The 57,089-nt window shown below is 47.6% G+C and carries 61 protein-coding genes, 1 tRNA gene and 4 pseudogenes; 17 read left to right on the forward strand and 49 right to left on the reverse strand.

Annotated elements, in window-relative coordinates; all coding sequences use genetic code 11:
* The 6 genes from ACAN56_RS16845 to ACAN56_RS16870 form a co-directional block, all read right to left on the reverse strand.
* The coding region (locus ACAN56_RS16845) for a hypothetical protein (protein WP_379144335.1) at positions 1-1,542 on the reverse strand (1,542 nt) is incomplete at its 3' end.
* A 60-nt stretch (positions 1,543-1,602) separates the two neighbouring features.
* Positions 1,603-2,214: a ribonuclease HII gene (gene rnhB / locus ACAN56_RS16850; protein ID WP_038593593.1), complete on the reverse strand. Its 612-nt coding sequence runs from the start codon at positions 2,212-2,214 to the stop codon at positions 1,603-1,605.
* A 217-nt stretch (positions 2,215-2,431) separates the two neighbouring features.
* A complete protein-coding gene (gene ylqF / locus ACAN56_RS16855; RefSeq protein WP_038593595.1) occupies positions 2,432-3,292 on the reverse strand; it encodes a ribosome biogenesis GTPase YlqF in 861 nt (286 codons plus the stop codon).
* A gap of 29 nt (positions 3,293-3,321) precedes the next feature.
* Complete coding sequence (lepB, locus tag ACAN56_RS16860) at positions 3,322-3,942, reverse strand: signal peptidase I (protein WP_038593598.1); 621 nt, start codon at positions 3,940-3,942, stop codon at positions 3,322-3,324.
* Between the two features lie 217 nt (positions 3,943-4,159).
* Positions 4,160-4,504: a 50S ribosomal protein L19 gene (gene rplS, locus ACAN56_RS16865; RefSeq protein ID WP_038593601.1), complete on the reverse strand. Its 345-nt coding sequence runs from the start codon at positions 4,502-4,504 to the stop codon at positions 4,160-4,162.
* 141 nt (positions 4,505-4,645) lie between these two features.
* The gene (locus ACAN56_RS16870; RefSeq protein ID WP_038593604.1) at positions 4,646-4,933 is read right to left on the reverse strand and encodes a hypothetical protein; all 288 of its coding nucleotides are present in this window, start codon (positions 4,931-4,933) and stop codon (positions 4,646-4,648) included.
* 332 nt (positions 4,934-5,265) lie between these two features.
* Between ACAN56_RS16870 and ACAN56_RS16875 the strand changes: the two genes are divergently transcribed.
* Positions 5,266-6,276 (forward strand): DUF4097 family beta strand repeat-containing protein, encoded by a 1,011-nt coding sequence (locus tag ACAN56_RS16875; protein ID WP_038593607.1) that lies wholly within the window; start codon positions 5,266-5,268, stop codon positions 6,274-6,276.
* Between the two features lie 88 nt (positions 6,277-6,364).
* On the opposite strand, the gene ACAN56_RS16880 is transcribed toward ACAN56_RS16875, so the two are convergent.
* The gene (locus tag ACAN56_RS16880) at positions 6,365-6,613 is read right to left on the reverse strand and encodes an LSm family protein (RefSeq protein ID WP_038593610.1); all 249 of its coding nucleotides are present in this window, start codon (positions 6,611-6,613) and stop codon (positions 6,365-6,367) included.
* Between the two features lie 211 nt (positions 6,614-6,824).
* On the opposite strand from ACAN56_RS16880, the gene ACAN56_RS16885 reads away from it, so the two are divergent.
* On the forward strand, positions 6,825-7,022 hold the full coding sequence (locus tag ACAN56_RS16885) for a hypothetical protein (protein WP_038593613.1): 198 nt from the start codon (positions 6,825-6,827) through the stop codon (positions 7,020-7,022).
* Between the two features lie 162 nt (positions 7,023-7,184).
* Here ACAN56_RS16885 and ACAN56_RS16890 read toward each other — a convergent pair.
* Positions 7,185-7,258, reverse strand: a tRNA-Pro gene (locus ACAN56_RS16890).
* Positions 7,259-7,457: 199 nt separating this feature from the next.
* On the opposite strand from ACAN56_RS16890, the gene ACAN56_RS16895 reads away from it, so the two are divergent.
* Positions 7,458-7,823, forward strand: coding sequence for a YhjD family protein (locus ACAN56_RS16895; RefSeq protein ID WP_038593616.1), 366 nt, complete (start codon positions 7,458-7,460; stop codon positions 7,821-7,823).
* Between the two features lie 747 nt (positions 7,824-8,570).
* Here the strand turns inward: ACAN56_RS16895 and trmD are convergent.
* From trmD to ACAN56_RS16935, 8 genes are all read right to left on the reverse strand, one after another.
* The gene (gene trmD, locus ACAN56_RS16900; protein ID WP_038600097.1) at positions 8,571-9,443 is read right to left on the reverse strand and encodes a tRNA (guanosine(37)-N1)-methyltransferase TrmD; all 873 of its coding nucleotides are present in this window, start codon (positions 9,441-9,443) and stop codon (positions 8,571-8,573) included.
* On the reverse strand, positions 9,443-9,967 hold the full coding sequence (rimM, locus tag ACAN56_RS16905) for a ribosome maturation factor RimM (RefSeq protein WP_038593619.1): 525 nt from the start codon (positions 9,965-9,967) through the stop codon (positions 9,443-9,445). Before rimM ends, trmD begins: the two co-directional genes overlap by 1 nt.
* Before the next feature lie 166 nt (positions 9,968-10,133).
* Positions 10,134-10,364: a KH domain-containing protein gene (locus ACAN56_RS16910; RefSeq protein WP_038593622.1), complete on the reverse strand. Its 231-nt coding sequence runs from the start codon at positions 10,362-10,364 to the stop codon at positions 10,134-10,136.
* Between the two features lie 22 nt (positions 10,365-10,386).
* Positions 10,387-10,659: a 30S ribosomal protein S16 gene (gene rpsP / locus ACAN56_RS16915; RefSeq protein WP_036688604.1), complete on the reverse strand. Its 273-nt coding sequence runs from the start codon at positions 10,657-10,659 to the stop codon at positions 10,387-10,389.
* Between the two features lie 356 nt (positions 10,660-11,015).
* Complete coding sequence (gene ffh, locus ACAN56_RS16920) at positions 11,016-12,407, reverse strand: signal recognition particle protein (protein WP_038593625.1); 1,392 nt, start codon at positions 12,405-12,407, stop codon at positions 11,016-11,018.
* Between the two features lie 21 nt (positions 12,408-12,428).
* Complete coding sequence (locus ACAN56_RS16925) at positions 12,429-12,785, reverse strand: putative DNA-binding protein (RefSeq protein ID WP_038593628.1); 357 nt, start codon at positions 12,783-12,785, stop codon at positions 12,429-12,431.
* Between the two features lie 148 nt (positions 12,786-12,933).
* Positions 12,934-13,581 (reverse strand): PAQR family membrane homeostasis protein TrhA, encoded by a 648-nt coding sequence (trhA, locus tag ACAN56_RS16930; RefSeq protein WP_038593630.1) that lies wholly within the window; start codon positions 13,579-13,581, stop codon positions 12,934-12,936.
* Positions 13,582-13,662: 81 nt separating this feature from the next.
* Positions 13,663-15,180, reverse strand: a complete 1,518-nt coding sequence (locus ACAN56_RS16935; RefSeq protein ID WP_340897782.1) for a carboxypeptidase M32 — start codon at positions 15,178-15,180, stop codon at positions 13,663-13,665.
* Between the two features lie 135 nt (positions 15,181-15,315).
* On the opposite strand from ACAN56_RS16935, the gene ACAN56_RS16940 reads away from it, so the two are divergent.
* The 4 genes from ACAN56_RS16940 to ACAN56_RS16955 all read left to right on the forward strand — a co-directional run bounded on the left by ACAN56_RS16940 (position 15,316) and on the right by ACAN56_RS16955 (position 17,281).
* Positions 15,316-15,687, forward strand: a complete 372-nt coding sequence (locus ACAN56_RS16940) for an iron-sulfur cluster biosynthesis family protein (RefSeq protein ID WP_340897781.1) — start codon at positions 15,316-15,318, stop codon at positions 15,685-15,687.
* A gap of 129 nt (positions 15,688-15,816) precedes the next feature.
* On the forward strand, positions 15,817-16,395 hold the full coding sequence (locus tag ACAN56_RS16945; RefSeq protein ID WP_038593636.1) for a beta-class carbonic anhydrase: 579 nt from the start codon (positions 15,817-15,819) through the stop codon (positions 16,393-16,395).
* Positions 16,396-16,577: 182 nt separating this feature from the next.
* On the forward strand, positions 16,578-16,994 hold the full coding sequence (locus ACAN56_RS16950) for a hypothetical protein (RefSeq protein WP_038600100.1): 417 nt from the start codon (positions 16,578-16,580) through the stop codon (positions 16,992-16,994).
* Positions 16,994-17,281, forward strand: coding sequence for a YxcD family protein (locus ACAN56_RS16955; RefSeq protein ID WP_038593639.1), 288 nt, complete (start codon positions 16,994-16,996; stop codon positions 17,279-17,281). The genes ACAN56_RS16950 and ACAN56_RS16955 overlap by 1 nt, the downstream gene beginning before the upstream one ends.
* A gap of 165 nt (positions 17,282-17,446) precedes the next feature.
* Here ACAN56_RS16955 and ACAN56_RS16960 read toward each other — a convergent pair whose 3' ends face one another.
* Positions 17,447-17,641, reverse strand: a complete 195-nt coding sequence (locus ACAN56_RS16960) for a sporulation protein Cse60 (protein WP_038593642.1) — start codon at positions 17,639-17,641, stop codon at positions 17,447-17,449.
* 425 nt (positions 17,642-18,066) lie between these two features.
* On the opposite strand from ACAN56_RS16960, the gene ACAN56_RS16965 reads away from it, so the two are divergent.
* Positions 18,067-18,522, forward strand: coding sequence for a GreA/GreB family elongation factor (locus ACAN56_RS16965; protein ID WP_038593645.1), 456 nt, complete (start codon positions 18,067-18,069; stop codon positions 18,520-18,522).
* 44 nt (positions 18,523-18,566) lie between these two features.
* Here ACAN56_RS16965 and ACAN56_RS16970 read toward each other — a convergent pair whose 3' ends face one another.
* The 3 genes from ACAN56_RS16970 to ACAN56_RS16980 form a co-directional block, all read right to left on the reverse strand.
* On the reverse strand, positions 18,567-19,583 hold the full coding sequence (locus ACAN56_RS16970) for a S66 family peptidase (protein ID WP_038593648.1): 1,017 nt from the start codon (positions 19,581-19,583) through the stop codon (positions 18,567-18,569).
* A 174-nt stretch (positions 19,584-19,757) separates the two neighbouring features.
* Positions 19,758-20,117, reverse strand: a complete 360-nt coding sequence (locus ACAN56_RS16975) for an acetyl-CoA acetyltransferase (RefSeq protein ID WP_340897780.1) — start codon at positions 20,115-20,117, stop codon at positions 19,758-19,760.
* Positions 20,118-20,296: 179 nt separating this feature from the next.
* Entirely contained in the window at positions 20,297-21,136 is an 840-nt protein-coding gene (locus ACAN56_RS16980; protein ID WP_038593654.1) for a DegV family protein, read from the reverse strand.
* A gap of 238 nt (positions 21,137-21,374) precedes the next feature.
* On the opposite strand from ACAN56_RS16980, the gene ACAN56_RS16985 reads away from it, so the two are divergent.
* Complete coding sequence (locus ACAN56_RS16985; RefSeq protein ID WP_038593656.1) at positions 21,375-21,587, forward strand: hypothetical protein; 213 nt, start codon at positions 21,375-21,377, stop codon at positions 21,585-21,587.
* Positions 21,588-21,709: 122 nt separating this feature from the next.
* Here ACAN56_RS16985 and ACAN56_RS16990 read toward each other — a convergent pair whose 3' ends face one another.
* Positions 21,710-22,246, reverse strand: a complete 537-nt coding sequence (locus ACAN56_RS16990) for a P-loop nucleotide/nucleoside kinase family protein (RefSeq protein WP_038593659.1) — start codon at positions 22,244-22,246, stop codon at positions 21,710-21,712.
* Positions 22,247-22,414: 168 nt separating this feature from the next.
* Between ACAN56_RS16990 and ACAN56_RS16995 the strand changes: the two genes are divergently transcribed.
* From ACAN56_RS16995 to ACAN56_RS17005, 3 genes are all read left to right on the forward strand, one after another.
* Positions 22,415-23,293: a CPBP family intramembrane glutamic endopeptidase gene (locus ACAN56_RS16995; RefSeq protein WP_052092158.1), complete on the forward strand. Its 879-nt coding sequence runs from the start codon at positions 22,415-22,417 to the stop codon at positions 23,291-23,293.
* 156 nt (positions 23,294-23,449) lie between these two features.
* Complete coding sequence (locus ACAN56_RS17000) at positions 23,450-24,622, forward strand: pectinacetylesterase family protein (RefSeq protein ID WP_231578294.1); 1,173 nt, start codon at positions 23,450-23,452, stop codon at positions 24,620-24,622.
* Between the two features lie 75 nt (positions 24,623-24,697).
* Positions 24,698-25,333, forward strand: a complete 636-nt coding sequence (locus tag ACAN56_RS17005) for a TetR/AcrR family transcriptional regulator (protein WP_379144352.1) — start codon at positions 24,698-24,700, stop codon at positions 25,331-25,333.
* Positions 25,334-25,381: 48 nt separating this feature from the next.
* Here the strand turns inward: ACAN56_RS17005 and ACAN56_RS17010 are convergent, their stop codons facing one another.
* The 13 genes from ACAN56_RS17010 to ACAN56_RS17070 form a co-directional block, all read right to left on the reverse strand.
* Positions 25,382-26,797 carry a HAMP domain-containing sensor histidine kinase gene (locus ACAN56_RS17010; RefSeq protein WP_379144355.1) on the reverse strand — a complete coding sequence of 472 codons (1,416 nt, stop codon included), beginning with the start codon at positions 26,795-26,797 and terminating at the stop codon, positions 25,382-25,384.
* Positions 26,794-27,471, reverse strand: a complete 678-nt coding sequence (locus tag ACAN56_RS17015) for a response regulator transcription factor (protein WP_038593665.1) — start codon at positions 27,469-27,471, stop codon at positions 26,794-26,796. Before ACAN56_RS17015 ends, ACAN56_RS17010 begins: the two co-directional genes overlap by 4 nt.
* 59 nt (positions 27,472-27,530) lie before the next feature.
* Positions 27,531-29,498: a serine hydrolase domain-containing protein gene (locus ACAN56_RS17020; RefSeq protein ID WP_379144358.1), complete on the reverse strand. Its 1,968-nt coding sequence runs from the start codon at positions 29,496-29,498 to the stop codon at positions 27,531-27,533.
* A gap of 303 nt (positions 29,499-29,801) precedes the next feature.
* Positions 29,802-31,106: a 6-phospho-beta-glucosidase gene (locus tag ACAN56_RS17025; protein WP_038593669.1), complete on the reverse strand. Its 1,305-nt coding sequence runs from the start codon at positions 31,104-31,106 to the stop codon at positions 29,802-29,804.
* Positions 31,091-32,077 carry an N-acetylglucosamine kinase gene (locus tag ACAN56_RS17030; protein WP_340897772.1) on the reverse strand — a complete coding sequence of 329 codons (987 nt, stop codon included), beginning with the start codon at positions 32,075-32,077 and terminating at the stop codon, positions 31,091-31,093. Before ACAN56_RS17030 ends, ACAN56_RS17025 begins: the two co-directional genes overlap by 16 nt.
* 7 nt (positions 32,078-32,084) lie before the next feature.
* The gene (locus ACAN56_RS17035) at positions 32,085-33,104 is read right to left on the reverse strand and encodes a LacI family DNA-binding transcriptional regulator (protein ID WP_340897771.1); all 1,020 of its coding nucleotides are present in this window, start codon (positions 33,102-33,104) and stop codon (positions 32,085-32,087) included.
* A 78-nt stretch (positions 33,105-33,182) separates the two neighbouring features.
* Positions 33,183-34,829: an extracellular solute-binding protein gene (locus ACAN56_RS17040; protein ID WP_038593678.1), complete on the reverse strand. Its 1,647-nt coding sequence runs from the start codon at positions 34,827-34,829 to the stop codon at positions 33,183-33,185.
* 88 nt (positions 34,830-34,917) lie between these two features.
* A complete protein-coding gene (locus tag ACAN56_RS17045) occupies positions 34,918-35,814 on the reverse strand; it encodes a carbohydrate ABC transporter permease (RefSeq protein WP_379144361.1) in 897 nt (298 codons plus the stop codon).
* A gap of 34 nt (positions 35,815-35,848) precedes the next feature.
* On the reverse strand, positions 35,849-36,799 hold the full coding sequence (locus ACAN56_RS17050; protein ID WP_156130912.1) for an ABC transporter permease: 951 nt from the start codon (positions 36,797-36,799) through the stop codon (positions 35,849-35,851).
* Between the two features lie 755 nt (positions 36,800-37,554).
* Positions 37,555-38,346, reverse strand: a complete 792-nt coding sequence (locus ACAN56_RS17055) for a PHP domain-containing protein (RefSeq protein WP_379144364.1) — start codon at positions 38,344-38,346, stop codon at positions 37,555-37,557.
* Between the two features lie 35 nt (positions 38,347-38,381).
* Entirely contained in the window at positions 38,382-39,218 is an 837-nt protein-coding gene (locus tag ACAN56_RS17060) for an energy-coupling factor transporter transmembrane component T family protein (protein WP_306080818.1), read from the reverse strand.
* Positions 39,190-40,941: an ABC transporter ATP-binding protein gene (locus tag ACAN56_RS17065; RefSeq protein ID WP_379144366.1), complete on the reverse strand. Its 1,752-nt coding sequence runs from the start codon at positions 40,939-40,941 to the stop codon at positions 39,190-39,192. The genes ACAN56_RS17060 and ACAN56_RS17065 overlap by 29 nt, the downstream gene beginning before the upstream one ends.
* Positions 40,934-41,812: a DUF8171 family membrane protein gene (locus ACAN56_RS17070; protein ID WP_379144368.1), complete on the reverse strand. Its 879-nt coding sequence runs from the start codon at positions 41,810-41,812 to the stop codon at positions 40,934-40,936. The genes ACAN56_RS17065 and ACAN56_RS17070 overlap by 8 nt, the downstream gene beginning before the upstream one ends.
* Before the next feature lie 182 nt (positions 41,813-41,994).
* Between ACAN56_RS17070 and ACAN56_RS17075 the strand changes: the two genes are divergently transcribed.
* Positions 41,995-42,828, forward strand: coding sequence for a MurR/RpiR family transcriptional regulator (locus ACAN56_RS17075; protein WP_379144370.1), 834 nt, complete (start codon positions 41,995-41,997; stop codon positions 42,826-42,828).
* A 456-nt stretch (positions 42,829-43,284) separates the two neighbouring features.
* On the opposite strand, the gene ACAN56_RS17080 is transcribed toward ACAN56_RS17075, so the two are convergent.
* From ACAN56_RS17080 to ACAN56_RS17100, 5 genes and pseudogenes are all read right to left on the reverse strand, one after another.
* Entirely contained in the window at positions 43,285-45,207 is a 1,923-nt protein-coding gene (locus ACAN56_RS17080; protein WP_379144372.1) for a thioredoxin domain-containing protein, read from the reverse strand.
* A 41-nt stretch (positions 45,208-45,248) separates the two neighbouring features.
* Positions 45,249-45,413, reverse strand: a pseudogene (locus ACAN56_RS17085) (DUF255 domain-containing protein); the annotation flags it as partial.
* 35 nt (positions 45,414-45,448) lie between these two features.
* Positions 45,449-45,643, reverse strand: a complete 195-nt coding sequence (locus tag ACAN56_RS17090) for an NUDIX hydrolase (protein WP_038593697.1) — start codon at positions 45,641-45,643, stop codon at positions 45,449-45,451.
* A gap of 64 nt (positions 45,644-45,707) precedes the next feature.
* A complete protein-coding gene (locus ACAN56_RS17095; protein ID WP_379144375.1) occupies positions 45,708-46,628 on the reverse strand; it encodes a hypothetical protein in 921 nt (306 codons plus the stop codon).
* Between the two features lie 330 nt (positions 46,629-46,958).
* Positions 46,959-48,178, reverse strand: a pseudogene (locus tag ACAN56_RS17100) (ABC transporter permease); the annotation flags it as partial.
* 40 nt (positions 48,179-48,218) lie between these two features.
* Between ACAN56_RS17100 and ACAN56_RS17105 the strand changes: the two are divergent.
* The gene (locus ACAN56_RS17105; protein ID WP_038593700.1) at positions 48,219-48,578 is read left to right on the forward strand and encodes a sensor histidine kinase; all 360 of its coding nucleotides are present in this window, start codon (positions 48,219-48,221) and stop codon (positions 48,576-48,578) included.
* Between the two features lie 736 nt (positions 48,579-49,314).
* Here the strand turns inward: ACAN56_RS17105 and ACAN56_RS17110 are convergent.
* Both ACAN56_RS17110 and ACAN56_RS17115 read right to left on the reverse strand, forming a co-directional pair.
* Positions 49,315-50,292 carry an alpha/beta hydrolase gene (locus ACAN56_RS17110; RefSeq protein WP_038593706.1) on the reverse strand — a complete coding sequence of 326 codons (978 nt, stop codon included), beginning with the start codon at positions 50,290-50,292 and terminating at the stop codon, positions 49,315-49,317.
* The gene (locus tag ACAN56_RS17115; protein ID WP_231578296.1) at positions 50,293-50,922 is read right to left on the reverse strand and encodes a TetR/AcrR family transcriptional regulator; all 630 of its coding nucleotides are present in this window, start codon (positions 50,920-50,922) and stop codon (positions 50,293-50,295) included.
* 538 nt (positions 50,923-51,460) lie between these two features.
* Here ACAN56_RS17115 and ACAN56_RS35500 point away from each other — a divergent pair.
* A pseudogene (locus ACAN56_RS35500) lies at positions 51,461-51,646 on the forward strand (IS4 family transposase); the annotation flags it as partial.
* On the opposite strand, the gene ACAN56_RS17120 reads toward ACAN56_RS35500, so the two are convergent.
* The 8 genes and pseudogenes from ACAN56_RS17120 to ACAN56_RS17155 form a co-directional block, all read right to left on the reverse strand.
* Positions 51,622-51,855, reverse strand: coding sequence for a hypothetical protein (locus ACAN56_RS17120; protein ID WP_156130914.1), 234 nt, complete (start codon positions 51,853-51,855; stop codon positions 51,622-51,624). The pseudogene ACAN56_RS35500 and the gene ACAN56_RS17120 sit on opposite strands and share 25 nt — an antisense overlap.
* A gap of 239 nt (positions 51,856-52,094) precedes the next feature.
* Positions 52,095-52,784, reverse strand: a complete 690-nt coding sequence (locus tag ACAN56_RS17125; RefSeq protein ID WP_038593712.1) for an HAD family hydrolase — start codon at positions 52,782-52,784, stop codon at positions 52,095-52,097.
* A gap of 258 nt (positions 52,785-53,042) precedes the next feature.
* Positions 53,043-53,381, reverse strand: a complete 339-nt coding sequence (locus tag ACAN56_RS17130) for a hypothetical protein (protein WP_156130915.1) — start codon at positions 53,379-53,381, stop codon at positions 53,043-53,045.
* Between the two features lie 177 nt (positions 53,382-53,558).
* Positions 53,559-53,723 (reverse strand): annotated as a pseudogene (locus tag ACAN56_RS17135) (DUF255 domain-containing protein); the annotation flags it as partial.
* Positions 53,720-53,884, reverse strand: a complete 165-nt coding sequence (locus ACAN56_RS17140; protein WP_379144379.1) for a hypothetical protein — start codon at positions 53,882-53,884, stop codon at positions 53,720-53,722. The gene ACAN56_RS17140 and the pseudogene ACAN56_RS17135, both read right to left, overlap by 4 nt.
* Before the next feature lie 517 nt (positions 53,885-54,401).
* A complete protein-coding gene (locus tag ACAN56_RS17145) occupies positions 54,402-55,049 on the reverse strand; it encodes a hypothetical protein (protein ID WP_379144382.1) in 648 nt (215 codons plus the stop codon).
* Positions 55,050-55,563: 514 nt separating this feature from the next.
* Entirely contained in the window at positions 55,564-55,881 is a 318-nt protein-coding gene (locus ACAN56_RS17150; protein ID WP_379144384.1) for a hypothetical protein, read from the reverse strand.
* The gene (locus ACAN56_RS17155) at positions 55,878-56,207 is read right to left on the reverse strand and encodes a DUF6809 family protein (protein ID WP_379144387.1); all 330 of its coding nucleotides are present in this window, start codon (positions 56,205-56,207) and stop codon (positions 55,878-55,880) included. Before ACAN56_RS17155 ends, ACAN56_RS17150 begins: the two co-directional genes overlap by 4 nt.
* A gap of 106 nt (positions 56,208-56,313) precedes the next feature.
* On the opposite strand from ACAN56_RS17155, the gene ACAN56_RS17160 reads away from it, so the two are divergent.
* Together ACAN56_RS17160 and ACAN56_RS17165 are read left to right on the forward strand one after the other, a co-directional pair.
* Positions 56,314-56,532 carry a helix-turn-helix domain-containing protein gene (locus ACAN56_RS17160; protein WP_038593724.1) on the forward strand — a complete coding sequence of 73 codons (219 nt, stop codon included), beginning with the start codon at positions 56,314-56,316 and terminating at the stop codon, positions 56,530-56,532.
* A 67-nt stretch (positions 56,533-56,599) separates the two neighbouring features.
* Positions 56,600-56,824 (forward strand): helix-turn-helix domain-containing protein, encoded by a 225-nt coding sequence (locus tag ACAN56_RS17165; RefSeq protein WP_074100956.1) that lies wholly within the window; start codon positions 56,600-56,602, stop codon positions 56,822-56,824.
* Positions 56,825-57,089: the final 265 nt, after the last annotated feature.

Consider the following 57,089-nt stretch of genomic DNA (forward strand, 5'->3'; position numbering starts at 1 on the left):
CGCTGACGCCGCGGGGGCCTGGGTTTGCCCCGCCTGCGTCAGCGGGGCTGCATTGCCCTGCGGCGGCGCAGCCGCAGGCGCTGGCACTGCCGCCGGTGGCGCAGCCGCTGGCGTTGACACTGCCGCCGTTGGCGCAGCCAATGCCGCCGGTGGTGGCACTGCCGCCGGTGTTGGTGCCGCCGCTTGCGCCGATGCTGCCGCCGGCATAGAAGCTGCCGTTGGCGCAGGGCTTCCGCCCGCAACGTTAGCGGGCGGCGAAGCGGCGAGCTGCGGCAGTGTGCCGCGCAGCTCGCTGAGCACGCCCTGCAGCTTCGTTAGCAGCGCCGTGCCGGACTGCTGCGCTGCCGGTCCACCGGCATTGCCTGCGGCAGCTTGCGCACGCTCCGGCTGAGCTGCGGTCCCCGCCTTGGCCGCATTCGCCGCAGGCTCCGCCTCTGATCCGGCAGATCCTGCACCGATTCGTACCGCTGCAGGATCTGCTCCACTCTCTTTCAGCCGCGCCGCAGGATTCTGCGTGTCAGCTCCTTCAGCCGAACTCCCTGAAGCCGCATTTGCTGCCTTAGGGAGAACACCCGCGTCGGCAGATTCGTTGTCTGCCGGCACAGCCGCAGCAGTACCTGCCACGTTCTTGGCTGCGGCTTCAGGATTAGTACCTTCGGCTTCGGGTGTGTTCGCGGCCATCGCTGCCGCAGCCTGTTCACCCTTCCCTGCGCCAGCCTGCGCTGCCGTAGACTGCACAGCTGGTTTGGCCCCGTCAGCAGCTTCGTCCGGCATAGCAGAAGCCGCTAGGGCAGCTTTAACCGCTGCCGGATCAACATCAAGCTCTCCGCCTGCCACAGCAAGACCAGTACCAGTATTGCCGGTAGAAGAAGGGGCAGCAGATCCGGAAGGAGCCGTAAGCTTCTCCGAACCAACTATGGCCTTTCCACCCTCCCCTTCACTTTCCTGCTGTGCCCAGAGCGTAAGCTCCGTTTCAAGCTTGGTCAGCAATTCATGCAGTTTCGGACCAAACACAGCCTGCTGCAGCCCCTTCACGCTCTCCGCTGTCACAGGCAGTCCCCGTTTCACCGAGATCACTGCCGCTTCCAGCCACTCCGAAGTAGGCACGCCCTGCGGCTTGGCGTTCATCACCGCATCGAGCTTCGCCGCCGTCTCTTTGGTCAGGGGCAGGCCTCCTGATTGCATGGCCTGAATAATCTCCCGTCCTGCCTTGGAATCTGACAGCCCAAGTGATTCCAGTGCCTCCCCCATGCTCTGAGATGATGCAAGAGCTGATTCGCCAAGGGAGACCGGCTTCAATACGGGCAGCCCGCCCTCACCCGGAGGCGCAACCTGCAGATTTAAGGTTTGTCCAGGCTGCAGCGGAGTTTCCAGCTCCGCACGGACAGGCGTGCCTTGGATCTGTACGACCGCTTCTTTGCCGGATTCCGACACACTGAGGACTACACCACGAACGACCTGGCCTTCCTTCAGTTCCAAAGACTTGGCTTCTCCCGGTTTACTGTCTCCGAGCAATCCTCGAATCAAAGATCCGATATTCATGCCGTTTTCTCCTCCCTTCGTTTAATGTCTTCTTAGTATATCGACATTTGAGTTCTTTTTTTAAAATAACGTCTGCTGCTCCGCCAATATCCGGCTGATGAAGCTCCGCCGGTGCATAGGCGTTGGCCCCAGGGCCACAATTTGCTCGCGGTGAAGCTTGGTCGCGTAGCCTTTATGTATTTTAATCCCATAGTCCGGGTATAATTCCTCCCACAAGCCTTCACAGAGCCGGTCACGGGTCACCTTCGCCACAATGGATGCCGCAGCTATAGATTGACTATTGGCATCTCCTTTAATAATTGAACGCTGAGGAAACGGCAGATCCACTTTTTCCGCATCTATTAGCATGTAATCCGGCGTATGGCTCAAGCCCTCCACCGCCTTCTTCATCGCCAGCCGCGAAGCCTGTTTAATGTTAATTTCATCAATCACCGCAGAGTCAACGTGGCCAACACCAACCGCCAGCGCTTGCTCCATAATGAGCTCAAACAAAACATCTCTCTTCTTGGCGCTCAGCTTCTTTGAATCGTCAACACCCTCTATAATAAGTCCTTCTGGCAATATCACCGCTGCGGCGACAACATCCCCGAACAGACAGCCTCTGCCCACCTCATCTACACCGGCAATCCGGCAAAACGACTGCTCCCAGCCTTCTTTTTCGTATAACAACATATCTGCAGTACTCACTGTTCATCCACCGCCAGTTTCACTTATATTCAATCCTACTGCTGTTTAGCTTATCATATGAAGCCTTCAGGGGGCATCCCTCTTTAAGTTAATAAAATAAATCTGCATAGGACCCATTTCAATCATGCTTCAAAACAAAGACAACAAAAAGAGCCACCCCAAAAAGTGGATGGCTTATAATCCAATCATTATTTTACCGTGCTTAAGGCATCTCCAGGGTAAAGGTTCCAAGCTTTCCTGCCCGCAGTTCATGGAGTAACGTACGTGATGCCTTCTCCAGATCCACTCGCCCGCCACTGATGAGGCAGCCACGTTTACGCCCTATCGCTTCCAGAACGGCAACGATCTCATCGGGGTTCTCCAGATCCTCAGGAAGCTTATCAATCCCGAAGCGTTCCTTAAACCGGGAACCATAATCCGAGACCAGATATTTGACAGCATAAAAGGCGATATCCTCGACGTTCAGAATCTCCTCTTTAATAGCTCCGGTTACCGCAAGGCGGTAGCCTACATCCTGATCCTCGAACTTTGGCCACAGAATACCCGGGGTATCCAGAAGTTCCAGATTTCCGCCCGTTTTGATCCATTGCTGGCCCTTTGTGACCCCTGGACGATCACCGGTTGCAGCGATGCTCTTGCCTGCCATCCGGTTAATTAGAGTCGATTTGCCCACATTGGGAATCCCCACGATCAGCGCGCGCATCGCCCGCGGATTCATCCCCTTGGCAATTTGCCGATCAATCTTCTCCTTCAGCAGCAGCTTAACCTGTTCAGGGATTTCCTTCACACCTGTTCCGGTAGACGCATCTACAGGATGGGCGACATGCCCCTGGGCTTTGAAGTACGACAACCATTTACGCGTCGCTTCTGGATCAGCCAAATCTGCTTTATTCAGAATAATCAATCTCGGCTTGTCCCGTAAAATATCGTCAATCATCGGATTGCGGCTGGAAAGCGGCAGACGGGAATCGAGCAGTTCTATTGCAACATCTATCAGCTTCAGCTTATCCTCAATTTGCCGTCTAGCCTTCGTCATATGACCCGGAAACCATTGAATGGCCATTGCCGTCACCTCCTTTGACTTCTGTCAGCTTAATGGTTAATTACTGAAATGTCTTTGACCGGCCAAAAAATCAGATCTGCACGGCCTACAATATCACCAAGCGGCACATAACCGATCATCCGGCTGTCTGTACTGTCTGAGCGGTTATCCCCCATTACGAATACATGTCCTTCGGGCACTGTGCCGTCAGTAAAATCTTCGTTAGGGAAATTTTTATTATTGTACAAAGCATTATTATTATGCGCTTCATCAATCGCGCCTTGAATGTAAGTTTCGTTCACAGGTTCACCGTTAACTGTAACGACATCCCCTTCGACTTTCACCGTATCTCCAGCCACTCCAATTACGCGCTTGATGAAGTCCTTGCCCTCTGAAGGCACATGAAACACAATCACCTCGCCACGCTGCGGAGAGCGGATGTCATACAAGATTTCATTTACAATTACCCGTTCACCGGTATGGAAATTAGGCTTCATGGAAGGTCCATCCACAATAAACGGCTTAAATAAAAGCCATCGTATCAGAATTACCAGAACCAATGCAATTGCTATCGCTTTAATCCATTCCAATACTTCATTCTTCTGTTTCTTGGGGTTCTGTCCGCCGGACTCCACGATCTCCCCTTGTCCCTGCTGCAAATCCTGCTGCATAATTCACCGTCCTCTCTTCATCCTATACTCACTATACAACACAAAAAAACTCCTGCCAAAAACCCCTCCACGATTACTCCTTCAGGAGGCCTTTTCGGAGAAGCTGATCCTAAGGCAACTATTTCAATGTCCATTATTGGGGTCGAGAAGAACCGGATATAGCAACAAGAATAAACGAAAGGGGCTTGAACTCAAGCCCCTTTCCTTTGTCACTATTCTAGCGACGGATTTCTTTAATTCTTGCAGCTTTACCGCGCAGTTCACGAAGATAGTAGAGCTTCGCACGACGAACTTTACCACGGCGAGCCACTTCGATTTTCTCGAGTTTAGGCGAGTTGATTGGGAAAGTTCTTTCCACACCAACACCGTAAGAAATTTTACGAACCGTAAAAGTCTCACCAATTCCACCGCCGCGACGTTTGATTACAACGCCTTCGAACAACTGGATCCGTTCACGAGTTCCTTCGATAACTTTTACGTGTACCTTCAAAGTGTCACCCGGGCGAAAACTCGGGATATCTTTGCGGATTTGTTCTTGCGTAATTGCTTGTAGGATATTCATTTAGGACTTCCTCCTTCCGTACAGGTGTTCATGCCTCTTCCGGAGAGACCATCGCTCTCCCTCATTATCCGCAGAGGACCACCGTATTCCACACAACAGAAATAATAATAACATAAAGAGTAGGCTAATACAACTATATTTTTAGAGCGGCAGCATATCCTTCTTTTGGGCTTTGGTTTTGCAATCCTTGCATAGTCCGACTACGCTTCCATTATCCTGGGCATAAAAGATAAGTTTGCCGTTTCTCTTCTTGCATGAGGAACAGAGCTGATCCGTGGAACTCTGCTTAGCTTTGCGGTGTCTGTCCATCGAGATCACATTGCTGGCCGTTGCAGTCTTTGGACTTCCGGCCCTCTTATGCCGTCTGTTAAACAGCCAGTAAACAACCACAACAAATAACAATACGATCAGGATTGCTGCATATCGCATCAGGCTCATCCGCTCCCTTGACTTTTTACAGTCAAAATAGTAATAGACCGCCCTTCGTGGTGCCTGAGAGTCGGTCTGTTTTCTGCTGCCAGGCTCCGTTACACTTCTACACTTCCATTGCTCTGATTTCCAACCCGCCGTTTCAGCTTTACTGAACCTTTCATCTACAGCTAATTTTAACACAATCGTTTATTGATTTGTAGTCGCGCCCATAGGTACTGGACTTTAGTCCAGCACAGCAACCGGTCTCCAGCCTGTTATTCAATTATTTACCATAATATATAATAACGATTATACATAAGCAATATACAGACTTTTAGGAGGGGCTCCATTTGAAAAAAAATTATAAACCAGCAAAGATTGCAGCACTGGCTGTTTTCTCCATTGTACTATTAGCCGGCTGCAGAGAACTACCTGGCAAGGAAGCTGCCGATAATCAACTTGAACAGCGCTTATCCGGCAACTCCCAACAGGAAGTTGCTGACAGCAATGGGGAGTTTGAAGAATTCTCTAGTGAACTCGGGCAGGAAATCAGTGAAGCAGCAGCAGATTTAGGGCAGGATATCGGAGAAGCCATGGAAAATGTGCATCAAGCCGTTCAGAATACTGCGTCCGTCGTGGCAGAACAGATCACAGCCGACAGTGTCAGCAAAGAACTTGTTGCCACCTCGAAAGTGGGGTCTTCCTCTACACTTACCCTGGACAATGCAGTGGGTGAGGTTGAGGTCATCTCCTCTACAGGAAATACTGTCAACGTAACCGCTACTATTGTAGCCCATCATGCCTCCAGCAAATATGCTCCAGAGTTGTTTGATAATGCTGAAGTATCTGTAAAAATTAGCGGTGACGAGCTTAAAGTATCCACCTATGCCAAGGACAGTCCCAAAAAGGATTTATGGTCCTGGGCACACAAAAAATACGGCTATTCAGATTTCAGCATCAACTACCTGATTGAGCTTCCAGCTAGTGTCGACAGATTTGAAATCAATAATGATGTAGGTTCTATTGAGCTGAGCCAGTTGCAGGGAACCTTTGACATTTCGAGCGATGTTGGAGCCATCACACTCCGGGATGTTGAAGTCACCGGCAAGTCCAAGGTAGAGACAGATACCGGAAGCATCGAGCTAAATATCAATGAGATGAAAAACGGCAGCAGTCTCAAAGCTAAAAGTGACATAGGTAAAATATCCGCCTCTTTGGACAGCAGTCTCAAATGCACCGTGGAGGCCTCCAGTGAGCTTGGACATATTTCCGGTACAGGTTCGGGCAAACATGATTTAAACGGGGGTGGACCGCTATTGTCCCTATCCACGGAAATCGGCTCCATCTCCATACAGAACTAAAATGAAAGACACCGAACCGAATATCAAAATTTACGTATATACGCAAAAAGTGGGCTTCCCAGATTAGGGAGGCCCACTTTTTCGCCTTTTAGATCAGCGCGATTGCCAGCAGTGTAAACAAGCTTAAAGTTAAAATTTCACTGCCGTACCCATAAAAACCACCGTAATAATTGCCTGGGTAAAATGCCGAGGTTTTCATTTTTCCGTTGCCCTTCGTTTTCAGATAGACATTGTTCCGATCCACATCCACGATGATACCTTCATGCTGTTTTCCATCGGTTGTCATAATCCGTACCCTTTTGTTTTTGCATTGCAGACAATTATAATATGCTTCCACCCGTAACTCCTCCTTTACTGTAATGATTTATATTATGACTGGAGGGATTAGCCGGTAACGGCTAAGTTACCATTGTGAAATATATGTGAAATAAATAACTTGTGAACAATGTGTGTCTTTTTCGTTGGAAAAGGTTTATAATAAGATTACAAACAGTAAAGCGCTTACGGGCTTGTATATGTACTAATCCGAACTTAAGGAGGCATGAATCATGAGTACAGCAGGGAGAAATTTTATTAACGAGGGAATACTGCGCATCGCCTTGTTCCTAATCTTTGCATCACTTACTTACACAGTAAGAAACTACGTCTGGGCCATTATCGTACTCACGGTTGTTGCATTATATGCATTGGTTACTGGGATCATTAAGCTTACCCGCAGTGACAGTGAAGTACTAGAGCGACGATAACCAAGTGGAAACGGCTTTGCCGTCCTCAAAAGGACGGTATCCGTTTCAGCGAGAAATAGAAGGATAGTTTATAGCGTGAAGCATATAAATTCTTATATTTGGACAAAAAACCGCTTCATACGGAATCTTGAATCCGTATGAAGCGGTTTTTTTAGTGTCTTATCGGAGTAACAGGATTTGAACCTGCGACCTCACCCACCCCAAGGGTGCGCGCTACCAGGCTGCGCTATACCCCGACGGCTACTCCGTAACTTCCGCGCCATTATCACGTTCTGTCAACGATTGCCCATACGGTCGTCACAGCTTTTTACCAATCTCGCGTTTATTATAGCGTATGGCCGTGCACCTATGCAATAAAATAACGCGCACCTGTACAAACTTGTTCACATGCGATATAATGCGAACATACATTCGCAATCGAACGGAGGCACTGTAATGTCCGCAACACGCAACTCACCCGCATCTATCACCGCAGAAGTCCGCAACTTCATCCGTCCTTACACGATCCTTCCGATGGTGAAAGCCGCCTTCGAACGGGACTCCCAGATATTCCTCTCGATGCACACACTTGACCCGTACGTCGCGTGGCTGACACAGGCCCGGGAAAGATTAACGCAAGAAGAGCTCATGATAAAGGCGCAGGCACATCAGAGCGGAATTAGCATTATAGAAAAACAGCACATAGATGGCACGTTGCGGATTCGTTATCAATGCCAGGCTGGCATCGGTGACTTAGCAATCCCGGATGCCGAGGTTGCAGAGGAAGCTGCGGACCTTATGCGGCGGCTATTGACGTTCTAAAACGAAAATAAGCGCAGATCTCCGGGTTCTCATCAAAGCAATGCTTTCTTCTGTGAAAATAGTTTTTAATATATTCTTAAAATTTTATAGATTTTTAAATTACGTTATGCTATACTCTTGGCACAAGGAAAGGAGGTGCGTTCACATCAAGCATGACATGCTGAACGTATCCCTTACCCGGACCAACGGCTGAACAACTGGCTTTGGTGGCGCGGGATACGGATCAAAGTAATAAAACAGCGCCTCGGGTAGAGAGACCGTCTTCGGACGGTCTTTTTCATGTAAAAAACCATTAAAGCAGCGGGTCATTGATCCGTCTGTTCTAATGGTTTTTTTGGGTTACTGCTGCTATTACTATAGCACTTCTCCTATTGGACCTGTTGCCAGGGTCTGTTCTCTACTCAAAAAAGGGGGTTACGATTTACGATTCGTATAAAAATCGATAATATCGCTTACTGTGCGGAGCGGCTCCGCTTCCTTGTGGACAGTGTCCACGTCCGGTTTAAATTCTTCACGCGTATTCGTAGTCACTTTCAGTTCATTCCTTTCAATTGTTAAGCTAGCTGCATCTAAGCTGCATATCTTATTGCGGCACCTCTATTTATTACCCTAAAAAAAGGATAACTACGCACATTTGCTCTTATTTTTTTGTGAAGCTTATGTGTCTGTTAAATTAATCACTACATAACAAAAAACGCCTCCTCAACGTAATATACGTTAAAAAGACGTGTGATATGCCTTGTGCCATTAATTATTTTGTTCAGGCTTGTTCTGCTGCTGGCGCAAACGCTCCAGTGTTTTCTTATCCTTCACCGTTAATTCGGCGGTATCCAGAAGATCCGGTCTCCGCTCCAGGGTTCGTTCCAGAGCCTGCTCACGCCGCCATATTTCGATATTGGCATGGTGACCGCTCAACAGCATATCCGGCACCTTCCATCCCCGAAACTCAGCCGGACGCGTATAATGCGGATACTCTAGCAGGCCGGTGCTGAACGAATCTGTTATCGCTGAGGTTTCATTTCCGAGGGCCCCGGGCTGCAGCCGCACCACCGAATCGATGACCGTCAGGGCGGGCAGCTCACCACCAGTCAGCACGTAATCCCCAATGGACAGCTCATCCGTTACGAGATGCTCTCTGATCCGTTCATCATAACCTTCATAATGGCCACAGATAAAGATCAGATGCTGCTCCTGGGCCAATTCCTCGGCGATGTGCTGGTTATATTGTTTTCCCTGCGGGCACATAAGGATAATACGCGGTTTCACAGGAGAAGCAGACGTACGTTCCACTATTGCTCCAGTACCATGCTGGCGCTCATCTCCGTTTACATCGTCGCTTTCGGGAAAACTCCCCGCGGTGGTCTCCTCAGCTTGTACTCCGTCCTGCGAGATGCCCAGCACATGTTCCACGGCAGCAAAGATTGGGTCAGGCTTCAGCACCATCCCTCCCCCTCCGCCATAGGGCGTGTCATCCACACTGTTATGCTTGTTGCCTGAGAAATCACGGAAATTGACTGCGTTTAGGGAGACGATACCTTTTTCACGTGCTTTGCCAAGAATACTTGTGCCAAATACACCCTCACACATTTCCGGGAAGAGCGTCAGCACATCAATTCTCATCATGGCAATAGTCCTTCCATCAGGTGAACGGTGATTTTCTGGGCTGCAATATCCACGTCAAGCACTACATCATTGATGACCGGAATAAGAATATCCTGTCCTTTGGCCGGCTTCACAACCCAGACGTCGTTGGCTCCAGGCTGCAGGATGTCTGTAATCGTGCCCAGCGGCTGGCTTCCATCCTCATCAGTGTATACTTCGCAGCCAACGATGTGGTGGAAGTAATATTCATTTTCCGGAAGCTCGACCAGATCATCACTAGGAACCTTAAGCAGGCTGCCTTTATATTTCTCGATCTGATTGATGTTGGTATAGCCCTTCAGTTTGGCAATGAACATCCCTTTATGCTCTTTGGCGGATTCCACGATCACCTCGAATTTCGGACTTCCATCAGCGGGGATAAGCAGCAGCTTTTTGCCCGGTGCAAAGCGGACATCCGGAAAATCGGTATGCGATAAAATCTTGACCTCCCCGCGAATGCCGTGGGTATTGACCAGCCTGCCTACGGTTAACTCTTCCGTCATATAATCCTCTCCTTCAAATATTATCAGCGTTACTGCTGCAATAGGACTCGTACATAAATGGCACGGCAACGCCTATTTTGGTTCTTTGTACATTAATCTATACTGCTATATTTGAACAAAAAGGAGCCGGGATATACTATCCCTAGCCCCTCATTGAACGCATCCATTAAGATAAAATATCCACGGTAACGCGTTTATCGCTCTTGACTGCTGCAGATGTGACTACTGTGCGAAGCGCTTTGGCGATCCGCCCCTGCTTGCCAATGACCTTGCCGACATCATCAGGATGTACGGAGAGCTCATATACAATCAGGTGATCCTTCTCTACAGTCCGCACGATCACATCTTCTGGATGATCCACTAAAGCCTTAGCAATAACACCAACTAATTCTTCCATAGAGGACCCTCGCAATCAGTCATTATTTCTGTTGCTTCAGCTCATGGAACTTCTTCATCACGCCTGCTTTGGAAAGCAAGTTGCGGACGGTATCAGATGCTTGTGCACCTGTTTGAAGCCATTTAAGAGCTTTTTCCTCATCGATCTTAACTACTGCCGGTTGTTCAATCGGATTATAATAACCGATTTCCTCGATGAAACGACCGTCACGAGGGGACCGGGAATCGGAAACCACTACACGATAGAAAGGCGCTTTATGTGCACCCATTCTTTTCAAACGAATACGTACTGCCACGAAATTCACCTCCTTAAAAGAATATCGAAAGATTGGGAAGAGTTTGCCGGAAACCTTTTTTCGATCCCTCCCAAACCCTCCCTTAGCCAAGGGAGGGCCCCAAGGGCTCTGCCCTCTGGACACCCGGCTAAGTGCAATTGGCGTGGGCATTCAGACTGGCGGGACCTGGGATAGTTAGAGCAGGACCGCTTTTCGTCCCTGGCGGGACCCGCTTAACAACGGGCGGTACTAGGGAACTGGTTTTACAAACTCTTTAGATCAAAAGATTAAGATCAAAAGATTAAGACCCTCTTGATCATCTGATGTTGTACAATGTCTGATCTATTAGAAACTACCAAAGGCAAACTCTTCTTAAATCAACGGAAAGGGAACTTCATACCCTTGCCGCCGCCAAGGCTCTTAAGCTGCTTCATGGCGTTTTTCTTACCGCCCTTACCGCCGCCGCCGCCCATCATACCGGAGAACTGCTTCATCATTTTGCGCATTTCATCGAACTGCTTGATGAGACGGTTAACCTCGGCTACGTTGGTTCCGCTGCCTGCGGCGATGCGCTTGCGGCGGTTATGATTGATGATCTCTGGCTGGGCTTTCTCCGCTTTGGTCATCGAATGAACAATTGCTTCGACGCGGCCCATCTGCTTGTCGTCGACCTTCAGGTCCTTCATGCCTTTGGCTTTATTCATGCCAGGCAGCATGTCGAGAATCTGGTCGATCGGACCAAGCTTCTTGACCTGATCCATCTGCTCCAGGAAATCGTCGAACGTAAATTCCGCATTACGCATCTTACGTTCCATTTCCTTCGCTTTTTCGGTATCAATGTTGGCCTGAGCCTTCTCGATCAAGGAGAGCATATCGCCCATGCCGAGAATCCGTGAAGCCATCCGTTCCGGGTGGAACGGCTCCAGCGCATCGATCTTCTCGCCCAGTGCGGCGAATTTGATCGGAGTGCCGGTTACGGCTTTGACGGACAATGCCGCACCACCGCGGCTGTCGCCGTCGAGCTTCGTCAGCACTACGCCGGTAAGCTCAAGCTGCTTGTTGAAGCTGTCGGCTACATTTACAGCATCCTGACCTGTCATGGCATCCACTACAAGCAGCACCTCGTCAGGATTCACGACGTTATGGATCTGCTTCAGCTCTTCCATCAGCTCTTCATCAATATGCAGGCGGCCTGCAGTATCGATGATCACATAATCCAGTCCGTTGTCCTTCGCGTGCTGGACCGCTTGTCTGGCAATCTCCACCGGGCTCGTCTGATCTCCCAGAGAGAATACTGGAACCTTAATTTGTTCGCCCAGCACCTGCAGCTGCTTGATTGCAGCCGGCCGGTAAATATCGCCCGCTACAAGCAAAGGACGGTGATTGCCCTTCTGCAGCAGCTTGGCCAGCTTGCCTGAAGTGGTCGTCTTACCGGCCCCTTGCAGACCCGCCATCATAATGACTGTCGGCGGCTTATTGGACTTGGCCAGCTTCGCTTGGCTTCCACCCATCAGGTCGGTTAATTCCTTGTTAACGATATCAATGATGACCATGCCGGGAGTAAAGCTGTCCATCACTTCCTTGCCGATCGACTTCTCCTTCACCTTGGACACGAAGTCCTTGACTACTTTGAAGTTAACATCGGCTTCCAGAAGCGCCAGCCGCACTTCACGCATCGCTTCGTTGACGTCATCTTCAGTTACTTTTCCTTTGCCGCGCAGCTTGCTGAACACATTCTGCAATCTTCCGGTTAAACCTTCAAACGCCATATGCGGCTGTCTCCCTTCATGCTACTCTAACCTCTGCAAACGATCCAGGATATCCGTGAACCGCTGTTTATATTGCTCAGGCAGCATCCCATTGTCCGGCAGTCTGCGCAGTTCTTCTAAATATCGGTTGCGGTCTTCATGCTTGGCAAGAAGCCCAAGCTTCTCTTCATAATTCTCCAGCACTTGCTCCGCACGTTTAATATGTTCATAAACGGCTTGGCGGCTGATTTCAAATTCCGCGGCGATCTCTCCGAGTGAGAAATCATCGTGGAAATAATATTTAAGAAACGTTTGCTGCTTGTCAGTAAGCAGGCGTTCATAGAAAGCAAATAACAAGTTAATCCGGTTAGTTTTCTCGAGCCTATTCTCCTGACTCATTAAGGGCACTCCCTTCGTCAAGGAAAAACACTTTACAGCTTCACAACGTCCCTTATGATACCGAAAACAAAGAAAGATGTCAAGCCTTTTTGCTTGTCATCTTATTCTTTGTGCCCAAACCCTAATTTCTGTCCCGAAATGCTCTGAATTAACGGATGGGAAGCAGGTAAATCAGCACCGCGAAAAAGTGGGTCACACTTCCCGCCAGTACAAACACATGCCAGATGGCGTGGTGGTACGGGAAACCTCTCCATACATAAAAGATGGTCCCCAGCGTGTACAATATTCCACCTGCCATCAGCAGTGTCATGCCCCCTCCGGCCACTACAGCCGATAAAGGATTCCAGGCGATCACAATCAGCCAGCCCATCGCAATGTAGAAGACAGTGGACATGAACAGAAACCTTTTGACGAAGTAGGCCTTGAACAATACTCCGAAGAATGCCACTCCCCAGATAATGCCGAACAGGCTCCATCCAAGCGTGCCACGAATGGCTACCAGCAAAAATGGTGTATAGGTACCGGCAATAAACAGATAAATCGAGGAGTGGTCAAAGAATTCGAACAGATCCTTCGCTTTGCCCTCCCTGAGACTATGAACCAGTGTGGAATTCAGATACAGAAGCAGCATCGTCGTTCCATAAATGGAAAAGCTGACTACATGCCAAGCAGTCCCCTTCAGACTGGCAAATACAACAAGCAGGACAAGTGCAGCTACACTCAGTACCGTACCTATACCATGAGTAATTGCATTGGCTACCTCTTCCCTGCGGCTGTAAGTATGCGTGTTTGCCATAATAAAATCCTTCCGTTTGCGGTTTCCTTCTATTATATCGTTTTCCCGGAACTCATTCCAGCCTATAGCCTCATTTGGGATTTACAGCTTGTAAAGCTCCGTATATTTCGCCTCAAGATAGTCAGCCAGATAATCCGGGTTCAGCGGTTCGCCGGTCACCTGTTCGATAATTTGTGAAGGCGTCAGCGCCGAACCGTACCGGTAGATCTTGTCTGTAAGCCATTCCTTAATTGGCAGCAGATTGCCTTCGGCGATCAGAGCATCAAATTCCGGCAGCTCTTTGCGCAGAGTGTTCAAAATTTGCGCAGCATACATATTACCAAGGGAGTATGAGGCAAAATAACCAAAGTCACCGCCGGACCAATGGACATCCTGCAGTACGCCAAGCGCATCGGTCGGCGGTGTAATGCCGAGGTATTCCTGATATTTGGCATTCCATACTTTTGGCAGATCCTTCACTTCCAGACCTTCATTAAAGATCAGCTTCTCGATTTCATAACGGACGATAATGTGCAGGTTATAAGTCAGCTCATCGGCTTCGATGCGGATGAAGGAATTCGCCACACTGTTGATCGCACGGTAGAAATCTTCCACTTCCACATTTGTCAGCTGTTCAGGGAAATGCTGCTGCAGATCGCCGTAATAACGCTGCCAGAAGGCCCGGCTGCGGCCGATCATATTCTCCCACAGTCTCGACTGGGATTCATGGATGCCCATAGATGCCCCTTGAGCCAGCGGTGTGCCGACCAGAGCCTTGCTGATGTTTTGCTCATACAGAGCATGTCCGCCCTCATGGAGCGAGCTGAAAATAGCACTAGTAACGTTGTCCAGCAAATAGTTGGTAGTGATGCGCACATCGCCTGGATTCAGCCCGGTTGCAAAAGGATGTACACTTTCATCCAGTCGGCCCGCTTCAAAGTCATAGCCCATCTGCCCCAGAACAAAGAGGCCGAATTTCTCCTGTTGCTCTTTGGCATAGATTTCACTCAGGAATTTCGTGTCCGGCTTGTTAGTCGAAGCATTGATGGCTTCCACCAGCGGAACAAGGCGGCTGCGCAGACGATCGAAGATCCCATCGACTTTTTCGGTGGTCAGATCTGGTTCGTACATATCCAGCAGCGTATCGTATCGGGTGCCTTTGACACCCCAATAATCAATGAACTCCTGCTTAAAGGCAACAATCCGGCTTAAGAACGGCTCAAAGGAGGCAAAATCATTGCTATCCTTGGCTTCTTCCCACACGGTTTGCGAATGAGCCGACAGAACCGAATATTCCTCAAATCTCTTGGATGGAATGCTCTTGCTGCGCTCGAACTCTTTGCGGCAATCTTTCACGATTTTGTTCTGGTTGTCGCTTAGCTGGCTGCTGACAGCCGGGCGGCTGAAAAATTCAGTGAACTCTCCCATTTCCGGCGAAGTCTGGAGTCTGAACAGTTCTCCGCTAAGCATGCCGATCGTACCCGAACGGATCTCCACCCCTTTACGAGGTGCGCCTGTACGCAGATCCCAATGCAAAAGTCCGATTGTTTCAGAATACCCGCTGATTTTTAATAATAGCTCTTCAAATTTCTCCCACTCTTCTTTAACCGTCTGTTCCATATCCGAGCACCTGCTTTCTCTGTTTTAGCGTCTCCTCTTGATGATACTTTTTTAAATAAGTATAATCAACTTCAGAGCCTTACATCTCTAATTTGAAATACTTTATCATTAAGCCGATAGGAGTGTGAACAGAACATGAAGATTCAGATTACACCTCTGGCCGAGAGGAAGCTGAAGGAAAGGCTTGGGGATCAGCCGGGGCTTTTTAAACTCTTTTATGATACGGAGGGTTGCGGCTGCGACGGAATCAATGTTCTGCTGATCGTTAATGAAGCACAATCCGGCGATGTTTCCATTGATGCAGACGAGTTGCCTTTTATCATCAGCCGCCAGCAGGAGATCTTTTATGAAGCGCAAATGCGGCTTGATGCCGAGGAGCGGTTCTCTTCGTTCAAGCTGGACAGTCATTCACAGATTTATGGCAAGAATATTCTTGTAAGAGATTTGCGCAATACCGAAGTACCCCAGCCAGGGGCTGGAATTACTTGCGAAGTAACTCCCCGTTAACCCTTAAGCATATATTCCTAAACACAGGAAGCTATGCTCACAAAACATAGTGTATGCTTCCGAGGCAAGTTTTGCACGAAGTAAACCTAGGAAGCTATGCTCACAAAACTTTTAGGAGGAAGCATGGTCATGACTCAAATTACAAATATCCTGGAGTTCAACAAACAGTTTGTCGAGAAAAAAGAATACGAAGCCTATCTGACCAGCCGCTTCCCTGATAAAAAAATGCTGATCATCACTTGCATGGACACCCGGCTCGTAGAGCTGCTGCCCAAAGCGATGAATTTCAAAAACGGTGATGTCAAAATCATTAAAAATGCCGGTGCGATCATTTCCCAGCCCTTCGGCAGCGTAATGCGGAGCGTAATGGTCGCGTTATACGAGCTGGATGCGGACGAAGTTATTGTGGTCGGCCATTACGAATGCGGCATGGCTTCGCTGAATGCAGACAAGATGATCAACTCGATCAAAGAGCGCGGCGTTTCCGAACAGGTCCTTTCGACCCTGGAGAACTCAGGGATTAAATTAACCAAGTGGCTGCGAGGGTTTGACAATGTGGAGGAAGGGGTAATTCAAACTGTGGAGCTGATCAAGCGCCACCCCTTACTCCCCCCAAACGTGCCTGTGCACGGCATGATCATCGATCCGGCAACCGGAGCGCTTGAGCTTGTCTCGGACGGGTATGTGGAGAACAAAGCAACTCTCTGAAACTGCTGTTTGCGTGGATCCTGGATCCACGCACTTTTTTTTGGCCATAATTTGTATTCCGGCATTTAATCTCTAAATTATTATATTAAAATTGAAACCTCCTAGGGCATACTACGTATTACCGGACAGACACTACAAATCCAAGACAACCTTTAGGAGGGTACTTGTACTCAATGAAACCCATGAAACGCGTAATGATGATTGTAATGGCCTTTACCCTGTTTTTTGCCGTAACCGCTCCTGACTTTGCGGATGCACGACGTGGAGGCGGCTTTAAATCCGGAACCCGCGGATTCACCACCACTCCAAAGAAATCTACAACCAATAATGTGAAAAAAAGCGATAGCACCAAAGGAACAACAACCGGCACTGCAAAACGCGGATTCTTCAGCGGAGGCAGCTTGATGAAAGGCCTGATGATCGGCGGAATCGCCGGCTTCCTCTTCGGGGGCATGTTCGGCGGAATGGGCGCTTTCGGGAATTTCCTTGGCCTAATGATTAATATGCTTGCCATCTATCTTGTAGTGGTACTGATCATGTCCTTCTTCCGCCGCAGAAAAGAAAGACGCAGGCTTGAAGAAAGGGATGGCCGTTACTAATGCCAACAACTGTTCTAAGCATGGATGAAATTATTAACGCCCTCTGCCTGCATATGGCTGAACGCAAGGCAGTCCGTGTGGAAGATGTTCAGGTAGAGCTCAGTTGGGAGGAAGATACCGGGTACAGCGCAGAGGTGTGGATTCAAGGCCGAAGCCAATACCTGGTGGAATCCAATATAACTGAAGCGATCCTCCGCTATATGCACAGTGAGTATGGCATCCGGGCTTACCGCGAAGATCTCAGACTGGAGCTAGATGAAGAAATAACGGCAATTGTCAGCACCTAATCTTATTTTCGCAGTATTCCAACAAATAAAGGGACAGCCTCCGGGCTGTCCCTTTATTGTTCTCCCGTTAATGTGAACGGCTAAATGCTGAACGCATGATAAAGTAAGATGATCACAATACATAACGTGGAAAGGGCGGACAACCACGTAAAAAACAAACTCCAGTTATAGCTTTTCATTCGTCTTATACACAATCAGAATGGTGCTCCGTTGATGCTCCGCCCCGTCCCGCGAAGATTTGACTACGGAACCGTAGCACACCTTCACTACTTGTTCTTCCTGCAATCCCATCAGAAATTCATTTGCCTTATTTTCAGCATAGGAATTATCCGCATCTACAAACTCTTTAACTTGAATCATAATATTCTCCTTTAATAGATGTAATTATTTGATAGTTCGAATTCTATATAAGAAAACAATGAAGTGCTCATGGCGCATCACTCCTCTGGTAACATTTAATGTAAGAAACCTCTAAACATACAGCAAGGCACTTCGCAGTAAACTGCGAAATGCCTTAATATCAGTCAAGCTTAACATCCAATGGGAGAAGGGTCAAATGTTTTCACTCCATAATTATGAAAAAATCCATGGCAGCCCTGTGTAACAATCGTTTGGTTCTCTGCTGAGAAGCTGATATACTGTTGTGAAGGTTTCCATTTAAGGAGATCTCTATTTGCACACCCTTTTTTAAGGGCGGTACACCAAATTTTGAGGAGGGCTGGACATGATTACGAATTACAAGATGGCAGCAGGGGATGTTTTTCTTAGAGGGGGTGAAATCTACTATGAACCATAGTCTTCTACTGCAAACCTCCCGGACTCAACTGGTAAAGCAGCTGTTATATTTTGATGAAGAGAGAAATGGATTTCTCAATCATTATTACCCTGGCAAACATCCTCAGAGAAAACAGGCGGAGGAACTGATTAACCGCTACTGCACTGTTCTAGAGCAACTTCTATCAGACTATAGTGAAGAGAAACTATGCTCGAGTGTATTGATTGGAAGCCGGCTGGACCTCCGCTATTTGGCGGATGGTTATATAGACACCTATACCATTGTGTTCCCTGCATACACCGACCCGGCCGAAGGGAAGATTTCCTGGCTGTCGCCACTGGGTATGCAGCTGCTGATGGCCCAGCGCAATCATGAGTATGAGCTTGAAGTCCCTTCAGGAAAAATCTCTGTCATGATTGACAACATCAGCTTTGAGAATAGCGGCGAAGTGGATTCAGCAGTCTGAACAAAAAAGGGGCAGCCGCCGGGCTGTCCCTTAATCATTTTCCGCTAATCTTTAAAGTACTGGGTAATTGTCCCTGCACCGTTCTGCACCTTCACCTCCGCATACGCCCCGTTGATTAAAGTGAGCTGCGGCGGAACATGGCCGAAGTCAACATCATAGATTACCGGCAATTGAAGCTCCTCAGACAACTCTTTGTAACAATCCTCCACCGTATAGCTGTCCACCGGACGATTGGCACCGCTTCTCCCGAACATAATACCGGAGCAATGCTCGAACCAGCCAGCCAGTTTCATCTGCACCAAAGACCGGCGCAAATCCACCGTGTTCAATTCACAATTCTCCAAATACCACAGGATCGGTTCGTTGTGAATCATATTCTGCTGAAAATACTGCACATTTCCGAAAGGTGTCCCGATAATATGCCGGATCACATCTATGCATCCGCCAAGCAAACGTCCGGACAGTGTTACTTCACCAGCAGTCACCGATTTCCAAACCGTCGGCTCATCCAAATGAAAGATAAAGGGGGAATTGACGTCCACTCCCCCCTCCTGCTGATACTTTGCTGAAGATTTCTGCATAATCGAACCTCCACGGGTCGTGGACATTACCTTTTGCCACATAGCTGTAGTGTTATCGGTTTGCTTCCCTCTCAGATCTGCCAGGCTTGGACCGTGCGCTGTTGCCAGACCCGTCTGCAGCGTAATGGCAAGCAGCAGCAGACTGATATCGGAAAAACCCAATATCCATTTCTCCTGCACCAGGCTGAAATCTATATATTCCAGCATTTCAATCAACAATTCCCCGCCCCATGGCGGAATGATAAGGTCGATGGCGTCATCCTGCATCATGGAGTTAAATTCCTCGGCACGTGTTTTGCCTGAAGCTGATTTGGCTTTATTCTGTTTAAATACCGTCTCGCCGCAATGCACCCGGTATCCTTTTTCTTTCATCCGCTCACAGGCTTGCTCGAACAGCTTACGGTCTAGTGGACTTACGCCATATGAAGAAGCCGTCACACCGATCGCTGCCCCGTCGTTCAATAAAGGGTATGTAATCATTTTCTACCTCCTGAAAAAATTCCCGCAATCCACCTTTGATTCTACATCGAATAGCCAGTCTTCGAAAGCCCGGATTTATCTTATACAGATACAAACGGCATAAGACATGACCAGAACATACGGCAGAGCTGCCGATGATCCAGATCATGTCTTGTATTCGTGATAGGCCCGGGATTAGATCAAAGAGATGGCGAGCAGTTCGAACAGCACAAGCGGCAAGATCACATTATTGTTAATCGGCGCGGGATATGGATAGTAGCCCGGACCCGGCGGGAATGGTTTGTAGTAGGGATTATAGTATCCGCGTACAGATTGTGTGGTGGCGGTAACTGACAGGTACAGATTTTTACTGTCCATCCCCGCAATGGTTCCCTCATGCATGAGTCCGTCAATCGTCTGTACTTTCACTTTGTGGTTTAAGTAGGGCTTGCAGGAGTGGTGCAGAGATTCACGCACTCCGTGCAGGTGCTGGACTACAGCAGGATCGGCTTGATAGATAACCGTCGCTTGCTGGCTGGAATTATATGTCGACATGTTGATTGACCTCCGTAATTGGTTTTGCTTCAGTCTATGCTAATGCCTATAGTAAGGTGTCTTCCCCTCCCATATCGTATAGAATGCCGCCCCAGACAAGTCTCCCGGAAAACCAAATAGCCGCACGTGGGGCTAGTTCCCATGTACGGCTTGTTTATCTTTTTTAGGGTTACATCCCTTTAAAAAGCCACTCCGATTCCGCCTTCGCCGGCATAGGTGCCCATAACCGGTCCCATGCTGGAGAATACGACCTCTTTAAAGGGGTGCTTTTCGAGAATGCGTTCTTTAATCTCCAGGGCCAGCTTCTCGCAGTTGCTGTGCACAATGGCAATAACCGCCTTCTCATAATCATGCTGCTTCTCCTCAAGCTTGGCCAGCAGATGGTTGAGCGCCTTGGGCAGCCCGCGGGTTTTCTCCACCACCTCAACTGTGCCTTCCTCGCTGATTTTGAGCAGCAGCTTGATGTTCAGCACCGAAGCCACCGCGCCAGACAAACGGTTCAGCCGTCCGCCCTTGATTACATTTTCCAACGTATCCAGCGTGAAGAATGCTTCCACTTCCCGGGATTTGAGAAGAATCATTTCTTTCAATTCCGCAAGGCTTGAACAGGTCACCGACCATTTCGCCGCGAAGGCGACAATCAGGGATAGTCCACCGGAAAATCTCTTCGTATCTATAACTTCAATCGCATTCGGAAATCCTTCTTCTTCATACATTTCCTTGGCGATCATCGCGGCCTGATAGGTGCTGCTAATATTGGAGGACATGCAGACGACCATAATGTCAGTGCCTGCTTCCACTTCTTTGAACTTATCCAGGAAGACTTGCGGACTGGGACTTGCTGTGGTCGGCAGTTCCTTCGATTCACGCATTTTAGCATAAAAAGCCTTCGTTTCCGTATCTTCCGGCATCAGCTCATGTCCGAAATGAACCGGCAGCTGGACTACAGTAATATCATATTGGTCAACATACTCAAGGGGGATATCGGAACCGCTATCCGTAATTATCTTGATGGGCATCAGGGTGCTCTCCTTTCAATTCTATATTATTATAGTCACCATCAGCACGAATCAATAGTACATTTTATAACTTGTCAAAACATATGTTTTATGCTTAGGGGCACATTAACTCACTTTCCGGACTATTTTTGCTGTTTGAAGACTCCCTATAACTGAAATAGCAGGCTCAAGTGTACTTTCTTACCTTTCGATGTTGTGATATGGTAAATAAATCAGCGTATAGAAATGGAGTGTAACCATGGGCAAGAACAGAGTATGGAACAAAGGCAAGCATAACGGAGGCGGACTGGCGAAGAAAAATGTAACGGACAAAGAATCCGCAGAATCGGCAACCCCAGCCGAGAGCGCTCCTGAGATTCCGAATCCGCGGATTGATACAGTAAAACCGATGAACCGCAGCAATTGGGTCGTTCGACCGGCTAGGGTAACTCCTAAAGAAACGAAAGAATAACAAGCTAAGTCTTAACCTATATCATTACAACAAGCAAATACCCAGTCAGAACACGAAAATTCAGTGTTAGACTGGGTATATTTTTATAAACTTAGCATTTTGGGTAGGTATATGAGAATGATCTATGCTTCGACCACTGTTTCCCCTTCCCCAGAAGGGGTCTCAAAACCGTTTAAAAACCGTGTAAGCGTGTCCTCAGTGATTGGAAACGCCGCATTGGCATCAAATCGCTCACTGCGGATTAGCAGCCTCTGCCGTAATTCCTCAGGCTCAACCTTCAAATGAATCAGTTCCCACACGCCGCCATACTGTTCAATCAGCTGCTTGTAATCGTTCCGTCTTTGACGCTGCCAAAAGCTGAAATCGATGACGACATGCTGCTTCCCCTGGATCAGGCGGACCAGCTCCCCGCGCAGCTTCATTTCGGATTGTTCTTTATACTGCTCATAATTCTCTTCAGGGTAATCTACTCCATAACGTCCGTGAGAAGCCCAAATGTCTTCATCTATTGAGAGACGGACGAATCCCTCTTTCTCCAGCTTTTGAGCAAAGGTTGTTTTACCCGACCCTGCCACTCCGCACATCATCACAACGACAGGAGCTGCGTTCATCGCCTTGTACTGCACCAGCTGTCCGATCACTGACTTTTCACTCCGCATAAGATGTCATCTCCTTCCCGGTCAACCGAATGTGCAGATCGTTTCTATGTATTTCTCTGTCAGGCAGGCGAAATCCTGTTCGATAAAAAGCTAGACTAAGGTCCGTTGTTACGGGAATTAGTATGAAGATATACTATTAAGGGACAACATTCAAGAAGGAGACTGATTATGAGTAAAAAAAGCATGAGGGCCGGCCTCTCTACTGGCAAAGCCTTACTGGCTATAGTTGGAGGAATCCTGGTTCTGGTCCTTGCCCAAGTTATTGCAAGTCTGATCTACTTGGTACCCTTTCCGCACACGGTATCCATTGTTCTATATTACTTGCTGTATATTGCGCTTGCCTATCTGGGAGTTAAGCTGTTAAGTGAACGGATACTGAAGCTGTCTTTACAGGAATGCCGCATACATAGACCGCGTGCTGCTGCAAGATGGCTGCTGTGTGCCGTTACACTGCCTGTTGCTGTATCAGCAATCCTGTTATGCTTGCCCGGTGAATTTATTCCCGGCAACATGGATGCAGGAGAGACTGCCCTCATTATTGTAACAGCAATTGTCGGCACTGGGCTGGGTGCAGGCATCGTTGAAGAAATGATCTTCAGGGGAATCATTATGAAATCACTTGAACTGCGGTGGGGAAAAACGGTAGCAATCTGGGTGCCGTCTGTCATCTTCGGTTTGATCCATGCGATAGGCGCAGGCCTCAATGCCGCTGATTTGCTTCTGCTCTTCGTCGGGGGGACCAGTGTCGGCATTATGTTCTCCTTAATCGTGTACCGAAGCGGCTCCATTTGGAGCAGTGCGATAGTGCATGCTGTATGGAACATAGTTATGATTGGTGATATTTTACATATTGGGACAAAACCTGTTGAGAATGTTATTCTCTCTTACAAATTAACCTTGGATTCCACCTTACTGACTGGAGGGAATTTCGGCGTAGAGCTTTCTGCCGCTGCCATTGCAGGATATTGGTCAGTAATTGCTGTAATAATATATTTGTCCAAAAAGCGCAGTACTCAACCTTTGAACATGCCGACAAGCTTAAGATGACAAACGCCTCCGAAGATCTCAGAGTGAGCAATTCAATTTGTGGTGGCCTAGTCGTCAAGCCTTATAGAGGCAACCAACTATATTCACCACCATTAAAGTATACACCTTGTGCAATGAGTCAGCTTGACGTATACTCCCATTAAGGGAGAGATGGATATGAGAAGAATAGGGAAAATCACGATGTTCACAGGAATTGGATTGTTGAGTCTTATTTTGATAGCCGTTCTTGCGATCAGCGCTTTTGTAATCAAGAGACCTGTGACCACAACCTCCGAACTGGCAGAAGTGAAGCCTTACAAGTGGAATAAAGTCAAGCTGGACGGAAATGTCATCTCTAGTGATGGTTCAGAGTATTTTCTATGGAATAAAAAAGGGGAAAACAATAACTGGATTATCTTCTTTTCCGGAGGCGGGGCCAGTTGGGATGCCAAAAGCGCCGAGCATCCGATCAAGATCATGAATTTCATTAAGGGCGGGGATACAGGCAATTATTTTCCCAACATCCCCTTCTATATGCTCTCCTTGCTGAGAGGCATGATGGACACGGATAACCCTGACAACCCCTTCAACGGCTGGAATGTTGTATATCTGCCTTATTCGACCGGTGACTTCCATATCGGCAAGCACAATGCGGAATATAAGAAGGAAGACGGCACCCCCTTCACTATGCGCTATAACGGCAGCAATAACGTGCGGAGCAGCCTCGACTGGATTTATGCTAATGTGGATAAGCCCGACAAGCTGCTCATCGCAGGCGAAAGTGCCGGCGGGTTCGGCTCCGCCTTCTGGGCGGAGGAGATTTCCAGTCATTATAAGGACTCCAAAATTTATCAATATTCAGACAGCTCCTTCCTGAAATCGGACAAATGGCCGAAGGTTGTGGATCAGGAATGGCACGCTGACTTTACCAAGACATTTGGGTATCCCGCCGAAGCGGATATCATCGGGGCAGCCTTTAAAGCCAACGGACATCTCCTGCCGCCCAATGCCGTACTATTACAATCCTACTCGTTATTTGACGAGATCCTGATTCACTTTCAGAACAACATCAATGATTATAAAGGGCCACAGGACCAGAAGAAGATCAACGAATGGTCACAGCAAATGCGGGCATCCGTGCGTTCTTTGGACGCCGCGTTACCAAATTATTATTATTATCTGACGGACTATGGACTGGATGCTGAGAAGGGCACAACCCAGCACACATTTGCAACGCGAGAAACTTTTTTTCAAGCAGAACAGGATGGAGTTACACTGCTGAAATGGCTGGGGGATGCGGTTAACCATCAGAAGCCCTATTCGGTGGGCAGCAAGTTCCTTGAGAAGTAAGAGTAAGCTCAGCATAATTAAGATTTAAAGACATTTAGCACACGGAAAAATGGCAAGAGGCAGGAGAGAAGATGCATGAAGCTGCGTGAAAAGCAGATGCAAATGACGCGGGAGATGATTAAGGATACAGCGCTGAACCTATTCTGTACGCAAGGCATTGAGCGTACCGATATGGCTCAGATTGCAGAAGAAGCCGGTGTCTCCCGGCGTACTTTGTATCATCATTATAAGGACAAGGAAGAATTAGCCGCCCAGATCTATGTTGAGAATCTGGAGCGGATGTTCGGACAGCTGCTGTTTGACTTTAGTTTCGAGCAGCCCGAAGAATCCCTGGAGATTATTCTGGACAAGTATTTGGCGCTTAGGGAGCATCAGGAGTCGTTGATCTATTACGATGCCATTTTTGGCGTCTACTATAGCACTCTGTCCAAGAATCCCGCTGAACTGCCTGATTTCAAGCAAGCGATGCAGGGGTGGTACACGCGCCTAGTGCAATTGGACACCGTACCGGTAGCTCCCGGGGAAAAAACAAGGTGGATGGACATTCTGCTGAAGTCCACCCACCTGTATTTCATGTATTTGCAAAAAGCCGTAATTATTGCCCACCAACGCGGCGGAGCAGTCACAGAAGAAGACAAGGCTAACGATCGCCAGTTCAAAGATTTCATCATGTTGGGCGTGCGGCACTCCCACCATCACAAAACCACTTAAGTGTGCTTCATGAGCACTTAAGGGGCAATACACTCCACAGAAGTCAGCTTAATTCCCTTCCACCAGATCATCATCAGAGGGCTTATGTCCCTTCCGGCTGGCCGCAGCAGATGGAGAGAAAGGCAGTCTGACGATAAACGTCGTGCCCCCTCCTACTGCACCATCCACCTCGATACTCCCCTGATGCAGAGAGACAATTTTCTTCACAATCGCCAGTCCGAGGCCGTTGCCGTTATTGTTCCCGTTCCGTGACTTGTCGACTTTATAGAACCTTTGGAATACCACGCTGAACTCTTCCGGGGAAATACCGATCCCGTTATCGCTAATGGTAACGGATATTTCTGTTGCACCTACGTCTATCCCGATACGGATGTTCCCGCCCTGCGGTGTAAACTTGATGCTGTTGCTAAGCATATTCATCCAGACTTGCTTAAGCTGATCTTCATCTCCCTGGATCTTGACAGCTACCGGCAGCTCAAGATCAATGACGATGCCTTTGGCCGACCACTGCGGTTCGCAGGTCACAACGACGGTTCGAATCTGCTCGTCAAGATTAAAGGAGCCTGCTTCGAAAGGATGGTGCTCGGAGTCCAGGGAAGCAAGCTTCAGCAGATTATCGCTGAGTCTGGACAGACGTTCACTCTCCGCAATAATGATATCAAGGTATTCGCTGCGTTCTTCCTCCACTACCAGATCATCGCTTCGCAAAGCCTTGGCAAACCCGGAAATAGATGTCAGCGGTGTCTGAATTTCGTGAGAGACATTGGATACAAAGTCCTGCCTCATCTGCTCCAGCTGCTTGAGCTCCCCGGCCATCTCCACATAGCTTTGCGTCAGATCCCCTATTTCGTCCACGCGGTTCACTTTTAACTCTACTTCGAAATCGCCCTTTGCCAGCCTCTTCGTCGCATTTGTCAGTGCTTTGATTGGCTCCACCAGATACCTGGCGGCAATGAGAATACATATACTGCCGAGCAATAGCACGAGTAGAAGCACGAAGAGCATCATCCGGTTAACGATATTTTCGTTCTCGGCGGAATACTGCAGGAACATCGCATGCCACTCCCCTTTTAGCAGAAACGGCATTCCGATGAATATATCCTTATCATCGGAGCTGGAACGATAGAACTTTCCATGCAGCACTTGTTTGACAGCTTCGGGGGTGATAATGACAGCCGGATTATCTTTAAGCCCATAGAAGGTATATTCTCCGGAAGGATTGTACAAGTGGATCGGGTGTGCGGATACCTTAACCATGCTGTTCAGGAACTCATCCGTATCCTTAGGTTTGGCGTCATCATAACGATGAATGATTTCCTTGCCCACAGCGATCATTTCGTTCTGACCCTCATAGCTTATTTGCTTCTGAAAGACATATAGACCAATGAGAAAAGAGCATATTAGGCTAAAAATAATGATGCCGAGAAACGTGAGAATGACACGCACATACAAGGTCTTGATCATGGCTCAGGAATCAGCCGGTAGCCCAGGCCGCGGGCCGTTTCGATTTGAAATCGCTCGTCGTTGCCGGTGAATTTCTCCCTCAGCCGGCTGATATGGACATCGACGGTCCGGCCATCCCCTTCATAGTTCAAACCCCAGATCTGCATAATCAGCTGCTCCCTGGTGAAGATTTGTCCGGGGTGGCTGGCCAGCAGAAACAGAAGCTCGAACTCCTTCAAAGGAATAGCGACCGGCTCATCTCCACGGGTGACCTGAAAGGTACGGCGATTGAGCTCAACATTGCCCACCTGCACAGTCTGGGAAGAAATGACCAGCGAGCGTTTAAGCAGCGCTTTTACCCGCATCACCAGCTCAATGGGGTCAAACGGCTTGGTCAGGTAATCATCCGTTCCCAGTCGGAATCCTTTCACCTTGTGTGCCGACTCTGCTTTGGCTGTTACCATCAGGAGGCCGAGGTTGGCATCCCAGCGCCTGATTTCTCTGCACAGATCCCAACCGTCCAATCCTGGCATCATAATATCGAGAATAACGAGATCCACCCGCGAGTTCTCCACGATGGACAGCGCTTTGACGCCATCGCTGGCCTCTTTGATTTCAAAGCCTTCTTTTCGCAAGTACAAAGACATCAGCTTTCGGATGTTCGCATCATCATCCGCGATAAGTATAGTAGCCACGATCATCCCCCTCTCTTAGGCTTACATTATATATGATTTGTTCCTGGCAAGAAATGGCCTTAGCCGAACTGCCAGCCCAGCAGATTCCAATGGTAAAAGAACAGGCACAGGGCCACAGCCGAAAGTGCGACAAGAGTGTAATGCACGCGCGTGAAAGCCGTCCAGTACTTGTTCTTCCAAGCCAGCACAGCCGAGACAAGCAAAGCCAGAGTCATTCCAACGAATATCACAGGCATGACTAAAACGAGATAAAATGAGGTACTGACGCTGCTGAGTCTCTCCAGCGTGTCCAACGACATAAGCACTGCAAATGTTGTAAAAAAGCTTATTAGTCCCCAACCTGCCGTCACTGCGGAGAGTCGAATCGCCCATTTTTCAGGATTCGTCATCGTCTTGAGCTTCCGTCTGGAGAACAGTAGTCCCAGCAGAGCAGTGAGGAAAATCAGGCTCGAGACGCCGAGCAGGACAAACCAGAACTTGTTCTTATCTATGAGCGGTGTGCGTTCCAGCGGCATATCCGGAATAGCTTCCAAGAGCATATGTGTGACTTTCCCGGAGTCGTCGGTGCGAAATCCGATTTGTTCCGCGCCTCCCTCATGCTGGAACAGATTAGTGTCCACAGGTACATATAATTGTTGCTCACTGCCACTTCCCAAGGACAGTTTATTGTCTGAGACGGTCACATTAATCTGGGAGAAAAAACTGAAAAATTTATCAATGTCGCTGAAATTGCGGCGTGTAAATTGATAGGAGCCCGCATACTTTTCTAGAGATTCCGTAGAAGCGGAAATCACAGGCTGCTGAGTTACAGGAGCAGGATAATATTTGTTAAAGAATGCTCGAACCAGACCTTCTGCGGACTCACTGCCCTGACCGCCATTGTAGGAGACGAAGATGCCGACATTCTTAGCAGGCACAAGATACAATTCCGTGTTGAACATCGGATCCGCACCGCCATGGGCAATAACACTCAGGCCGTTATACCGTTTCTCGGCGAATCCAAGATCCACTCCCGGCATACGTTTGTCGAATTGAAATGCCGTTGAATGCATTAATTTAGCCGTATCCGCTCTCAGAATCTCCTTGTCCCCATACTTCCCGTTCTGCAGATGGGCGATCATGAAGTGAGCCATGTCTTCTGCAGATACTGTACCTGAGCCGGCGGGACGAAAACCTCCTTCGAATGTAGGTGTACCGGGAACAAAACTGCCGTTCTCACTTGTGTAACCCAGAACTTCGTAAGGCTTAAACTGCTCCGGCAAAGGCTCCACTACGGTCGCATATTTCATATCCAGCGGATCGAAAATGTACTTTTTAATGTAATCATCGTAAGGAATGCCGCTTACTTCCTCCACAATCAGGCCCGCGAGTGTGGCGCCATAGTTGGAATAGGAACTGATCTCGCCTGGCGGTCTTACCCGTGCCGGCATATGCTTGTCGAGCGTTTCGGAGATCGACCCCGGCAGTTTGGCAGGGTCCGTGGTGATTTGATAGCCGACGCCACCTTCTTCGAACCCGGCTGTATGTGTCATCAAATGACGCATTGTGATAGGCTCAGGATAGGTAGCAGGTATCTTCACTGATTTCAGGTAGGTATTAATATCGGTATCCAGATCAATCTTGCCCTGCTCCATCAATTGCATCACCGCCGTCCAGGTGAACAGCTTAGTGGTTGAAGCGATCCGGAACATGCTGGTTGCAGGATCAACCGGTGCAGCTTTTTCCAGGTTGGAACTGCCGTATCCCTTCGCCAGGATAATCTTGCCGTCCTTCAGAATGGAGATGACCGCTCCCGGAATTTGCAGCCTGTTCATATCTTCTTCCATGATTCCATCAACGAAGGTAGTGAGACCCGCAGTGTCATCAAGATTCCCTGGCGCTTCAATCTGATGCACCTCTGGCTTGGCTTGAGCCGTTTCGGCCGAGGCGAGTTTCCCGGAAAACATCAGGGTTTCCCCTAACCCGGCACCTAGAACAGCCAAGACGGCCAGACCAGCGATCAGCCTTTTTTTCATCATTGTAAACATCATTTATCCTCCGTATCATCATTTATTGGGATTGGATGATCATCCGCCCTAACACTTATAGAGATTATCAAAGTATTATGAATGGATTGTTAACAAGCTATAAAAAACAAACAAGACTGCTTTGCCGCCGCCAAGAGCGACAGAAAGCAGTCTATTTACAGTTACCGGGATTCAATTTATATAGCTGGCTATTTCAATACCGATGCGCTAAAAATCTGCGTAGATTCTTTCTATCAAAAAAGCCGCTCCGGAATGACCAAAGCGGCATGAAAAACAGCATCAAATACAGAATCTGCTACGGGCTCAATCTTTAAAGAATAACGGTAAATAGTCCTTGTTCTTGAGCAGCATTTCTTCAAGCATCTGCTCCGCTGCATTAACGGAATCTACCAAGGGATGGTTCGCTAAAGCCTGCAGAGCCAGCCCTCTGTCTCCGGTAACAGCAGCTTCAATCGCAAGCTGCTCATAGGTTTTCACCGCATGAATCAGCCCTTTGGCAGCCACAGGCACCCGTGATACAGGCAGTGGAATCGGCCCTTGGCTAGTGACGACACAGTTCACTTCAATAGATGCATCCGCCGGGAGGAAATCCAATACTCCCTGATTGCGCACATTGAGAGTCTGAATATCGCGAGTATCATTGTAAATGGATTTCATCAATAGCACTGCGGCTTCCGAGTAGTACGCCCCGCCTCTTTTCTCCAGCTGCTTAGGTTTCTCAGACAGATTGGGGTCCAGATATAGCTCGAACAATTCATCCTCCAGCCGCTTAACCACCTCGGCCCGGGTTCCTTCATGCTCCAGGGCATGCTGCTGCTCCTCCAGCAGTTCCCTGGTCAGATAGAAATATTTTAAGTAATAGGATGGAATGGCCCGGAGCGATGAGATAAAGCTGGCGTTCCATTGGAATTGAGGCACGTTCTTGGCAGAATAACCGTCACGGTTATCCAGTAGCTCCTGCAGCTTATCCTCTCCTTTAATGTGTACCTGAGTAATCCAGTGCAGGTGGTTGAGGCCTACAAATTCGCAGTAAATGTCTCTGGCTGGCGTCTCATACAACTGCGACAACCACTTATAAGCAGCAATCGGTGAATTGCAGAGCCCGATGGATTTGACCTTGGTATGCTTCAGAATGGCCTCGGTAACCATCCCTGCCGGATTCGTAAAATTCAACATCCAGGCCTCCGGGCAAATCTCCTCAATATCCCGGCAAATGTCCAGCAGCACCGGAATCGTCCGCAGCGCCTTCATCATGCCACCCGGTCCGGTCGTCTCCTGGCCGATGATCCCGTACTTCAGCGGGATGGTCTCATCCCAGATCCGTGCTTTGAGCAGACCTACCCGCATCTGGGTGGTCACAAAGTCCGCTCCCACCAAAGCTTCGCGTCTGTTCAGCGTCTGCTCTACCGTAATGGGCAGACCCGACTTCTCAATCATCCGCTGCGCCAGATTGCCAACAATCTTTAACTTTCCCTGTCCTTCGGGGATATCCACCAGCACAATTTCACGGACAGGAAAGCTATCAAAATTGAGAATAAACCCTTCGATAATCTCCGGCGTATAGGAAGAACCGCCGCCAATCACAACGACCTTTAAGCTTTTACCCATGCTGTATTCACTCCTTCTATGGAAAGCTGCTGTTCAAGCGCTTCATATACTTTATCCGCTATGGTCAATCCCGATTTCTCCATCGCGCGCAGGATCGCACCGCCCACAGGCTCCATCATTAATACACGTATTGTGCAGCCTTCTGTCAGCTGCCCCTTGATGGCCGGTGCCATGTATTTCCCGCCGTTGCGGGTCAGGACACTGCCGACCAATACTACATCAAGTGTAGCTTCCTCCATTCCAAGCTTCTCAATGACGGCTCTCGCCGAAAGACCCAGCTCAAGCCCTTGCTGCTGAAGGATCCGAAGCGCCACGCGGTCACCTTGATCCGCCGCTGGAAAGAGAAGCCTGGTCAGATCCACAGGAATATGTCTGCCATGATCGAGATAATCATGAAAGAGGCTTTCTACAGAGTCATACCCGAGCGTACCCAGCACCGCTTCCGTCAGCAGTGTCCGTTCCTCTCTGCCTTCCCAGGAGCGGATCACTGAACGGAATACCTCGACAGCCAGCTCGCTTCCGCCGCCAAAATCTCCGAATGCATAACCAAAGCCACCGCACTGCAGTTCTTGTCCCTCAGGACTAATTCCGAGGCAGTTGGTTCCCGTTCCGCAGATCAACACCACACCATACGGCTGTCTTGTACCCGCCCGCAGGCCGATAACGGTATCGCAGACAATCTCATAATTGGTGAAACCCAGCGCTTTAATCATTGGGCGCAAAACAACATAATCTGCTTCCCGGTCCGCTCCGGCCAGTCCAAATGACGCGAACGCAATATCGCTGCGGCTTAGCCGCGCGCCTTGCAGCGCCTGATCGACCGATTCGGTAATGCTGGTCCGGGCCAGCTCCACATTGACTTGATGATTACCGCATCCACTCATTCCACTGCTTACAATCGTTCCTGACTCATCTGTAATTACAGCAATGGTCTTGCTTCCACCTGCATCTATCCCCAAATAATAGTTCAATCCCTAGTCACCCCTGACTAATGTCGCCTTTATATTTTGATGTGGATTTCCTGTAAACCAGTTCAGGCTTTAGCTGCACTCTGGTATGGCTGACCTCGCTGCCATTGATCATGTCCAGCAGGATCTTCACTGCATGCTGTCCCATCAGATCCGCCGGTTGACGGATGGTCGTGAGTGCAGGATGAACTTCCTGGGCAAAAGACTGGTCGTCATACCCGATGACCGATACATCATCCGGCACGTTGTAGCCCGCTTCCTTCAATGCCCGGATGACGCCAAGTGCAATGACATCATCGGCGGCGAAAATGGCAGACGGGATGTTGCCGCGGGCAATCATGTCCTGCATGAGGCCATAGCCACAATTGGTGCCGAACCCCCCTTCGATAATCATGAAGGGAGACAGTCCGGCTTCGTTCATTGCATCCATGAAGCCCTCTTTCCGCTGACGGGCGCTGAGGAACACGCTTTGTCCGGTGATATGGGCAATACGCGTATGTCCAAGCGCAATCAGATGTTTGGTCGCTTCATACCCTCCCAAATAGTTGTCAACGTTGATCGTCGTAACATTGCTGTGCTCCCCATGACTGTCAATCATCACAAAGGGGATTCGCTTGCGCTCCAGCTCAGCGATATAAGCCTCTTCTTCTAATGAAGAAAGTACGATGATTCCGTCTACACGATCTTCCTGGAACAAGAAATTACTTGCTTCTGAGAAGCCATTCACAGGCTCGGAATCAATGGACAGCGCCAGAAAGTAGCCGCTTAGCTTGAGACTTTCAAAGACCGATTTCACGACACTGTCGAACACCGTATCGTTCAGGGCCGTCAGCGTTAATCCGATCACACCCGTCTTCCCCCTGACCAGGGTTCGCGCTGCTGAGTTCGGGCTATAGTTCAATTCTTTAATGGCTTCGAGCACCTTTTGTCTGTTTTTCTCCCGCACCGATGAGACATTGTTAAGCACACGGGAGACTGTCACGACAGACAATCCGGACTTTCTGGCTACATCGAATATATTAACTTTCATAGGTAAACTCCTAATCTGATTTGGTTCTTTTTAGTATATCATGAGTGTCACCGGACTCGATGTAGGAGTTTGCTTGCTTTATTTGTTCAAATTCTTCAGGTTTTCCTGCCATCTTTCCGTCTTATACTTCAGCAGCTTGGCATATCCATTCTTCTGGGCATCCACTTCAGCCTGATCGAGAATTGCCAGCACTTCTTCATCATTTTTGGCACTCAGGATGGCTTTGGATTTGGCCTTGTCGAACACATCCTTCACACTCTGAGCAATGATTCCCTCTTCACTATCGCCTGGCGGGTCCAGATTAACGAATTCCGTCGTATTAAACTGCGTCTTCCAGGTGATTTCGAGCTGCCAGCGTGTCTCCCAGCTACGTTTGTCCTCCGGCAGCGTCTGTTCAAATTTGCTCTTCGACTTATCCACATAGACTGTGTTTCCTGTCCATTGGAAGTCCACGGTGGAGTTCATCAATTTGCTTAGGCCTTCAACATCACTTGTATATTTATCTGTGAAAATCGGAGAGTCCTCATCATCCGTTCCGTCCCAATATAAACCTTCCGGCCCCCACATCGTTACCCGCTGTCCTTCCGGTCCTGTCATCCAATCCAGGAAGGCAAAGACCGCCTCGGGATCTTTTGCAGCTTGTGTAATGACATTTACGTTCCAGCCCAGCTGATTGTAATCGCCCGGGAAGATTTTGTTACGATCCAGACCCTCTTTATGTATAGGCCAGACCATAATATATCCTGCCTTCGGATCTGCCGCCTTCAGCAGAGCATCCCCAGCAGCCCCGAATTCTGTTGGACTCGATGACGCAAATACGGCAATCCGTCCAGTGGTCACCTTCTCCGATACCTGCTCCCGCTTTTGTGTGAACGCATCTTGCGTCATCAGCCTTTCACGCATTAATTTACTCGAATATTGCATGGATTCACGGTATACCGGATCTTTAAAGATGGACGTCAGCTCATTGCCTTGAGGTACGGCCATAATCGAATTAAAGCGATAAGGACGGTTCTCCGCGAACGCCGAGGTTAAAATCTCAATTCCATCCGCCTGCCCGACTTCCAGCGGGATGACGTTCGGATACTTTTCCTTCACTTGCTTCAAATATTGATATAGATCCTCGGTAGTCTCTAATGAAGGCGAGCCCAACTCCTCATAGATTTTCTTGTTGACCATATATCCGGCATTGCCGTTAGGCTGCGAGGTATACCAGTTCGGGAATTGATACAGCTTGCCATCCGAGGAGCGCAGCATATTGAGCGTCGATTCTCCGGCCCATTTTTTCAAGTTAGGATATTTGTCCAGATAATCGTCCAAGGGCACCAGCAAGCCGTTCGCACGCAGCTTCTCAATGTCGGAGCCTCGTTCCATCCACATCACATCCGGCAAATCGCCTGAGGCAATCATGGTGTTCAGCTTCTGCTTGGCATTCCCCCCGGAGTTGATGGGAACGACATTGACTTTCTTAGTATCCTTTATCCATTTCGTAGCCGGATCTTCTCCCCAGGCTGGCATGGAGTACCAATCGTAATGCCCATAGAATGAGAACTCCAGTGGCTTATCGCCAAGGGCAAATCCCCCTTCCTTGTTGTTCCCGGTAGACGTTTCTCCTGAAGGCTTATTGGTTGAATTCGTGTTGTTGCTGCTACAGGCGGCCAGCATCGGCATGACCATCAGTGCAGTGGTCAGAAGCATAAACATGGATCTCCTCAGTTTTACCATCTTAAAAACTCCCTTCATATTCTATTTATTGGTCAAGCATGACGCTTTGAACCCGGAAGGAATGGCCAGAGGGCCACTAGGCAACAGACTACTCTTTTAACGAACCTACCAGCACACCCTTCACAAAATACTTCTGAACGAAGGGATACACGCACATGATCGGGACGGTTGCAACCATCATGGTCGCCATGGACAAGGATTTGCTCGTGACGGTCTTCATTTGTTCCATGTGGCTTTTGGCCGCTGAATCCATCTGGCTCATCTGCTCGCTCATAATATTGGAATTGAGGATTTGCTGGAGCTTGGTCTGAATCGGCAGCAAATCGACATTGTTGATATAAATGCTTGGCATGAACCAGTCGTTCCAATGATAAATGGCTGTGAACAGTGACAATGTCGCGAGCACGGGACCGGATAAAGGAAACACGATGCGGAACAATACTCCCCAGTTGCTGCATCCGTCTATTTTCGCGGATTCTTCCAAGCCCCCGGGAAGCCCAAGGAAAAAGGTTCGGAAGATAATCATGTTCCACACGCTGATGATCCCCGGAATGACCAGAACCCAGAACGTATTCATTAGTCCCAGTTCCCGAACCAGCAGGAACGAAGGAATCAGACCGCCGCTGAAATACATCGTAACGATGCACATAATCATGTAATACTTGCGCCCTATCAACTCTTGCTTCGTCATGCCGTATGCCAGAATGGCCGTAGCCAGTATAGATAGCAACGTTCCGACTCCTGTCCGGAGCAGCGTGATCACAAAGCCGTTCACAAGCCTTGAATCCTCGAACACGATTTTATAATTGTCCAGTGTGAAGTCGCGGGGCCAGAAGGCAACCCCTCCCATAACCGTATCCATTCCGTTGTTAAATGAAATAACTGCCGCATTCCAGAAGGGATAGAAAGTCACAAACGCCAATATCGATAGCAGAAAATAGATACTCCAGCTCAACATCTTATCTCCAAAACTCATCCTGTGCATGATGCAGCCGCCTCCTTCAAGTCATATCCCCGGATTACCATAAGCTGTTTCCCGATCTTCGTGAGAAGAGATTGGCCATAGTCAGCATGCCTACGCTTATGATCGCCTTGAACAGTCCAGCCGCCGTCGCATAGGAGAATCTTGAATTCTCTATCCCTATCCGGTACACATACGTGTCCAGAACTTCGGAGACATCCCGCAATACCGGGTTGGAGCCCAAGAGCAAAATATCCTCAAATCCCGCACTTAGCAAGTTGCCGATAGCCAGGATCATAAATATGGTAATGACAGGAAGAATGGAAGGAATGGTGATGCGGTAAATTTGCTTAAATCTGCTAGCTCCGTCAATGGAGGCTGCCTCGTAGATATGAGGGTCCACACCGGCAATCGCAGCCAGATACACGATGGACGCAAAGCCGATTTCTTTCCAGACACCTGTCGTGACGAGAATCGTCCAGAAGTATTCTGGTATAGATAGGAAGTTAATAGGCTCGTCGATCAGATGCACACTTTGCAGAAGAATGTTAATGCTGCCGTTATCGGTCGACAGGAGGGAAATGACAAATCCCGAGACAATGACCCAGGACAGAAAATGCGGCAAATAACTGATTGTCTGAACGACCCGCTTGAATGCAGCCTTTTTGACTTCATTCAGCATGAGCGCCAGAAGGATTGGAGCCGGAAAACCAACGAAGAACTTGAGCAGGCTGATCACCAGCGTATTGCGCATCACGGTCCAGAATTCAGGAGCATTGAAGAACATCTCAAAATGCTTGAATCCGACCCAGGGACTATGTAGAAAACCTTTATAAATGCTGTAATCCTGAAATGCCATCAGCACCCCGTACATCGGAATGTAACTGAAAACAAAAACGAACAACAATGCGGGAATCACCATCAGTTGAATATCCCATTGTTTGAAAAACCTTCGTGCCAGCGAATCCTGCTTTATCTTATGTTCTTTAGTGACTGAGACTGGAATCATTAACATCCCTCGCTCCCATGTGCTGTAAAATTAAAACCTTTTAACTTTTGTCCTAAAAAAATATCATTATAATTAAAACCTTTTAACTTTCATTCAAAAAAATAAAAGCCTCCTTCCATGCCCTTGAACATTTCATACAGTGAGAGGACCTTTCCCTAAAGGGATTGTAAGCGCTATTATCGTGTGTGTCAATACTGAAAATTTGTATCTGCTATAAATATTAAAGCGTCATCACCTCTTCCATTATGTTAGTTTATGTTACACATTCGGCGACTTGTTAGTAGGATTATAAAACATTGAAATGAGATTGTCGATACTTTTTGAAGTTTTTAATTGTATTTCAGAAAAAAACGAGGGCTAAATCACTGAAATTTGAATATTCGCACGTCGAGTGTTATGTATTATAACATTAAACTCAAATTAGCTTCTGCGTTAAAACAAGCATTTTGATACTGTATTCTGAAAGGGTACAACATGAGCTGATCCATTTAAAACTGAGGAGTGATAATGACCATATTTGCAGTAAATCTCAAAGGAATATTGACAGTATTGAAGTAGAAAACAAGAAGTAATCTATAAAATAAAGGCGAATTCTCATTCATAATTGAACGGAAATTCGCCTTTATTTATTTTTGGGCATTTCACAAGTCAGTACTGAACCTTTGATCGTGCCGACAAGCTTAAGATGACAAACGCATCCTAAGCTTGATTCTGTAGTCCCGGCGGGATCGTACCGGGCTTCAGATCTTTACATGCTAAGCCGAATATTCCTCAGCCTCATCCCTGGACGGGGCTTCGCCCGACATTTGCTTCAGCAGTTTTTTCATCATGACCGAGGCTTTCACTTTGGTGTGCAGGCAGGGTGAGACTTCTATGGAATAATGGCCCTTACGCACTGCTTCCCTCAATTCCTTCATCGTGGAGCAGGCGTATTCCAGCTTATTCACCACGCTGCCATATTGTAGGCATTGATGGCTGTCGCTTCCGGCAATGACCGGCACGCCCAGCTTGGCAGCAAAAGGAGTAATCAATGCACGGTACGCCTCCGCTCCCTGCATGTAAATATCCTTGGCATTGAAATCAAAAGCATCCAGCCGGGCCAGCTGCTCCGGGTCCAGATGATGCAGCGGAGTGGAGCTCCGGAACGGGTGGCCTCCGATTTTCCACAAGTTCCGGGAATCGGCCAGATCCAGCAGCTGACAGAACGGTATGAAATGCCCCTCTTTGGTGTAATCCTCAAGACTGAAACGGACATCCAGAATATGCTCCTTCAGCCCGATCAGCAGAATATGGCCGGTCTCGGCAATATCCACTTCCATTCCAGGGAAAATTCTCAAGCCGTCCGCCTCGTAATAATGGCCGTTGTAAGGATACATACGGTCCAGCGTCTCATACATCGCGAAGAAGTTGGAGGTGTTGAAATGCTCAGTTAGGGCGATGGCATCCAGACCGTTCGCTATAGCTTCCCTGACCATCTCCCGGAAGTAATCCGGGGAGAAGCTTGATTTCTTGGACAGCTTGCCATGGGTGTGCAGATCTATATTCATAAATGGATTTCTCTCCTTTGTGCTTGTGGGTGAGTTTAATAGAGCAAATTCGGATAGGCAGAACCCGCGAGAAACAGCAAACCTATATACACGGCAGAGCCTGCAATAAAAGCCCAGTCGGTTCGTTTCATGGCCAGATATGACAGCTTCATCTTTCGCACCTGCGGATTCTTCACTGCATAAGTATACCCTCTGGTCTCCAGCGCTTCGACGGTTGTCCGGGAACGTTTGGCTGTATTCAGCATCAATGGATAGAAGACCAGCACGATAATCCGCAAATAATAAGCGGCAGTGCGCCAGTACAGGATTCCATGCTTCAGCGGCCTTTGGCCCCTCAATCTGAACGAGAGCAGAATCTGGTGAAACTCTTCCAGCAGTGTGGGCAGAATCCGGTAACCGTAGGACAAGCTGAAGGCAAAAGCATCCGGTACCCCTAGAGAGGACAATCCGTCACTCAGCCGCTCCGGGTCCAGACTGGAGAAGACAGTAATGCTCGCCAGTGAAATGACGGAGAGCTTGAGCGTCAGCGTCAACATGGGCAGCAGCGATTCTGCCCCGCCCCCGAAGAACAGCGACACCAGGAACATCCAGCCGATCTGGCTGATCAACCCCAGGCAGAGAATAAATATGATATAGGGACTCACCCGGGACAGGATCGTCGTGATGACCATGAGCACAAACATACCAAGCAATATCGTCCGGTTGTACACAAACCAGGGCGCAATCGCGAAGAATACATACCAGATCAGCAGCGTGCGCGGGTCCAGCCTGCCGAGGAAAGTACTGCTGCTGTTGTAAGCATTGCCAAGCAGCTCCAGCTTGATCTGCTCGACTGAAATCCGGTTAAGTGCCCGTTTGACTGTTTCCACCATGCGTAACCGCCTCCTTTCTCCATTCCACAGTCCTGGTAAATTCTTCGAGGCTGCAGCAGATGCGGGGCAGCCCCAGCATCCGGCTCAGCTCCATGAGCTGGGTTTCAGCCAGCCCGGCGCGGCGCAGCAACGCGCCGTCGGAGAATATTTCATCCTTGCTTCCGTCGGCAATAATCATCCCGTCGTTCATCACGATCACCCGGCTGGCCCATTCCGCTACCAGCGCCATGTCATGGGTGGCAATGACCACAGTCTCCACGTGACTGCGCAGCGTCTCCAGCACCTCTACCATCTCCTGCTTCGTTGAAATATCCAGGTTGGCGGTAGGTTCATCCAGCAGCATCACTGCCGGACGGACAGCCGCGCCAATCGCCAGCGAAACCCTGCGCTGCTGCCCGCCGCTGAGCAGGCGGGCGTCACGCTCGGCCAGCTCATGCAGACGGAAGGCCTCCATCATCGCTTCTACCGTTTCATCCGTATCTGTGAGCCGCCTTGCCTTCAAGTAATAGGCGATCTCTCCACGCACGGAGTCGTCGATGAACATATCCTCCGGGTTCTGGAACACATAGGAGGCAATACCGGAGAGGCGCTCCGGCGGCAAGCCGTTCACCTTCATTCCCTTGACATAAACGGTTCCTCCGGTAGGTGTGGTGATGCCGGCAATCAGCTTCATCAGCGAAGACTTCCCTGCGCCGTTGTTGCCGATCAGTGCAACCGATTCCCCGGAGCGCAGCTCCAGGTTAATGCCTTTCAGCACCGGATGCACCGTTTTGTGGATAGTCCGGTAGGAAAGCAGGACCTTATCCATCTTGACAATGGCCTCCCCCTTCCGCTCAACGGGTACGGGAAGCTGCTCTGCGGCAATGGCGGACCATTCGATGCCGCAGCGGCGCATGAAGCAGCCGCCGCTCTCCCCCATGTTCAGCGGATATAGCGTTCCGCTCCGGGGTCCGGGCTGCAGCATCCAAGCTGCCCGGGTCACATCGGGCGGATAGATGCCCAGCGCCAGCAGTTCCTCCACCGAAGACAACGCTTCGCGCACCGGCTTATGCCAGCGCAGCCTGCCGCCGTCCATCAGCACAACCGAATGGCAGTATTCCGCAATGAACTCGGCATGATGCTCGATAACGACGATGGTTTTGCCGTGCTGTTCATTCAGGCGGCGCAGAATGTCGTAGATTTGGCGGGCATGCTGCGGATCAAGCTGTGCGACCGGCTCGTCAATGACGAGAATATCCGGGTCCATCGCCAGCGCTCCGGCCAGCGCAAGCAAATGCTTCTGCCCGCCGCTGAGCTGCCAGATGAATTCGCTGCCCATACCGCTGAGTCCGGTCAGCGCAAGTGCCCGTTCTCCCCGCTCCCGGTAATCGGCCAGGCCGTAATTCAGCGGGGTGAAGCATACATCATCCAGCACGGTCGGACGGACCAGCTGATTCTCAAAATCCTGGTAAACATAGCCCATATGTCTGGAGAGCTGGCTTACACTTTTCCCGGTTGCAGATTCTCCGCGCAGCAAAACCTCACCTTCAAAATCACCAGTGTAATAATGCGGGATCAGGCCGTTGAAGCATTTGCAGAGCGTAGATTTCCCCGAACCGTTGCTGCCCATCACCGCAATAAAGTCACCTTCCTGGAGCTTGAGCGATACCTCCTGCAGCACCGGCTGCTCGGCACCCGGATACGTAAACGTTACTTCCTTCAGTTCAAGTACCGGTTTACGCATCAAATTGGCCTCCCCCCTGCCGCCTGCGGGCAGCGCGGCGCAGCAGCACAATAATCACAGTTGCAGCAACAACCGCAGCGGCCAGCATGCTCAACCAGATCAGACTTCCCTCATGAGATTCGGCCCCAGGCAGCTCGAACTCACCGATGCTCCAGCCGGATTCAGACAGCAGCTCCGCACCAAGCGCCAGCAGTGACAGCATGATGCCGCCAATGACGAGCTTCGGTGAAAGCCAGGCACCGCTGGTGTATTTCATATTCCGTTCGCGGGGTTTCATTCCAAGCAGGGGTTCGATTTTTCCGTATAAACGCGGCACCAGATATAACGTCGGCAGCAGTGCAAACAGGATGCCGGAGAACAGCACATCATTCAGAAAACCCACACCCTCGATGATTACAATACTTTCGGCCAGTCCTTTAACGGCTTCCAGCTCCTCTACCCCGACCCATACCTTGACGATGTCGATGACCGAGCTGAAGAACTGGTGGATGGCCACCCCGCTGATCGCCGCCACCCCAACCTGCCTGCGGTTCTTGGGATCGGAGACCATGCGGCCTGCCGTATACATCGCCAGTGAGAAGGTAATGAATTTCTCCAGCTCTCCCAGGCCGCCGAATTGACCGAGCATCAGCTCGCCGAAGATTACTTCACCGACAGCGGCACCCACAGCGGCATATAGCGGATGAAACAACATACAGAGCGTGAGCGGGATGAAGGCGAAATACTCGACAGACAGCTCAATCGGCCCAAGCTGCAGGCTTGGAATCAGCTCCGTGAACATGTTGGACAACCCGTACAAGGACATGGACAGCACAAAAATCATCATTTTTTGCGATTGGGTCAGCGTATAACGGTTTTTTAACGTACTCATGAACAAATCGGCCCCCTCCAGGAAATTACCTTAAGTATAGAAAGTGCGTGTCAGCACAGCTTTTCCCGATTGTTAATGCAATGTAATGTTTTTTTCAGTTTTTTTAACGGTGTAAAAATATTTACAACACACTGGGGCCGTATAGTGGAAGCAGAATCTTCTAATCAGGAGGCCTTACCGCTATGTACAAAGACTGGAACCGCCGCCCCTTTTCACCGAATCAAAGGATCCTTGCCGATTTCATCCCCAAAAATGAGCAGCGCGTCCTCTACATGACCGAGCAGGAGATCGCTAACGAGCTGGGCTTAAGCATCGCTTCGGTCTCCCGGTTCTGGAAAGCCGCCGGGTTCAAGCATGCCAAGGATTTTAAGAACCGGCTCCGTTTCCGCTTTGAATCCACTCCGTCCGAGAAAATGCGCGATGTGATGCAGCGGACCGGAAGCGGCTCCCTCCCGCAAAAGCTGCTGGAGATCAGCTCGCATCATCTCGAGGAGACCAGCCGGTATTTGAATGACGCGTTGCTGCAGCGTGCGGTAGAAGCCCTGTCTGCGGCCAGGCAAATCTATGTTTACAGTCCCGGACCCTGTGCGGGCCTCGCTGAACTGATGGCTTACCGTATGGCCCGCTTTGGAATTACGATCAAACGGATGGCCCCGAGCGGTCACGAGCTGCTGGAAACGTTGATGCATGCCGGGAAAAAGGATGTTGTGCTGGCGTTCGGATTTGTCCAGCTTTTGCCGGAAACGGAGGTAATTCTCGATTACGCGCGCGAAGCGGGGTATGTGGTCATCCTGATTACCGACAGACTGGTCTTCCCCCGTTCCTATGATGCCGATATCGTGCTGTACGCGGGACGCGGCGAAGTATGGGAGTTTCACTCCATGGTTGGCCCGACCTACATTATCGAGAATCTGATCCTCGGCGTGGGGCTATTGAGCAAGGAGCACAGTCTGCGCAAGCTGGAAAAGCTTCAGCAGCTGCGGGCTAGATACGGCAGTAAACTTCCGCGGAGCTGAGCCGGTTGAGCCGGAACTGAGGGCTGATACACAAGTCATGTTAGTCACATTAGTCTTGTTAGTAATACTAGTCACGCCATCACGCTGGTATCGCCACACTAAAAAGTCTAAAGTTGCAAAAAAACGTCTAGTCAGAGGTGTGAAGTGCTCCCTTAGAGTAGAAATTGGAATAGACATTAGATTAGACATTAGAATAAACCTTGGTCTATCCGGTGACTCTGCTTAGGTTTTTTCAAGGTACAGCTTATAGATTGTCAGGCTTGCAAAGGAACCCGTTAAATCCAGATTAAGAGTTCAGCAGTTGGAGTAGAGGTTCAGTCCAGCCGCTGCCTGCGCACAAAAAAATCTTTGGCGCAAAATGGAGTAGGCCAAGCCGTTACACAACAAAAAGAGGAACGCAGTTCATCCTGCGCTCCTCTAGATTTACATAACGGGCTTATTGCAATTTCATTCTGCCTATTGCCGTGCCGCCAGCAGTTCCTTGACCGCCTCAGGGTTATTAACCGGCTGGCGGCAAGCAAAGTTCCGGCATTCATACGCCATCGCCTGTCCACCCACCGTCGGCTTGTCCGCCAGATGCGGCAGCAGCTTCCGCAGCGTATCCTCTCCGCTGCCTTCCCAGTTCACAATCAGTGCAGCATCCGGCAAGTAAGCCTGCTGTACCTGGGCGAGCATGCCGTGCAGGGCCGGGTCCTCCCGCTTGCCGGAGAGCACCCATTCCCTGCCGCCGGAAGCCATCGCCAGATGGGCCTGCAAATACATTGCATAACCAGGCGGGTACTCCGATGCAGCGGAGGACAGCACCGCTGCGGTCCGCTCAGCGATTGCCTTTAGCTCCACATCCTGCGAGATCACTGACAGCTTCCACAGTAGCTTCGCCGCCACGGAATTCCCGGATGGGATTGCTCCGTCATACAATTCCTTGGAGCGGATCGGCAGTTCTTCACCATCATGACCAGTGAAGAAGAACCCGCCGCCTGCCTCGTCAATGAACAGCTCCAGCAGTCCGTCCTTGAGCGCTAACGCACGCTCCAGGTAGAGAGCTTGGCCCGTAGCTTCATACAGCTCGGTCAGCCCCCAGAGCATAAAAGCATAATCATCCACATAGGCAGGGATTGCCGACTCCCCGTCACGGTAGCGGGCCAGCAGCCTGCCATCTTCACGCCGCAGCTTCTTCCAGATGAAATCCGCCGCCGCAGCCGCAGCTTTGGCATACTCCGGCTTCTGCAGCGCCTTCGCTCCCTTCGCCAGCGCCGTGATCATCAGCCCGTTCCAGGAGGTCAGCACCTTGTCATCCTTGGACGGATGAATACGCTGTTCCCGGTACGCGAACAGCTTCTCGCGCCATTCGTCCGTGCGGGTCCGCAGTCCAAGCGGATTCAACCCCATCCGCTCAGCCATTTCATCCGGCAAGCCCTGCAGCAGATTCGGAATATTAGCACCTTCGAAATTGCCCTCCGGTGAGATCCCGTACACATGGCAATAGGAATGCATATCCTCAAGCCCCAGCGCTTCCTCAATCTGCTCACGGGTGAAGACATAGAACTTCCCTTCAACACCTTCCGAATCCGCATCTTCCGCTGAGTAGAATGCCCCTTCAGGCGAGGTCATATCACGCAGCACATACGTGAAGATCTGCTCCGCAATCTCTGCATACAGCGGCTTCTTCGTGATCTGGTATGCCTCCAGATAGGTAATAGCCAGCAGCGCATTGTCGTAGAGCATTTTCTCGAAATGCGGCACCAACCATTCACGGTCTGTAGAATAACGGGAGAACCCGAAGCCCACATGATCGTACATTCCACCCCGGTACATGGCATCCAGCGTCTTCTCTACCATCCGTAGCGCTTCCGGCTGATCATAGTTCTGACTGTACGCCAGCAAGAAAGACAAATTATGCGGCGAAGGAAACTTCGGCGCATTGCCGAACCCGCCGTATTCCTCATCGAATTGGCGGCGGTACAATTCATAAGCTTCGTGCAGCAGTTCTTCGCCGGGAATTGCTCCTACGCTGCCTTCGCTGATACTTTGCGAGTTCTTCCGGTCCAGCGACTGAAGGTCCGCCAGCAGCTCATCTCCAAGCTTGTCCAGCGCTTCACCGTCCTGCTCCCATTTGCGTTGAATTTGCTCCAGCACATCCATCAGCCCAATACGCCCGAACATCTGCCGCTTCGGAAAATACGTCCCCGCATAAAACGGCTTCTTTTCCGGCGTCAGCAGCACCGTCAGCGGCCAACCCCCGCTCCCGGTCAGCGCCTGACACACCGACATATACAGCGCATCAATATCCGGCCGCTCCTCGCGGTCAACTTTGATGGCGACAAAATTATTGTTAAGAAGCTGGGCGACTTCTTCGTCTTCGAAGGATTCGCGTTCCATTACGTGGCACCAATGGCAACAAGCTTACTGCACCCACGTCAGGAGTACCCAATAGACAAGAATATTGGTTTGTCTTCTCTCTTAGCTTTTACAAATGCTTCCTCTCCCCAAGGGAACCAGTCTACTGGATTATAGGCGTGCTGAAGAAGATAAGGACTTTTCTCTGATATTAGTCTATTAGGTACTCTACCTATTGTAGTTTGCATGGGCATCACCTCCTTTTAATATTAAGATAGGATTATTATACCCAAGTAAAAACGAAGGATACCGTTTGCTCAACAGTATTTTCTTCTCTTTGTCCTCCAGGAATTTCCCAAGTATTTATATCCTTATGCCTTACATAGAGCCACTGTCCATTGAATTTTGTCATCATTACAGCAAATAATAATTTTTTATCTTCTACAGTATTTAAATCGTAAAATTTAACCTGAACCATATGCCCAACTTCACTTTCGCTTCATGTAAAAATTATGCATTAATTAGGCTACTGATTATGCTTATTAGCTGTGAATAGGTAATTGAAAATCCAATCTGTCAAACTTTCTTAATATATCCAAATTAGATGTGATACATTGTGCATCCCCATAATAATTTCCGATTGCTTGTTCAGCGCTACACCACCGTTTACCATCTGGATGTGGGTTATTCTTTTCAAATAGGTTTGCTTCCTCCTCAGGCATCATATGAAATTCATTCGTATTGCGCAGTGTGTCAATAATCGTATCCAGATTTATGTCCACAACGTTTTTAAGTGCCGAATAATGCTCGCTTTTATGCGAGCCGATAAAGTGCACCGGCAATGGTTGCCACAAGGCCCATGTTGCCGGGTCAAATGATGCCAAGTCAAATGATCTCGTGTCATAATCGGGGAAGCCATTAAGGAGGGTTTGTCCGCAAAGCTTATACTTACCTTTCAGAGCCGCCGCATTTTGGTAGATATCGCAGCTATTGTCTGCATATTTGAGTATAAAGTCTGAAAGGCGTTTGGTCACCCCTATGTCGGCTTCCGTGGCTTTCTTAGGGTCGTAATGAAACCATGGCAAATGGGCGAAATCATTGTTGGTGGGAATTCCTTGCATCCCCACCCAGCCGTTTTCCGACAAATATGCGCCGGAAGCAAGGTATTTGATGATACCCATTACCATCTTATTTTTTATATTGCTAACATAATCGCCTGCCGTGTCCAGGTAATCCAACGCAATACATACCGTATAGGGGGAAGAATTAGGGTTCCAGTTATTGCACTCGATGTTGTATCCAAAACCGCCATCCTCATTCTGGTAACTGGACAGAACCAAAAGGAAATCCTCACAGCTCCCGTTTTCAAAAAGATATTTCCACTTGGTAAAGTCAAGCGGTCTTGCGCTTCGATGAACCAGCTTTCTCAATTTCATAAAATTATCAAGCGATAGTTTTTTCAAGACATTTTCCTCCTTCGTATTAAATAAATTAGCAGTACTTCATAATTTCGTACAACAACATAACACAGCTTTGGGTCAATTTCTCCGTCAGGTGTTACACTTTGAGTCCACTTTGCTTCAAGACGTATTCTTAAATATGCAACCACATGTACCATTATCTAGCCAAAAAAAGCAATACTTCTTTGGACAGTTCATCAGCCTTGTACCTCTCTAAACAATGGATAATTTCTTTTAATTCGTTTTTCATCTACATTGTTCAAATCTCTTAAAAGCTCTGCTTCTCCAACAAAGAATTTATTCATATTCGTTAATAATTCTTCTGTAAAGAATGGACATGGTAAAGGTCATCATCCAACCTGCCAGTATGCCTGGCATGATCAGCGGAACCAGGATGCGCCACAAGATATAGAGGGACCCGCCCCGAATACCTGAGCCGCTTGAAACAGCGTCCCGTCGATTTGCGAAAAGCTTGATTTTACGTATTGTACGGTATATGGAAGAAACAGCACTATATAAGTGAGCACAACCATGCCGTAGGTGTTGTAGAGCTTGAAGGGCATCCAGGGCGCATTCCAGAACAGGATTAGGCCTACGACCATAACAATGCCCGGGACCGTATTCGGCAAAAGACTCAGCAGATCAATGATCCGCTGCATCCAGGTCGAGGACCTGCCAATGGCCAGAGCAAAACCTGCCCCCAGCACTACAGCCACCGATGCAGCGGCAAGCGACAGTCCAAGGCTGTTGCCTATCGCTCTCATGCTCACAGACCCCCACGACAATAGCTCCCCATAATGCTCCAGTGTCAGGTTTTCCAGCGACAGCCCAGCTCCACGCAGCTTCATGAGCGAGGCCGCAATAATCGAAAAATAAGGGATTCCTATGGACAAAATCAACAGTGCGCCAGATACAGGCCTGCGAGCCAGCCTGCACCGCCGCGCAGGGAATAAGTCTTGGACCGCTGCCCCTTGCCGCCCACCAGACGGTAGCTGAACCTGCGGCTGATGCTCGACTGCATATACCACATGACCAGACAGACCGACAGCAGCATGGACGCAAGAGAAGTAGCCTTGCCGAAGTCAATCGGCCAGTTTGAAATGTATTTATGAATCTCGGAGGTCATGACATAATAGCCGATCCGCCGGCCAAAGGTGGCAGGTGTCCCGAATTCCGCAATCGTCTTGACGAATATGAGCATCGCCCCCATGCCATAAGCAGACAGCAGCAGCGGTAAAATAATACGCCGGAAGCGATACCCTGCCCTTGCACCTTGCACCGTGCACCGCTCCTGCCTCCTCCAAATTGCCGCCGATGTGAATCAACGCATCACGCAGCAGCAAATAAAGAAAAGGAAACAGATGCATGCTCATGATGAAGACCATCCCCCAGAAGCTGAAGAATAACTCGCTTAACGCATCGGCACTTGGAAACCATTGCTGAAGATAACCGCTTTTTTGCATGAACAGAATCCAACCCATTGAGCCGATGTACGGCGGGGTCATGAACGGAATCAACAGAATGACATCTATCCAGCGGTGTTGCCCCATGCGAATGGAGTACAGATTATTTTTCAGCAATGAAAAAGTCATCATGAATGCAGACCCGCTTCTATTGGTTCGGGTATTTGACAACTTGATTAGCAACGCCATCAAGTATGGCAGTTCGGGGAAATACCTTGATATAGAGTTAAGTACAGCCAATAATGAAGCGCTCATACGAATTATTAACTATGGGGAGCCGATATCAGATGAGGATTTGCCCTTTGTATTTGAACGGTTTTATAAAGCCGATAAATCCCGCCTTGAACAGACCAATGGCTCAGGACTAGGGCTTGCTATTGTAAAGAGCATTATTGAGCTGCATGGCGGTACGGTTTCGGTAAGCAATCGAGATGATAGGACTGCTTTTGAGATTAGGTTTGGGGTGAGGTCGGGATTGTTGAATGTGTAGAAGCAGTATCTTTACTAGATATACCCAATAGAGTTACTGCTACTCCATAATGTCTCACAGCCACTCACCCTAATTAGAGCGTCTCAACCAATTTCTGAATCTTTGAGTGGGAAATTAAATATACATTGCCTATAATGTCGATTTTGCTGTTCTTTACACGTACAGCACTATCTTTGTCTGCCGCCATATAAATATCCATTTTTTCTGATAAAGGGAAACGTTCCTCAAGGGTATCCACCACATAAAAAAACGACAGAGGCATTTTGAATTAATCGCTGGGCATCTTCCTAAACCATGTCCTTTCAAAAACACTATCAATATTAACTTGCTCATCTTTAAAATCAGACGATTCAGCGCTAATCATAACAAGCGATTTTCTGTCTGTTATATCCTCATGCAACACAAACCATTTAGAGATACCCCATAATCAGGCCGTATTCGAATATTGTTCTTATACGTCAAACAAAAAAACTCCTGCATAAAGCAAGAGCTTCTATAGAAATTGATTCACTCGAACATCCCACCAATGATATTTAAATGTTGCTCACCATTTTATAACCTAGTAATAGCCAATGAACAAGAACACTGGCTTACCTTCATGTTTAGCCTAGTGATGCAATATCCTCTTATATAAATGATGATATTACGCTAAGCGAATTACTAAATCATTTTGTCAAGTGACAGCAGAAAAGCCGGTTTTCCCCTACTAGAAGGAAGACCGGCTTTCATGTCGTTTCTACTCTTTTCCTATATACTTATCCATAAAGCGATCTACTCTTTGGAAATATTCAGTGGGGTAATGATTGATGGCATCGATATGCTCCGTATTATGCGGGTACCATACTTCTGCATATGGGTCATCTTTTAATGACTCAAAAATTGCTTCTGTATTTTTATAACTAATTTGCTGATCTCCAGTTCCATGAATCAGCATAACTGGCTTGTCTTTCATCTTTTTTACCGCATCCATAGGAGATATGGAATCAAGATCAACTTTATAGACCCAATTTGCCATCCATGTCGATGTATAACTGAATGGAAACGCAGGTAAACCTGAAAAGAAGGGCAAACCCTCTCTCAGAAATAGACCAGCATTACGAAATGGACTATCCGCAATTACGGCTTTGATGTCATCACTTTCACTTGCGGCTAGCAAAGAAGTAGCAGCGCCCATTGAAAAACCGATAACGCCAATGTTATCACCCGCATGGTCTCTGGATTTTAAATAGCTTACAGCTCCTAGCAAATCGTATTTTTCATTGAGGCCCAGTGTAATCATATTACCATCAGATTCACCTTGTGAGCTGAGGTCAAATGCCAATACATTATAGCCTTTCGGAACGAAATGCTCTACTAACTTTTTGGTCCGCCCTTTGACTAAACGATTGCTTGTATATCCATGGACGACAATAATCGTCTTATCACTTGCCTTATTGGAAAGACCATTTGCATGAAAGAAGGAACCTCTAATCGTATCATCATTTTTCAAACTCTTGAACTCAACCTCTTCGTAGGGAGTTTTATCAATATTCAAGTCGTAGCTGACATTCGTGTCTCTAGGATGGTGCAGCAAGGTATCCATTACTTTATAGGAGATAAAAAATACTAAACCCACCACAAGCAACAGCACGATCCCTAGGATCAATAATATTTTCCTCCGTTTTTTCGAACGAACGTTTAATGTCAAATTTGGTTGTAATGATGTTTCACTCATTCAGATTCCCTCGCTTTTTTTAGGTTGTGTAGGTGCGAACAAATATAAGGCGTGCTCCTTCAAATTTCCCCACTCGGGGTGATGAATAATACTTTCTCCAAGAGTTAATCCTATCCCATTTAAGAAAGAGATATAGGCACGAGAGATCATAGCTGGTGAAAAGTTTTTGTTGAATTCTCCCATTAACTGTCCCTTGGCATAGACGCATTCGATAGTATCTGTCATTACTTTTGTACTTTCAAGGACCTTCTGTGTAAGTTCAGGAAATCTTATCCGCTGTCCTAAGACATATTGAACAAGCCGCAATTCATTTGTATAGCAATAGATATGATTGAATTGTTCTTCTACCATGTTCTTAATTAATATGCCCGGCGTCCCCTCTTGTTTTAGACAAGCAAGCGACTTCTCCTGAATGTCAGCAAGCGGCTCAATGACAGCGGCGTAGAATAAGGCTTCTTTGCTTGGGAAATATTGAAAAATGGTTCCAGCAGTCACTCCCACACTCTGCGCAATGAGAGCCGTTGTGGTATTTGAATATCCATTTTCTGCGAACAGGACAATGGCTTCTTTTAGGATACAACTACGCCGCTCCTGTCTTTTTTCTTCATTAATTGGTCTTGCCAAATTCATTCCCACTCTCTATAGATTTAATTGTTATTAATTAAATGATCATTCAATTAATTAATAGTGTATCTCTAATTACTAATTATTGCAATAGTGAATTCATCTTACTCATGAGTAGGATGAAACTTCACAAATAAAAACAAGCCAGAGCGCTGCCGCTCCGACTTGTTTTTTTATATTACTTTGTACGAGTACACGCTCCGACTTCTTTAAGTATTTCAGCAGATTTCCCAAAGGTATAAATGTATAAAGTATAAGACGATTTCTCGGCGATTAATCTATTGGGTATATGATTCGTTTTTTACAACCCGAAAAGGCGTTTCATTCTGGTAAAAAACATCAAAAAGTGAGTGGTTCCTGTAGTTTATAATTTTGTTGTTATTATTAACTCAACTTTCGCAGAGTCAAAATCGAGTTGACCCCAAGCCTGGGTAAAGGTGAAGCCTATTTAAGTACGGGTCTTGCAAACATAGAAAAACACCACTTCATTTGGTAATGTGAGATTGTCGAAGATCCACTAAACCACAGAAGAGGTGTCCCTTCCATGATAAAACAAAAGCCGTCTCTGGATCAACTCCCACCTGAAATGAGACCTGCTTTTCAGGAGCTCGGTGTACTGAAGCACCTGAGAAAAGCAGGATTCAAAAAGACTTTCAGCTATACCTGCTCCCATCTGTTCCTGCTCGTTTTCGTGCTACTTTTCCATCAAAAAAAACTGGTTTCATCCAACGGATAAGGATATTTAAGTTCTACCGTCCACTCTGTAGGTATGCTTTTAGGATCAAATAACGTGAATTTAGCTTTCTGCTTAACTTTACCCAATGTTGTGCTATCCAACTTGTGATAATTTGATGTTTGACTAGGACTTACCTCTGCATGAACTAATGAACTGGTTGAAGCCATTATCGCAACAAGCACTGCGTAAAAAATTCTTCGCATGTTATCCCACCTAAAGAATGATTAGGAGTATTGTTACCAAAAATCCAAACGTTAAACAACCTTAAAACTGGTACTTAATGAAACTGGACCTCTAGCAACCACGTCCATACATGCATGTCATAAAGTATACCCTATGAAAATCAATTTACGTGGTCAAATGACTTAAGGGGCGCTAGCCCCGGGTCCGACGGACTTAGCCAGTGCAGGGTTGTCTGCTGATTACGCTTCCTCAATTTCACTTACAAATAATTCAATAATTCATTTAGATTTCTTATACTTATTTGTTGGTTCCATTCATTATTTTGATCTTCTTTATCTATTAGAATTGATTTAATCCCTGTTAGATTTGCTCCCGTTACATCTTTTTCTTCATTACCAACAAACATCATTTGATCACTTGAGACCTTTAGTTGTTTACATAATGCTACAAATCCTTCAGGTCGCGGTTTTCTATATCCAACATCAACTGATGTCAGTAATACGTCTACATATTTTTTAATTGGCTCTATATCCCTTAAAACTAACGATTTACTCATACCGTATGGCACATCAGTAAGGATGCCAATTCTAATGTCTTTTCGTTTTAATTCCTTGAGTAGTGTTATTGCCTCTGGGTAAACCATCGAACGCTGCTGAAAAAAACCAAAAAATGTATTTATCACTTGATTGGTATATTCATCACTCAATCCCCACACTGTCAATATCTCATCAAAGATCTCAATATCATTCACTTCATGTTCTCTAGGGTTTATTCTGGTGTTGTATCGAGATAATACGATCTCTGCATTATGAATGATCTCATTACTAAATTGTAAGTTTAGATCTTGTGCTATCTTAATTAATGCACTTCTATAAAGGTTCCTCCAATTTAGAGGTACATTATCATAATAGATCAAAGTATCCCCAAGATCGAAACCTACAGCTTTCACTGAATTACCCCCAATCTCTATAATCACTTGCGGCTATTTCTGATAACGTTCTTGTTCACCACGCCCCACCACCTTAAGGCACCAAAGGTGCCGGCCGCGATGCGGTTAGGTGGTGCGGGTGTGTCCGGCTGAATAAACTTCTCTGCTACTGAAATTACCTCTCCGAATCCACTTCTAACCCCGGTCCGGACCGAGGGGCAAATGGCCCGATGCGTGAATATGGTGTTATCCGATGCCACCTCTTCTTCGAAAATCAGACTAGGATGTATAGAATCTATAATCTTGTATTTTTTCATCAAATTCAAAAGATCCTGTGGAAGGATAATCATTACCTACTATTGTGAAGAATTTAACTATTTCATTTAGGTCGATATAATACAATTTTTCATTTCGCATTCTATCGGAACAAAAGAAAAATCCATCAATTACTTCTGTAGTTTCTTCAGTTGAGATAAGAAATATATAGCTATGTATTATTTGATTATATAATTTATCTGCTCCCATTTTTTCCTCTAATGGACTTTCAAATTCAAATAATTCATCAATTTGATGCCAGTTTAATCTTGTTACATTTTTAATATTTTTTTGTGTCCTCACATCCAATTGATATCTTAAGGGGCGTTAGCCCCGGGTCCGACGGACTATGTTCTTATTATACTATGAAATGGAAAAATACGAATAATAAAACAAAAAACCTTCGCCAATTCCAATGGCGAAGGCATCTTAAAATTGATTCACACGAACATCTCAACAATGACAGGTACGTATGAATCAACAACTAGCTATACCCAATAGATAAGAAGACAGCTTGTTGTCACGCTTGGCGATTTCAAAAGCTTCTTCCGACCAAGGGAACCAGTTCACCGGGTTGTGTGCATGCTGCAGCAGATACGGCGACTTCTCCTTGGCTAATCTATTGGGTACTTTTTGAGTTGTCATGGGGCATCACCTTGTTTCGTGTTGGGTTTAGGTAAAGTATTGCTTAGGGTTAGTTTACCCAATAAGGTGGGGGGAGGGCGCAAGGGAAGAACAAAATCTCCCTGCTGAGTGACTATTTTTAAGACCAGCGATAATTTATCCGCTGACTTCTCTTCTTTCACCAAGTATCCGCCACAAGCTAAGTAGATAAACTCCGGGGATTCTCAAAATGTCACGATGAAGGCAAATCCCCGGCGCGTTCATCCCTCACACGGTATGCTAAGAGAGGATTTCCCCTCTCACATACCCACTTCACTTTTAGGGCATTTCCAACGTGAACCGGTTGCTGGAAGTGACGGAAAAGCTGAAAAAAAACCGGATGTGCGACTTGTTGAATTATCGGCCTGCAGGATGGTGACCTCTGGATTGGAGCAAGGGGATAATCACGAGAAATTCGATAAGATATGGGGACGGCTTTGCATTTGATGAACGGCCCGGGCATGCTGTGATGTTTCAGGTTACTGTCCCACATACATACGAACGCTTGAGCTACCGGCAGGTAGAGTATTTTTTCCCGGTTAAGATTCGGGAGGGGTAGCAGATCTCAGTCTGTACCGCTCCTCCGTCATGTAACAATAGTTTGAATACGCGCCTCAATTTTAATGCATAGTCTTATGTGATTCCGTATGCTGAAATTGCTTATAAAATAAATATAATTACCATCATCATATATGAATATCGGATATTCTTTTTTAACAATATGTATACAATGCCATATAGAATGGACATGAAGAAAGCATAAACACCTGTTAGACTTCCTTGGAGCAAAATGTGTATGAGTCCCCATGTGAGAGCAAGAAAAATCCCTCCATAAGGCAGACTGCCTCTTTTTATGAGCGTTTCACCGAATTTTTGTCCAAAAGCAATCGTTAGTAGAATCAAGGCAGCTTCAAACAAGTAATAGATATTTTGAAAAATGAATTTAACGATACCATTGTATTCTTGAACTGGCTTAAAACCACCCCATGTAATAGTGGTAACTGTAATTGCTATAACAGAAATCACAACCGCAAGTAACCATCCCTTGGAGTCTGGTGCTTCGTTTAACTTCATAATATCAAAGGAGTATTTTTTCTTTGAAAGTCTTATCAAAAATAGTGCCATACTCCCCCACAAAATGCATGTAAGCACCCAGTGTATACAATGATGGATGAGGGTATATTCAGAACCTCCAACACCGAATATAAAAGGCAATAGCATTGACAGTACAATTTCAAGACCGAATCCTGCAAAAGCATATAAACCTAATCCAAGATAATCGCTTGCTCCAATTTTGTTTTCTCCCATAACCTGAATCCTCCTGCTAACATAAATTTGCCACTCTTCGCAGAATACTCCAAGATAGTCAATAAAAGCTTTTTCTTCCGTTGTAGAATGTTCGACACCAGCTTTTTTCGATGCTGTTTTTATTATACAATGAAATGGAAGAATATTACAATTGCTAATTCTATACTTCCGAACAAAAAAGCTCCCACCAAAAGTACAGATACACCGTAGCAATCTTCATTTATAACAAACTGTCAACTCCACCTGATTCCCACTTATACACAATCTACGCCACCAACTTCTTCATTGCCCTATTCTTCACTTTACTCGTTACAGCGGCGTCCCATAATTCCCTAAACTGACCAAGCCGCTCATATATCTACTCCTCAGTCGGATAATTCTATCATCTATTACTACCTTACTCTAATATTTCAAGCACTTTCCTGAAATCCATTAAACTTGGTTTGGTCAAAAAAACCGAAGCGAAATTCATCTCACCCCGGTTCTCTTTAAAAATAGTATTCATCTCTAACTATCACTTTGATTCATTACCTCCACTATTTGCCGAATCCTCGTTATTGCTCCAATCAAGTTCGCACTTCTGCCTTACAACCTCCCGCTCCTCCTTCTTCAAATGCTTCAGTGAATTCTCAAAAGAATATGGAAACTTGGCCCTAAGTCCCAATAGCTTCTCAATCTCACCCATAGCGATAGCTTGCTTAATTGCGGGTACCCACTTCCCTTGATTATCACCCCAACTTCCTGCCATAAGCAGTTCATCAATCAACAAGTGCTGTTTGGACTTATAATTATTTGTTTTCCGTTCTCCGCTACCCGATTCCTGCTCTCTCATGACTCTCTCCTATCCAACTTTATTTTTCCAAGGTACCCTTCCTCCGTATGTATAAGTTCTCCTTTGTGTCCTAATACTTCTACTATCATCGCAGCTCCCATTCTAAATCCGAGAGTATACGCAGAAGCGGAAGAGACAGAGTTCAGCATATCATTAAGATCCATGGCTCCTTCAACCATAGTGAAGTCATCGGGAGTCAGCTTTTCTTTTAGGATTTGTAGAAGCTCTGATATTTGCTTGGAGTACAGTGCATATTTGGGATCATTAGAATGGCTTCGTTCACTTGGGCAGATTTTTCCGTAATACAAATCCTCCAACAGGCTCATCTGCCTTCCCCTCCCTAATGTTCTTTTTAACCATCTTAGCGAATTTATCGCTAAAAATCAATAGCGAATAATTCGCTAAGATATGCTTGTTTTGGAGGTGCTTAAAATGTATCAACGTATCCGAGATTTGCGTGAAGATAAAGATTTGACTCAAACCCAAATGGCCGAATATTTGCAATGCAGCCAGCGGATATATAGTAATTATGAACGCGGTGATGTTGATATTCCCACGGCAATTCTAATCAAACTGGCGGAATTCCATCAGACGAGCACTGACTATTTGCTGAACAGGACGAACCAAAAAGCTTCTTATCCAAAAAGTTGAACTAAAATAATCAGTAGGTCTCGCAGTTCTCAAAGGAAGCTATTCGCTAAACACACAGGTGATCACATTGTACAAAAGAATCCGCGACTTACGCGAAGACAAAGATCTGACACAGCAACAAATGGCTGAGCTATTACATATCACTCAAGCCACTTATTCCCGCTATGAGAATGGAAATTTGGATGTCCCGAGTGCCGTTTTAATTACTCTGGCCAATTTCCATAAAGTAAGCATCGACTATATTCTGGGTCAGACAGACAACCCTAAGCGTTATCCCGGCAAAAAAGAATAGTACGCAGCAAAAACAAGCTCCTGTGACAATCTACGGGAGCTTGTTTTTCAATTATCCAATAAGTATGTCAGCTTGATAGGACAATCCGAAAGTAGTAATTAAGTAGCCTATCCCACTGCTTCCTCCATCCTCCCCAGCATCCTCATGCCGAGAAAAACAAACCATGCAGCGAAAGCCAATTGAGAAACAAATACCATAGCAGTTCCAACTATCCAAGGATAGGCTCTGATAAGATCCAATATCCCTACCACAAATCCAAAATAAG

It is taken from the genome of Paenibacillus paludis (assembly GCF_042610515.1).
Lineage (GTDB): Bacteria > Bacillota > Bacilli > Paenibacillales > Paenibacillaceae > Paenibacillus_AQ.

Coding starts and splice junctions, on each gene's coding strand:
- lepB (WP_038593598.1), bottom strand. CDS start 3,942: ATGCAGCAGGATTTGCAGCAGGGACAAGGGGAGATCGTGGAGTCCGGC.
- ACAN56_RS16980 (WP_038593654.1), bottom strand. CDS start 21,136: ATGCCCATCAAGATAATTACGGATAGCGGTTCCGATATCCCCCTTGAG.
- ACAN56_RS17110 (WP_038593706.1), bottom strand. CDS start 50,292: ATGAGTGAAACATCATTACAACCAAATTTGACATTAAACGTTCGTTCG.
- ACAN56_RS17005 (WP_379144352.1), top strand. CDS start 24,698: ATGAAGCTGCGTGAAAAGCAGATGCAAATGACGCGGGAGATGATTAAG.
- ACAN56_RS16970 (WP_038593648.1), bottom strand. CDS start 19,583: ATGATTACATACCCTTTATTGAACGACGGGGCAGCGATCGGTGTGACG.
- ACAN56_RS17070 (WP_379144368.1), bottom strand. CDS start 41,812: ATGAGTACGTTAAAAAACCGTTATACGCTGACCCAATCGCAAAAAATG.
- ACAN56_RS17060 (WP_306080818.1), bottom strand. CDS start 39,218: ATGGTGGAAACAGTCAAACGGGCACTTAACCGGATTTCAGTCGAGCAG.
- ACAN56_RS17045 (WP_379144361.1), bottom strand. CDS start 35,814: ATGCACAGGATGAGTTTTGGAGATAAGATGTTGAGCTGGAGTATCTAT.
- ACAN56_RS16985 (WP_038593656.1), top strand. CDS start 21,375: ATGGGCAAGAACAGAGTATGGAACAAAGGCAAGCATAACGGAGGCGGA.
- rplS (WP_038593601.1), bottom strand. CDS start 4,504: ATGAATATCCTACAAGCAATTACGCAAGAACAAATCCGCAAAGATATC.
- ACAN56_RS16910 (WP_038593622.1), bottom strand. CDS start 10,364: ATGGAAGAATTAGTTGGTGTTATTGCTAAGGCTTTAGTGGATCATCCA.
- ACAN56_RS17120 (WP_156130914.1), bottom strand. CDS start 51,855: ATGCGAAGAATTTTTTACGCAGTGCTTGTTGCGATAATGGCTTCAACC.
- trhA (WP_038593630.1), bottom strand. CDS start 13,581: ATGGCAAACACGCATACTTACAGCCGCAGGGAAGAGGTAGCCAATGCA.
- ACAN56_RS17155 (WP_379144387.1), bottom strand. CDS start 56,207: ATGAGCCTGTTGGAGGATTTGTATTACGGAAAAATCTGCCCAAGTGAA.
- ACAN56_RS16885 (WP_038593613.1), top strand. CDS start 6,825: ATGAGTACAGCAGGGAGAAATTTTATTAACGAGGGAATACTGCGCATC.
- ffh (WP_038593625.1), bottom strand. CDS start 12,407: ATGGCGTTTGAAGGTTTAACCGGAAGATTGCAGAATGTGTTCAGCAAG.
- ACAN56_RS17090 (WP_038593697.1), bottom strand. CDS start 45,643: ATGGTTCAGGTTAAATTTTACGATTTAAATACTGTAGAAGATAAAAAA.
- ylqF (WP_038593595.1), bottom strand. CDS start 3,292: ATGGCCATTCAATGGTTTCCGGGTCATATGACGAAGGCTAGACGGCAA.
- ACAN56_RS16990 (WP_038593659.1), bottom strand. CDS start 22,246: ATGCGGAGTGAAAAGTCAGTGATCGGACAGCTGGTGCAGTACAAGGCG.
- ACAN56_RS16950 (WP_038600100.1), top strand. CDS start 16,578: ATGAAACGCGTAATGATGATTGTAATGGCCTTTACCCTGTTTTTTGCC.
- ACAN56_RS16870 (WP_038593604.1), bottom strand. CDS start 4,933: ATGCGATATGCAGCAATCCTGATCGTATTGTTATTTGTTGTGGTTGTT.
- ACAN56_RS16940 (WP_340897781.1), top strand. CDS start 15,316: ATGAAGATTCAGATTACACCTCTGGCCGAGAGGAAGCTGAAGGAAAGG.
- ACAN56_RS17145 (WP_379144382.1), bottom strand. CDS start 55,049: ATGGGAGAAAACAAAATTGGAGCAAGCGATTATCTTGGATTAGGTTTA.
- ACAN56_RS17050 (WP_156130912.1), bottom strand. CDS start 36,799: ATGATTCCAGTCTCAGTCACTAAAGAACATAAGATAAAGCAGGATTCG.
- ACAN56_RS16955 (WP_038593639.1), top strand. CDS start 16,994: ATGCCAACAACTGTTCTAAGCATGGATGAAATTATTAACGCCCTCTGC.
- ACAN56_RS16995 (WP_052092158.1), top strand. CDS start 22,415: ATGAGTAAAAAAAGCATGAGGGCCGGCCTCTCTACTGGCAAAGCCTTA.
- ACAN56_RS17000 (WP_231578294.1), top strand. CDS start 23,450: ATGAGAAGAATAGGGAAAATCACGATGTTCACAGGAATTGGATTGTTG.
- ACAN56_RS17080 (WP_379144372.1), bottom strand. CDS start 45,207: ATGGAACGCGAATCCTTCGAAGACGAAGAAGTCGCCCAGCTTCTTAAC.
- ACAN56_RS17035 (WP_340897771.1), bottom strand. CDS start 33,104: ATGAAAGTTAATATATTCGATGTAGCCAGAAAGTCCGGATTGTCTGTC.
- ACAN56_RS16925 (WP_038593628.1), bottom strand. CDS start 12,785: ATGAGTCAGGAGAATAGGCTCGAGAAAACTAACCGGATTAACTTGTTA.
- ACAN56_RS16895 (WP_038593616.1), top strand. CDS start 7,458: ATGTCCGCAACACGCAACTCACCCGCATCTATCACCGCAGAAGTCCGC.
- ACAN56_RS16960 (WP_038593642.1), bottom strand. CDS start 17,641: ATGATTCAAGTTAAAGAGTTTGTAGATGCGGATAATTCCTATGCTGAA.
- ACAN56_RS16945 (WP_038593636.1), top strand. CDS start 15,817: ATGACTCAAATTACAAATATCCTGGAGTTCAACAAACAGTTTGTCGAG.
- ACAN56_RS17150 (WP_379144384.1), bottom strand. CDS start 55,881: ATGAGAGAGCAGGAATCGGGTAGCGGAGAACGGAAAACAAATAATTAT.
- ACAN56_RS17055 (WP_379144364.1), bottom strand. CDS start 38,346: ATGAATATAGATCTGCACACCCATGGCAAGCTGTCCAAGAAATCAAGC.
- ACAN56_RS17040 (WP_038593678.1), bottom strand. CDS start 34,829: ATGGTAAAACTGAGGAGATCCATGTTTATGCTTCTGACCACTGCACTG.
- trmD (WP_038600097.1), bottom strand. CDS start 9,443: ATGAGAATTGATGTGCTGACGCTCTTCCCGGAAATGTGTGAGGGTGTA.
- ACAN56_RS17065 (WP_379144366.1), bottom strand. CDS start 40,941: ATGCGTAAACCGGTACTTGAACTGAAGGAAGTAACGTTTACGTATCCG.
- rnhB (WP_038593593.1), bottom strand. CDS start 2,214: ATGTTGTTATACGAAAAAGAAGGCTGGGAGCAGTCGTTTTGCCGGATT.
- ACAN56_RS16935 (WP_340897782.1), bottom strand. CDS start 15,180: ATGGAACAGACGGTTAAAGAAGAGTGGGAGAAATTTGAAGAGCTATTA.
- ACAN56_RS17160 (WP_038593724.1), top strand. CDS start 56,314: ATGTATCAACGTATCCGAGATTTGCGTGAAGATAAAGATTTGACTCAA.
- ACAN56_RS16975 (WP_340897780.1), bottom strand. CDS start 20,117: ATGTCGACATATAATTCCAGCCAGCAAGCGACGGTTATCTATCAAGCC.
- ACAN56_RS17025 (WP_038593669.1), bottom strand. CDS start 31,106: ATGGGTAAAAGCTTAAAGGTCGTTGTGATTGGCGGCGGTTCTTCCTAT.
- ACAN56_RS17020 (WP_379144358.1), bottom strand. CDS start 29,498: ATGTTTACAATGATGAAAAAAAGGCTGATCGCTGGTCTGGCCGTCTTG.
- ACAN56_RS16965 (WP_038593645.1), top strand. CDS start 18,067: ATGAACCATAGTCTTCTACTGCAAACCTCCCGGACTCAACTGGTAAAG.
- ACAN56_RS17075 (WP_379144370.1), top strand. CDS start 41,995: ATGTACAAAGACTGGAACCGCCGCCCCTTTTCACCGAATCAAAGGATC.
- ACAN56_RS17010 (WP_379144355.1), bottom strand. CDS start 26,797: ATGATCAAGACCTTGTATGTGCGTGTCATTCTCACGTTTCTCGGCATC.
- ACAN56_RS17105 (WP_038593700.1), top strand. CDS start 48,219: ATGAATGCAGACCCGCTTCTATTGGTTCGGGTATTTGACAACTTGATT.
- rimM (WP_038593619.1), bottom strand. CDS start 9,967: ATGACGGAAGAGTTAACCGTAGGCAGGCTGGTCAATACCCACGGCATT.
- ACAN56_RS17115 (WP_231578296.1), bottom strand. CDS start 50,922: ATGAATTTGGCAAGACCAATTAATGAAGAAAAAAGACAGGAGCGGCGT.